The organism is Vibrio thalassae, from assembly GCF_900089835.1.
Classification (GTDB): Bacteria; Pseudomonadota; Gammaproteobacteria; order Enterobacterales; family Vibrionaceae; genus Vibrio; species Vibrio thalassae.
Genome location: NZ_OANU01000003.1, coordinates 1 through 57,671, shown reverse-complemented (window position 1 = coordinate 57,671; position 57,671 = coordinate 1). Strand labels below are relative to the sequence as shown.

At 44.3% G+C, this 57,671-nt stretch carries 54 protein-coding genes and 1 pseudogene (1 of these 55 running past the window's edge); 16 read left to right on the top strand and 39 right to left on the bottom strand.

All coding sequences use genetic code 11. The annotated features are described in order from the left end of the window. Nucleotides 1–723, bottom strand: the 5' portion of a protein-coding gene (locus VTH8203_RS02550) for a methyl-accepting chemotaxis protein (protein WP_096992229.1). The gene continues 534 nt to the left of window position 1, outside the view; only the first 723 of its 1,257 coding nucleotides appear in the window; it begins with the start codon at nt 721–723; the stop codon falls past the left edge of the window. Between the two features lie 132 nt (nt 724–855). Between VTH8203_RS02550 and VTH8203_RS02545 the strand changes: the two genes are divergently transcribed. Further along, nucleotides 856–1,620 carry a potassium channel family protein gene (locus tag VTH8203_RS02545; protein ID WP_096992228.1) on the top strand — a complete coding sequence of 255 codons (765 nt, stop codon included), beginning with the start codon at nt 856–858 and terminating at the stop codon, nt 1,618–1,620. A gap of 43 nt (nt 1,621–1,663) precedes the next feature. On the opposite strand, the gene VTH8203_RS02540 is transcribed toward VTH8203_RS02545, so the two are convergent. Then, a complete protein-coding gene (locus VTH8203_RS02540; protein ID WP_096992227.1) occupies nt 1,664–3,181 on the bottom strand; it encodes a CYTH and CHAD domain-containing protein in 1,518 nt (505 codons plus the stop codon). 205 nt (nt 3,182–3,386) lie between these two features. Between VTH8203_RS02540 and VTH8203_RS02535 the strand changes: the two genes are divergently transcribed. The 3 genes from VTH8203_RS02535 (at nt 3,387) to VTH8203_RS02525 (ending at nt 6,287) form a co-directional block, all read left to right on the top strand. Then, complete coding sequence (locus VTH8203_RS02535; RefSeq protein ID WP_167385780.1) at nt 3,387–4,067, top strand: TIGR00153 family protein; 681 nt, start codon at nt 3,387–3,389, stop codon at nt 4,065–4,067. Between the two features lie 124 nt (nt 4,068–4,191). Next, a complete protein-coding gene (locus tag VTH8203_RS02530; RefSeq protein ID WP_096992225.1) occupies nt 4,192–5,454 on the top strand; it encodes an inorganic phosphate transporter in 1,263 nt (420 codons plus the stop codon). Nucleotides 5,455–5,675: 221 nt separating this feature from the next. Next, on the top strand, nt 5,676–6,287 hold the full coding sequence (locus tag VTH8203_RS02525) for a TIGR04211 family SH3 domain-containing protein (protein WP_096992224.1): 612 nt from the start codon (nt 5,676–5,678) through the stop codon (nt 6,285–6,287). Between the two features lie 74 nt (nt 6,288–6,361). On the opposite strand, the gene rpoS is transcribed toward VTH8203_RS02525, so the two are convergent. The 8 genes from rpoS to ftsB form a co-directional block, all read right to left on the bottom strand. Then, on the bottom strand, nt 6,362–7,333 hold the full coding sequence (gene rpoS / locus VTH8203_RS02520; RefSeq protein ID WP_096992223.1) for an RNA polymerase sigma factor RpoS: 972 nt from the start codon (nt 7,331–7,333) through the stop codon (nt 6,362–6,364). Between the two features lie 115 nt (nt 7,334–7,448). Further along, on the bottom strand, nt 7,449–8,399 hold the full coding sequence (gene nlpD / locus VTH8203_RS02515; RefSeq protein ID WP_096992222.1) for a murein hydrolase activator NlpD: 951 nt from the start codon (nt 8,397–8,399) through the stop codon (nt 7,449–7,451). Then, nucleotides 8,400–9,023 (bottom strand): protein-L-isoaspartate(D-aspartate) O-methyltransferase, encoded by a 624-nt coding sequence (locus tag VTH8203_RS02510; protein ID WP_096992221.1) that lies wholly within the window; start codon nt 9,021–9,023, stop codon nt 8,400–8,402. Between the two features lie 4 nt (nt 9,024–9,027). Beyond that, the gene (gene surE, locus VTH8203_RS02505; protein WP_096992220.1) at nt 9,028–9,792 is read right to left on the bottom strand and encodes a 5'/3'-nucleotidase SurE; all 765 of its coding nucleotides are present in this window, start codon (nt 9,790–9,792) and stop codon (nt 9,028–9,030) included. Nucleotides 9,793–9,796: 4 nt separating this feature from the next. Then, nucleotides 9,797–10,801: a tRNA pseudouridine(13) synthase TruD gene (gene truD, locus VTH8203_RS02500; protein ID WP_096992219.1), complete on the bottom strand. Its 1,005-nt coding sequence runs from the start codon at nt 10,799–10,801 to the stop codon at nt 9,797–9,799. Nucleotides 10,802–10,813: 12 nt separating this feature from the next. After that, entirely contained in the window at nt 10,814–11,293 is a 480-nt protein-coding gene (gene ispF, locus VTH8203_RS02495) for a 2-C-methyl-D-erythritol 2,4-cyclodiphosphate synthase (protein WP_096992218.1), read from the bottom strand. Further along, entirely contained in the window at nt 11,290–12,000 is a 711-nt protein-coding gene (gene ispD / locus VTH8203_RS02490; protein WP_096992217.1) for a 2-C-methyl-D-erythritol 4-phosphate cytidylyltransferase, read from the bottom strand. Before ispD ends, ispF begins: the two co-directional genes overlap by 4 nt. Next, nucleotides 11,997–12,278: a cell division protein FtsB gene (gene ftsB, locus VTH8203_RS02485; protein WP_096992216.1), complete on the bottom strand. Its 282-nt coding sequence runs from the start codon at nt 12,276–12,278 to the stop codon at nt 11,997–11,999. The genes ispD and ftsB overlap by 4 nt, the downstream gene beginning before the upstream one ends. A 549-nt stretch (nt 12,279–12,827) precedes the next feature. Here ftsB and VTH8203_RS02480 point away from each other — a divergent pair. The 3 genes and pseudogenes from VTH8203_RS02480 (at nt 12,828) to VTH8203_RS02470 (ending at nt 17,999) form a co-directional block, all read left to right on the top strand. Next, a complete protein-coding gene (locus VTH8203_RS02480; protein WP_096992215.1) occupies nt 12,828–14,960 on the top strand; it encodes a TonB-dependent siderophore receptor in 2,133 nt (710 codons plus the stop codon). 193 nt (nt 14,961–15,153) lie between these two features. Next, nucleotides 15,154–16,925 (top strand): annotated as a pseudogene (locus VTH8203_RS02475) (bifunctional lysophospholipid acyltransferase family protein/GNAT family N-acetyltransferase). A gap of 225 nt (nt 16,926–17,150) precedes the next feature. Beyond that, a complete protein-coding gene (locus VTH8203_RS02470; RefSeq protein ID WP_208617711.1) occupies nt 17,151–17,999 on the top strand; it encodes a GGDEF domain-containing protein in 849 nt (282 codons plus the stop codon). 44 nt (nt 18,000–18,043) lie between these two features. Here the strand turns inward: VTH8203_RS02470 and arsB are convergent, their stop codons facing one another. From arsB to VTH8203_RS02435, 7 genes are all read right to left on the bottom strand, one after another. Next, on the bottom strand, nt 18,044–19,093 hold the full coding sequence (gene arsB, locus VTH8203_RS02465) for an ACR3 family arsenite efflux transporter (RefSeq protein WP_244181133.1): 1,050 nt from the start codon (nt 19,091–19,093) through the stop codon (nt 18,044–18,046). A gap of 100 nt (nt 19,094–19,193) precedes the next feature. Continuing rightward, nucleotides 19,194–19,502, bottom strand: coding sequence for an ArsR/SmtB family transcription factor (locus VTH8203_RS02460; protein ID WP_244181135.1), 309 nt, complete (start codon nt 19,500–19,502; stop codon nt 19,194–19,196). Nucleotides 19,503–19,634: 132 nt separating this feature from the next. Beyond that, the gene (gene arsJ, locus VTH8203_RS02455) at nt 19,635–20,855 is read right to left on the bottom strand and encodes an organoarsenical effux MFS transporter ArsJ (RefSeq protein ID WP_096992212.1); all 1,221 of its coding nucleotides are present in this window, start codon (nt 20,853–20,855) and stop codon (nt 19,635–19,637) included. 184 nt (nt 20,856–21,039) lie between these two features. Next, entirely contained in the window at nt 21,040–21,534 is a 495-nt protein-coding gene (locus VTH8203_RS02450; protein WP_096992316.1) for a cyclin-dependent kinase inhibitor 3 family protein, read from the bottom strand. A 2-nt stretch (nt 21,535–21,536) separates the two neighbouring features. Beyond that, nucleotides 21,537–22,541, bottom strand: coding sequence for an ArsJ-associated glyceraldehyde-3-phosphate dehydrogenase (locus VTH8203_RS02445; protein WP_096992211.1), 1,005 nt, complete (start codon nt 22,539–22,541; stop codon nt 21,537–21,539). 53 nt (nt 22,542–22,594) lie between these two features. Further along, nucleotides 22,595–22,918 carry an ArsR/SmtB family transcription factor gene (locus VTH8203_RS02440; RefSeq protein ID WP_062459922.1) on the bottom strand — a complete coding sequence of 108 codons (324 nt, stop codon included), beginning with the start codon at nt 22,916–22,918 and terminating at the stop codon, nt 22,595–22,597. Between the two features lie 181 nt (nt 22,919–23,099). Then, complete coding sequence (locus VTH8203_RS02435) at nt 23,100–23,831, bottom strand: SIS domain-containing protein (protein ID WP_279627161.1); 732 nt, start codon at nt 23,829–23,831, stop codon at nt 23,100–23,102. 230 nt (nt 23,832–24,061) lie between these two features. On the opposite strand from VTH8203_RS02435, the gene VTH8203_RS24835 reads away from it, so the two are divergent. Both VTH8203_RS24835 and VTH8203_RS02430 read left to right on the top strand, forming a co-directional pair. After that, the gene (locus tag VTH8203_RS24835; RefSeq protein WP_208617710.1) at nt 24,062–24,223 is read left to right on the top strand and encodes a hypothetical protein; all 162 of its coding nucleotides are present in this window, start codon (nt 24,062–24,064) and stop codon (nt 24,221–24,223) included. 136 nt (nt 24,224–24,359) lie between these two features. Beyond that, nucleotides 24,360–25,109, top strand: coding sequence for a metalloregulator ArsR/SmtB family transcription factor (locus tag VTH8203_RS02430; protein WP_096992210.1), 750 nt, complete (start codon nt 24,360–24,362; stop codon nt 25,107–25,109). A gap of 18 nt (nt 25,110–25,127) precedes the next feature. Here VTH8203_RS02430 and VTH8203_RS02425 read toward each other — a convergent pair whose 3' ends face one another. Continuing rightward, entirely contained in the window at nt 25,128–25,793 is a 666-nt protein-coding gene (locus VTH8203_RS02425; protein ID WP_096992209.1) for an HAD-IA family hydrolase, read from the bottom strand. Nucleotides 25,794–26,327: 534 nt separating this feature from the next. Between VTH8203_RS02425 and pykF the strand changes: the two genes are divergently transcribed. Beyond that, the gene (gene pykF, locus VTH8203_RS02420) at nt 26,328–27,740 is read left to right on the top strand and encodes a pyruvate kinase PykF (protein ID WP_096992208.1); all 1,413 of its coding nucleotides are present in this window, start codon (nt 26,328–26,330) and stop codon (nt 27,738–27,740) included. A gap of 154 nt (nt 27,741–27,894) precedes the next feature. Further along, nucleotides 27,895–28,578 carry a GntR family transcriptional regulator gene (locus VTH8203_RS02415; protein ID WP_096992207.1) on the top strand — a complete coding sequence of 228 codons (684 nt, stop codon included), beginning with the start codon at nt 27,895–27,897 and terminating at the stop codon, nt 28,576–28,578. 466 nt (nt 28,579–29,044) lie between these two features. On the opposite strand, the gene sspB is transcribed toward VTH8203_RS02415, so the two are convergent. The 8 genes from sspB to zapE all read right to left on the bottom strand — a co-directional run bounded on the left by sspB (nt 29,045) and on the right by zapE (nt 35,460). After that, nucleotides 29,045–29,533 carry a ClpXP protease specificity-enhancing factor gene (sspB, locus tag VTH8203_RS02405; protein ID WP_096992315.1) on the bottom strand — a complete coding sequence of 163 codons (489 nt, stop codon included), beginning with the start codon at nt 29,531–29,533 and terminating at the stop codon, nt 29,045–29,047. 6 nt (nt 29,534–29,539) lie between these two features. Next, nucleotides 29,540–30,175 carry a stringent starvation protein SspA gene (sspA, locus tag VTH8203_RS02400; RefSeq protein ID WP_006075657.1) on the bottom strand — a complete coding sequence of 212 codons (636 nt, stop codon included), beginning with the start codon at nt 30,173–30,175 and terminating at the stop codon, nt 29,540–29,542. 88 nt (nt 30,176–30,263) lie between these two features. Then, nucleotides 30,264–31,001, bottom strand: coding sequence for a cytochrome c1 (locus VTH8203_RS02395; protein ID WP_096992206.1), 738 nt, complete (start codon nt 30,999–31,001; stop codon nt 30,264–30,266). Next, nucleotides 30,998–32,263 carry a cytochrome b gene (locus tag VTH8203_RS02390; protein WP_096992205.1) on the bottom strand — a complete coding sequence of 422 codons (1,266 nt, stop codon included), beginning with the start codon at nt 32,261–32,263 and terminating at the stop codon, nt 30,998–31,000. Before VTH8203_RS02390 ends, VTH8203_RS02395 begins: the two co-directional genes overlap by 4 nt. Next, on the bottom strand, nt 32,263–32,853 hold the full coding sequence (petA, locus tag VTH8203_RS02385) for a ubiquinol-cytochrome c reductase iron-sulfur subunit (RefSeq protein ID WP_096992204.1): 591 nt from the start codon (nt 32,851–32,853) through the stop codon (nt 32,263–32,265). The genes VTH8203_RS02390 and petA overlap by 1 nt, the downstream gene beginning before the upstream one ends. Nucleotides 32,854–33,317: 464 nt before the next feature. Continuing rightward, nucleotides 33,318–33,710 (bottom strand): 30S ribosomal protein S9, encoded by a 393-nt coding sequence (gene rpsI, locus VTH8203_RS02380; protein WP_096992203.1) that lies wholly within the window; start codon nt 33,708–33,710, stop codon nt 33,318–33,320. Nucleotides 33,711–33,725: 15 nt separating this feature from the next. After that, the gene (gene rplM, locus VTH8203_RS02375; protein WP_006075739.1) at nt 33,726–34,154 is read right to left on the bottom strand and encodes a 50S ribosomal protein L13; all 429 of its coding nucleotides are present in this window, start codon (nt 34,152–34,154) and stop codon (nt 33,726–33,728) included. 202 nt (nt 34,155–34,356) lie between these two features. Then, on the bottom strand, nt 34,357–35,460 hold the full coding sequence (zapE, locus tag VTH8203_RS02370; RefSeq protein WP_096992202.1) for a cell division protein ZapE: 1,104 nt from the start codon (nt 35,458–35,460) through the stop codon (nt 34,357–34,359). A gap of 140 nt (nt 35,461–35,600) precedes the next feature. Here zapE and zapG point away from each other — a divergent pair, with 140 nt between their 5' ends. The 3 genes from zapG to degS all read left to right on the top strand — a co-directional run bounded on the left by zapG (nt 35,601) and on the right by degS (nt 38,843). Then, nucleotides 35,601–36,056, top strand: a complete 456-nt coding sequence (gene zapG, locus VTH8203_RS02365; RefSeq protein ID WP_096992201.1) for a Z-ring associated protein ZapG — start codon at nt 35,601–35,603, stop codon at nt 36,054–36,056. A gap of 114 nt (nt 36,057–36,170) precedes the next feature. Then, the gene (locus VTH8203_RS02360) at nt 36,171–37,538 is read left to right on the top strand and encodes a Do family serine endopeptidase (protein ID WP_096992200.1); all 1,368 of its coding nucleotides are present in this window, start codon (nt 36,171–36,173) and stop codon (nt 37,536–37,538) included. A 240-nt stretch (nt 37,539–37,778) separates the two neighbouring features. Continuing rightward, on the top strand, nt 37,779–38,843 hold the full coding sequence (gene degS, locus VTH8203_RS02355) for an outer membrane-stress sensor serine endopeptidase DegS (RefSeq protein WP_096992199.1): 1,065 nt from the start codon (nt 37,779–37,781) through the stop codon (nt 38,841–38,843). Between the two features lie 89 nt (nt 38,844–38,932). Here the strand turns inward: degS and parC are convergent, their stop codons facing one another. The 6 genes from parC to nudF all read right to left on the bottom strand — a co-directional run bounded on the left by parC (nt 38,933) and on the right by nudF (nt 45,851). After that, nucleotides 38,933–41,209, bottom strand: coding sequence for a DNA topoisomerase IV subunit A (gene parC, locus VTH8203_RS02350; protein WP_096992198.1), 2,277 nt, complete (start codon nt 41,207–41,209; stop codon nt 38,933–38,935). Nucleotides 41,210–41,211: 2 nt separating this feature from the next. Then, complete coding sequence (gene parE, locus VTH8203_RS02345; protein WP_096992197.1) at nt 41,212–43,092, bottom strand: DNA topoisomerase IV subunit B; 1,881 nt, start codon at nt 43,090–43,092, stop codon at nt 41,212–41,214. 237 nt (nt 43,093–43,329) lie between these two features. Then, the gene (yqiA, locus tag VTH8203_RS02340) at nt 43,330–43,917 is read right to left on the bottom strand and encodes an esterase YqiA (protein WP_096992196.1); all 588 of its coding nucleotides are present in this window, start codon (nt 43,915–43,917) and stop codon (nt 43,330–43,332) included. Continuing rightward, nucleotides 43,917–44,735, bottom strand: coding sequence for a 3',5'-cyclic-AMP phosphodiesterase (gene cpdA, locus VTH8203_RS02335; protein ID WP_096992195.1), 819 nt, complete (start codon nt 44,733–44,735; stop codon nt 43,917–43,919). Before cpdA ends, yqiA begins: the two co-directional genes overlap by 1 nt. A gap of 36 nt (nt 44,736–44,771) precedes the next feature. Then, complete coding sequence (locus VTH8203_RS02330; protein WP_096992194.1) at nt 44,772–45,218, bottom strand: DUF1249 family protein; 447 nt, start codon at nt 45,216–45,218, stop codon at nt 44,772–44,774. A 9-nt stretch (nt 45,219–45,227) separates the two neighbouring features. Then, nucleotides 45,228–45,851 carry an ADP-ribose diphosphatase gene (nudF, locus tag VTH8203_RS02325; RefSeq protein ID WP_096992193.1) on the bottom strand — a complete coding sequence of 208 codons (624 nt, stop codon included), beginning with the start codon at nt 45,849–45,851 and terminating at the stop codon, nt 45,228–45,230. 236 nt (nt 45,852–46,087) lie between these two features. Between nudF and tolC the strand changes: the two genes are divergently transcribed. Then, on the top strand, nt 46,088–47,407 hold the full coding sequence (gene tolC, locus VTH8203_RS02320) for an outer membrane channel protein TolC (protein WP_096992192.1): 1,320 nt from the start codon (nt 46,088–46,090) through the stop codon (nt 47,405–47,407). Nucleotides 47,408–47,473: 66 nt separating this feature from the next. Here the strand turns inward: tolC and hldE are convergent, their stop codons facing one another. The 5 genes from hldE to VTH8203_RS02295 form a co-directional block, all read right to left on the bottom strand. Then, complete coding sequence (hldE, locus tag VTH8203_RS02315; protein ID WP_096992191.1) at nt 47,474–48,904, bottom strand: bifunctional D-glycero-beta-D-manno-heptose-7-phosphate kinase/D-glycero-beta-D-manno-heptose 1-phosphate adenylyltransferase HldE; 1,431 nt, start codon at nt 48,902–48,904, stop codon at nt 47,474–47,476. A gap of 121 nt (nt 48,905–49,025) precedes the next feature. Beyond that, the gene (gene glnE, locus VTH8203_RS02310; protein ID WP_096992190.1) at nt 49,026–51,875 is read right to left on the bottom strand and encodes a bifunctional [glutamate--ammonia ligase]-adenylyl-L-tyrosine phosphorylase/[glutamate--ammonia-ligase] adenylyltransferase; all 2,850 of its coding nucleotides are present in this window, start codon (nt 51,873–51,875) and stop codon (nt 49,026–49,028) included. Between the two features lie 91 nt (nt 51,876–51,966). Beyond that, nucleotides 51,967–52,737 (bottom strand): ABC transporter permease, encoded by a 771-nt coding sequence (locus VTH8203_RS02305; RefSeq protein WP_096992314.1) that lies wholly within the window; start codon nt 52,735–52,737, stop codon nt 51,967–51,969. Nucleotides 52,738–52,742: 5 nt separating this feature from the next. Beyond that, on the bottom strand, nt 52,743–53,663 hold the full coding sequence (locus VTH8203_RS02300) for an ABC transporter ATP-binding protein (RefSeq protein ID WP_096992313.1): 921 nt from the start codon (nt 53,661–53,663) through the stop codon (nt 52,743–52,745). Nucleotides 53,664–53,827: 164 nt separating this feature from the next. Further along, the gene (locus VTH8203_RS02295) at nt 53,828–55,474 is read right to left on the bottom strand and encodes a SulP family inorganic anion transporter (protein ID WP_096992189.1); all 1,647 of its coding nucleotides are present in this window, start codon (nt 55,472–55,474) and stop codon (nt 53,828–53,830) included. A 232-nt stretch (nt 55,475–55,706) separates the two neighbouring features. Between VTH8203_RS02295 and can the strand changes: the two genes are divergently transcribed. Next, complete coding sequence (gene can, locus VTH8203_RS02290) at nt 55,707–56,366, top strand: carbonate dehydratase (protein ID WP_096992188.1); 660 nt, start codon at nt 55,707–55,709, stop codon at nt 56,364–56,366. Nucleotides 56,367–56,430: 64 nt separating this feature from the next. On the opposite strand, the gene hpt is transcribed toward can, so the two are convergent. Further along, nucleotides 56,431–56,961 (bottom strand): hypoxanthine phosphoribosyltransferase, encoded by a 531-nt coding sequence (gene hpt, locus VTH8203_RS02285; protein ID WP_096992187.1) that lies wholly within the window; start codon nt 56,959–56,961, stop codon nt 56,431–56,433. A gap of 574 nt (nt 56,962–57,535) precedes the next feature. Next, nucleotides 57,536–57,671, bottom strand: a 136-nt coding sequence (locus VTH8203_RS02280) for an ATP-binding protein (RefSeq protein ID WP_244181134.1), incomplete at its 5' end; no start/stop codon positions are given.

Here is a 57,671-nt window from a genome sequence, read left to right as displayed (position 1 = left end):
AACTTGATTTACCGCCTGAGCAGAAGCGGCAATATCATCCGATAGTTCACTCATTTTGGTCACAGTACCTTGAACAAAGCGTTGACCCGTTGAGGCTTGTCCTGAGGCTTGTTCTGTCAGCTGAGAAGCATTCTGAGCGTGATCTGCCACGGTCTGAACTGTTGAGCTCATTTCGCTCATAGCCGTTGCAAGCTGGTCTATCTCGTGGAATTCCTCTTGAGAAGACTCTTTTGTCTCAGACATGCTTAATGTCATGACTTCGGTTAATGTCGCAAGCTCTTGAGACGTCACAACTTGGGTCTTGATGATATCTTGTAGCTGAACTCGAGTACGCTCAAGCTCTCTCGCCACGTCGCCATATTCGTCTTTACAGTCCATGTTGACAGGCACAGTCAAATCTTTGTCTGCCATACGTTTGATGGCATCACTCAGATATGTGGTCTGCTTTAACATCGTCCTTGCAGCAAATAACAAGAGAGCCACAAACAAGACGATCATCAGCGCTGTTTGCCAAACCACTTGAACTAAGTAGGCTTCATAATGTTGCTGGGCAACTTCTGTGTTTTGAGTTGCTGCAAGTAAAGAATCATAAAATGTACTGGCATCCCACAATTGCTTACTTACCAACAGAACCGTACTAAATATCATTAACATCAACATCTTAGGAACTAAGCGAACGTCCGTTATTACTCGCTCCCAAGGTTTAAATGCCAGTGTGGTCATTATCCGTTCTCCATTATTTATTATATAGTTAGGTTGTTTTACCTAACTTTGAGCTAACGTTATTAACTTGTAAGTCATCTCTACTAGAGGAAGTGGCATGCATGAGACCAAGTTATTTATTTCGAGCCTCGTATGAAAGCAAATGATACCAAAACTGAAACTAAGCCTCTGAGTTTATTATCACTTTTCCTGTCGTTTATGGCGCTATTTGTGATCTCAGCCTTGTTGTTTGCGCCTATCAATAGCGATGAGCGTACTGTCCTTATCGGCCTCGACTTTGTAATCTGTAGTTTATTTCTAATGCAGCTTTGCGTAGATCTGATCCGCTCCACAGATCGTTTGCAATTTATGAAAATTCACTGGATCGATTTCATCGCCAGCATTCCTTTAATCGAACCACTGCGCTTTGCGAGAGTGTTTCATATCTTTCGTGTGATCTTAGTGATTCGCTCAGGTGAAGCCGTGTTAAGACAACTCGCTCGCAACAAACACGAAACAACCATTGCCTCTATCTTGCTATTGCTGTTGTTACTGATATCAGCAGGGGCCGGACTGATGCTGTGGGCTGAAGGCGACGATCCTGAGGCCAATATTCAGCACCTTGGTGACGCCGTTTGGTGGGCATTTGTAACCGTGTCGACGGTTGGCTACGGTGACCATTACCCCGTCACTGGTTTAGGTAAAGCCCTAGCTGGAGTGATCATCATCTGTGGTGTCGGTGTATTTGGTATGACGTCAGGATTAATTACTTCGTTGCTCTCTTCACCAAGTTCAATGGATGAACGACGCTCGAAACACAAAGAACTGATGCTCCAAAAAGTGTTGAACCAACAAGACATCATTCTACGCAAGCTAGAGAAGTTGGAAAAGCAATTGGACTCACTCGATTCCAAATAAAAAAGAGGCATTACGCCTCTTTTTTATTTCGCTTAATGGACCACTAATCTTGCCAATAGGGCTCTGCTTCAATACTGATCTGGCGAGTTTGTTCCATCGCATGCAAAATTGAGCTTTCTTGACGCTTTAACCAACGCTCAAGCTGCTGCTGTTCTTCACCCTCTAATTTGGTCACTAACCCTTCAAGAGGCTCAAGCATCAACAAATCGTCAATTCCTTGCAGTAAGTCTGCCCACGGGAGTCGAAAACTATTACGCTCTTCGCTGTTATAAAGACTCGCAAAACCAACCCCAGTATAGAGATTTCTCATCAAGCGATATTGTTGATCAATATAATCTTGTCGAGTCAGGAGTTTTTCCGGCGGGAACGCTTCTATCAATTCAGCCCAAGTACGCGCAAGTTGCTTAATTGAAAATGGTTTGACGTTTTGTGCCATCTTGTCGCGCGCTTTGTCATCAAGAAACGGCTGCCAACCTCGAGAGAGAATCCAACGACTTAAATCAAGTAACAGGCCGGCATAACGAGCTGAATGAATCAATTTAAGCATGTCTTCACGATCTGGTAGCTCTTGCTCCATCTCTTTTAACTCTGCAACAAGATACTTTCGTGCGTCCAATTTTCTTAGCACATGGCCTTTGTCTTCAAGTAACATTTCGAAGTGATCATAGCTCTTGAGCCAATCAAGTTCCTCTTCCAGCCACTTGAGTTCTTGGCGCAATATGGCGCTAGCGCGACGTGGCACAATACCACCATATACTGTCAGAATTTGGCGAATAAAACTCAACGCATGACTGATTTCGTGCAGCGCTTCTATGGACTCATGTTCAACGTAAATTTGTTCGTGATAATGCCAATGCGCCAAAGCATGCTCGAGAGATTGGATAAAGCAGGTTTCCACACTGTCGCTTTCGACCGTATTGACTAAATCCATGGTTTTAACAGGATCACCTTGATAATCCATCGCTAAGCGGTAACCTCTCGCCGCTTTGCTTAGGTTTCCTAAACGAATGCCACCAAACTCACTCAGTGAGCGAGCTAAAGTGAATAGCGCATCGGTTTGGCCCGATTTTAGCTCTAGTTCAACTTCGCAAATAGGATAGGTTCTGTCACCCGAAGACACGACACCTTGATCGAAAGCCACTTCCACTTGGCTGCCATCAGCCATACCTATCAGCCACTGCTCGCGCGTAAAATCAGTCGCAAAAATTGGCATCAATTCAGCTTGCAGCACATCTATAGTTTTCCCGTGAGGATAAATATCCAACGGATGAAGAGTGAGCAGTGGAGAGTTAGAAGTGTGTTCTGCATTAAATTCTGGACGTTGGTGCAAACCTGCTACTACGCGTCCAGCTGTTTTTACAGTTTGCACAAAAACATCATCAAAACGGCGAATTCTTAAGCCAATATCATGTTGGCGTAACCAATTATCAGGAGTATCGAAGTAAGTGTTTCCTAACTCGCGACAACTGTGCTGAAGTACTTTTGTTTCAGAAATTTTGTTACGTAAAGTTTCTGAAAATTCAGGAGAAACAAAAAACTTCAGTTCTATCTCGGTTTCCATAGTTTTACCTTTCGGGGACACTCACAACAGGATATGAGCAATTGTTGCGTTCAGCAAGTGACAAATATCACCCAAATGATGATCTAAAACAGTTTAAATCAGACTTTTAATGGGTTACCATGCGCGCCTTTATAGCCATCGCTCAACATTTCACCATGAATTGGTGTATGTTTATTTCAGGTTATATTAATTAGGTTGAATGACCATGCCAGTAAATACAATTATGGGGTTATTTGCAAAGTCCCCTATTAAGCCTTTGCAGCGCCACGTTGTGTGCGTAACAGAATGTTGTTCTCATCTTATCAACTTCTTTGAGACAAGTGCTCAGGGAGATTGGGAGAAAGCAGCAGAGATCCGTGCGCAAATTTCTCACTTAGAGAAAGAGGCGGATGTACTTAAGCGTGAAATACGCCTAAAGCTACCACGCGGTTTATTTATGCCAGTGGACCGTAGCGACATGCTTGAGCTACTGACACAGCAAGATAAGTTAGCAAACCTATCAAAAGACATTGCCGGTCGTGTATACGGTCGCCAACTCGTCATTCCAGCTCCACTGCAAGAAAGCTTCATCGCTTATGTGAAGCGTTGTCTTGATGCAGCCAACCAAGCTCAAAAAGTAATCAACGAGCTTGATGAACTGCTAGAGACTGGCTTTAAGGGCCGTGAGGTTACCCTTGTAGCAGAAATGATTCATCAGCTAGATATCATCGAAGATGATACTGATGCAATGCAGATCCAACTTCGTCAACAATTGATGACGATTGAGCACGACATGAATCCAATTGATGTCATGTTCCTCTACAAGATTTTTGAATGGGTCGGCGGTATTGCAGATCAAGCTCAGCGTGTAGGCGCTCGTCTTGAAGTAATGCTGTCTAGGTCTTAATCGAACGTTAACTAAGTAACAAAGAGCAAGGATGAATTAGGCGTTGAGCACAGACAATGCTTAAGAGTCTGCCCTGCGCCTAAAGAATTGCTCCGCTTGTTATGAAACAAAACTAGGTATTACAATGGATATTCTTGCAAACTACGGCACTATCCTAATTATTGTTGCAGCGGTATTCGGTTTCCTTATGGCAATCGGTATTGGTGCAAATGATGTTGCCAATGCAATGGGTACTTCTGTTGGCTCTAAAGCTCTAACAGTTAAGCAAGCGATCATCATCGCGATGATCTTTGAATTTGCTGGCGCATACCTCGCCGGCGGTGAAGTGACGGATACCATTCGTAAAGGTGTTATTGAAACGTCACTGTTTGCCCATCAACCTGACGTTCTTGTCTACGGTATGATGTCTTCTCTACTCGCCGCAGGTACATGGTTGCTATTAGCGTCTTACATGGGCTGGCCAGTATCAACGACACACTCGATCATCGGCGCCATTATTGGTTTTGCTTGTGTCTCTGTTGGTACAGAAGCAGTAGACTGGAGCTCAGTCAAAGGCATCGTAGGTAGTTGGGTGATTACCCCTGTTATTTCGGGCTTTTTTGCTTACGTAATATTTATCAGTGCACAACGACTGATATTTGATACGGAAAAACCACTGTTCAACGCCAAACGCTTTGTACCGGTTTACATGTTCATTACGACCATGGTTATTGCACTGGTAACGATTAAAAAAGGCCTTAAGCACGTAGGTTTGCACCTTGATGGTATGGAAGCGTGGCTGTGGGCTGCCGGTGTATCGGCACTGGTTATGGTCGGTGGCTACATTTATATCCAACGCAAATTTGCCAATCGTGAAGAAGACCACGGTTTCAGCGGCGTTGAGGGTATTTTCAGTGTTCTAATGGTTATCACCGCTTGTGCAATGGCATTTGCACACGGTTCAAATGACGTAGCGAATGCGATTGGTCCACTGTCAGCGGTAGTATCTACTGTTGAGCACATGGGTGAAGTGACGGCGAAAAGCTCTATTGCTTGGTGGATTCTTCCTCTAGGTGGTATCGGTATCGTTGTTGGTCTTGCAACAATGGGTCACAAAGTAATGGCGACGGTTGGTACTGGTATTACAGAACTAACACCAAGCCGTGGTTTTGCGGCTCAGCTTGCAACAGCATGTACCGTTGTTTTGGCGTCTGGTACAGGTCTGCCTATTTCAACCACACAAACACTCGTGGGTGCGGTTCTAGGTGTTGGCTTTGCGCGTGGTATTGCAGCACTAAACCTAGGCGTTGTTCGTAACATCGTTGCGTCTTGGATTGTGACTCTGCCAGCGGGTGCACTATTAGCTGTCGTATTCTTCTATGCGATGCAAGCTGTGTTTGGTGCATAAGCCCAATGTGCAATAAAGTCAGATAGATGTAAAGCTCACGTAATATTTGACTCAAATTCAAATAAAGGGAGGCTTTGCCTCCCTTCTTTGTTGCACCCCGTTAAGAAACTTCATACTATTTGCCCATTCTTAAAAATTTACAAATAGAGAGTCCGTCCCCGCAATCAAAGCGAACGATACTTTCTTGTTCATTCCCCATTGAAACACTTAAGGGACTTACTGTGAAAAAACTGATCTGCATGATCATGATGTCATTACTGGCAGCCCCTGCTGCATTGGCTCAGGATCGTTATATTGCTGACAAGCTATTTACTTATATGCACTCTGGCCCGAGCAGCCAATATCGAATCATTGGTAGTATCAATGCTGGTGATAAAGTTCGACTGATCTCGACTAATAAAGAAAATGGTTACTCTCAAGTTCAAGATAGTCGCGGCCGTAAGGGCTGGGTTGAAACGAAGTACGTAACGACTCAGGAAAGTATGGCCGTACGCCTTCCACGTCTTGAGAAAGAACTCACAGAAGCAAAATCGTTGCTTGCTAATGCACGCGAAACCGCGAACAGTGAGAAAGACGGTCTAGTAAGCTCTCTAGAGGCTCGTAACAAGCAAATTGCTGAACTTGAGCAAAACTACTCAGATATCAGCTCACAGCTAACCTCATCGCAAACAGAAATCCGTGAGCTACGTGCGAAACTGGATACACAAAAAGAAGACCTATTGCTACGTTACTTTATGTATGGAGGTGGTGTTGCTGGAGCTGGCCTCTTGTTTGGTTTGATTCTTCCGCACATCATTCCTCGTCGTAAAAAAAGTCCAAACGGCTGGGCATAAAACTGTATTCGGTTTTATTAACCAAGACAAAAATACCGCCTTATGGCGGTATTTTTTCTTCAAGAAGCGGTAAATTAATCGTCATCGAAATTGAACAATGACTCCATATTTAACCCTTGCTTGATTAAGATGTCGCGAAGTCGACGCAAGCCTTCTACTTGAATCTGTCTCACACGCTCGCGAGTCAGATTAATTTCAAGCCCCACTTCTTCTAACGTAGATGGCTCATAACCTAGCAAGCCAAAACGTCGCGCTAAAACTTCTTTCTGCTTAGGGTTTAGCTCATCTAGCCAGTGAATCAATGAAGACTTAATATCGTCATCTTGAGTTGAAACCTCTGGATCTGAGTGTGTTGAGTCTGGAATGATATCCAGAAGTGCTTTCTCACCATCACCACCCATAGGAGTATCTACAGAGCTAATGCGCTCGTTTAAACGCAGCATCTTAGAGACATCGCTCACTGGTTTATCTAGCTTTTGAGCAATCTCTTCCGCCGTTGGCTCATGATCGAGCTTTTGAGATAATTCACGAGCGGTACGCAAGTAAATATTGAGTTCTTTCACTACATGAATCGGCAGACGAATAGTACGAGTCTGGTTCATCAACGCGCGTTCAATGGTTTGTCTGATCCACCAAGTGGCATATGTAGAGAAACGGAAGCCTCGTTCTGGATCAAACTTTTCTACTGCTCGAATCAAGCCGAGGTTTCCTTCCTCGATAAGATCCAACAAAGCCAGTCCACGATTACTATAACGTCGAGAAATCTTCACTACCAGACGCAAGTTACTTTCGATCATGCGTTTACGTGCAGCTTCGTCGCCCTTTAGGGCACGTCGTGCATACAGGACTTCTTCTTCCGCGGTAAGCAGTGGAGAGAAACCAATTTCGCCCAAATAGAGCTGCGTCGCATCAAGACTTTTCGCCGATGCGTCATACTTATCTTCGGAAATCGATTCGTCGTTGGTTAGTGTGCTTTCGACGATCTCCGTTGAATCGGTCTCAACGTCGAAATTTTCATTTTTGGTTACTGCATTGCTGATACTCATAGCGCCTCCCCCTGGCGAGCTAGCAAAACATGACTACAAACTATGTCGCTAACCTTCTCTGATAACGTCAATCAAATTGCAAGTAGCTTTCGTATTATTAATATCTATACGGTCATTACGGTAGATAACGCTTAGGATTTACCGATTTACCTTGATAACGAATTTCAAAGTGCAGTCTCACGCTATTGGTTCCAGAGCTTCCCATCGTCGCGATTTTTTGCCCCGCTTTTACACTTTGTCCTTCAGATACCAGTAACCGATCGTTATGAGCATAAGCACTGAGGTAGTTATCGTTGTGCTTGACAATAACCAAATTTCCATAACCTCTTAGCGCGTTACCCGAATAAACCACGGTTCCTTTTGCAGTGGCAACAATTGCTTGACCTCTTTGGCCGGCAATGTCGATACCTTTATTTCCTTGGTCCCCTGCAGAAAAGTTCTTTGTTACACGACCCTTAGTTGGCCATTGCCAGCTTGTCACTTTGCCATTTGTGCTTGACGGTGGCTTCGGCTTAGCTTGAGCGGTGCTCTGTTTTGCCGTATTGGGCTTCGTATTATTAACATTTTGTTTACCTTTAGATTCACCATACTCCTTTGGTTTTGATTGATCAACCTTATTAGTGGCTGTTTTTTGACTATTTTGCGTTGATGAACTGTTCGCCTTCGCTTTAGAGGATTGTGAGCTGGAGGGCTTCGTTTGAGCGGTTGTAGAACTTGCTGCAGCCGTTGCAGCAGAAGCGGTTGCCACTTCTCCGGCACCACCATACGCAGGAGGAGTATAAACAGGACGCCATAAATTAAGGCGTTGTCCGGGATGGATCGTATAAGGAGTTCGAAGATTATTTAATCGAATCAGATCTTTAACATCTTTGTCTGTTTTGTAGGCAATAAAATAAAGTGTGTCGCCTTTTTGAACTTCGTAGTAGCTGCCACGATAGCTCCCTCGAGAAACATTATCGTACTTGCCTCCCAAGTTTGAGACAGGTGCAGGAGAATGCCCAGTACACCCAACAAGTGTACTGGACAACATGATTATGGATCCCACGGCCTTAAAACGGCTTTGCATTTACGCTAATTCACCTGCAATTAAAGGAACAAACCTTACTAATTCAATAACTTCGGTACTAAAACTATCACCTTTTCGAGTGATTTTTAATAGTTGTTGCTCATCATCGCCGACAGGAATCACTAAACGGCCACCGTCTGTTAACTGGGACAACAAAGCTTCAGGCACCGAAGAAGCCGCCGCCGTTACGATGATCGCATCAAACGGCCCTTTTGCTTGCCAACCTTGCCAACCATCACCATGCTTTGTCGACACATTGTAGATATCCAATCTCTTGAGACGACGTTTGGCATCCCATTGAAGCGATTTGATCCTTTCTACCGAGAAGACGTGCTCAACCAATTGAGCCAAAACTGCAGTTTGGTAGCCAGAACCTGTCCCTATCTCGAGCACTTTCGTGTCTCTAGATAGCTCTAAAAGCTCGGTCATCTTAGCAACAATATAAGGCTGAGAAATGGTTTGCCCAGCTCCAATCGGCAGCGCATTGTTATCATACGCTTGATGTAACATGGCTTGTGACACAAATTGTTCTCTGGGTACAGAGTGGATAGCTGCTAATACTGCACCATTGGTAATGCCGTGGCCTTTGATAAACTCAACGAGTCGTTCCGCTTGCGGATTCATTACCTTAATCTCTCCCTGTTATCCAACGTTCCATTGCACCAATAGACTCATGTGCGGTCAAATCAACTTGTAGCGGTGTAATGGATATATGCCCATGTTCAATGGCATAGAAATCCGTTCCTATACCAGCATCTTGCTCTTTTCCGGGAGGGCCTAGCCAGTAAATATCGTGACCACGTGGATCTTTTTGTTTGATCATACTTTCAGCATGATGGCGTGCGCCCAAACGAGTCACTTTTACCGAGCACAGTTGAGCTAAAGGAAGATCTGGAATATTAATATTCAACAATCGATTCGTTGGCACTCTTTGCTTAAGATGTCGCTCAACAAACTGACGGGCAACCATCGCCGCCGCCGCAAAGTTATGCTTACCGACCAAGCTAAACGCAATGGATTGAACACCAAGAAAATGCCCTTCCATAGCCGCAGCGACTGTCCCTGAGTACAGAACATCATCGCCAAGGTTTGCCCCATGATTGATGCCAGAAAGCACAAGATCCGGCAGATCGTCTTTCATCAGTTCATTGAGTGCAAAGTGGACACAATCCGTCGGTGTACCTTGCACAGAGTATACCCCAGGCTCAATTTGATTAACGCGCAGAGGTTGCTCTAGCGTCAATGAATTCGAAGCACCAGATCGGTTTCGATCTGGTGCAACAATAGTCACTTTTGCGAGATCACTGAGCTCTCTCGCTAGTGTCCTAATGCCTTCGGCATGAACGCCATCATCATTGCTGATCAGAATGCTAAGTTTTTTACTCATATCCATATGTTTAGAATTGTCGTTCCACTTCTTCTATTTGAGCCAATTCTCGTAAAATTGATGTGGCAAAGCTGCCTGAATCTAAAAAGAACGACAGTGTTACGGCACCATCTTCAAGTTGACTTTTCAGTGACTCAGGCTTGAGTAAGATCGCTCGACGATCATGTCGCATACGATTACCACGTATCAGCAACATCAGATCAAGCTCTTGATCAATGATGCTTTGTTCAAGTGTTAGGGCTTCTTGTTCTGTTGGCAATGCGTTGTCACCAGCAAGAGCAGCGGTAATCACGCCATTCTCTTCTAAGATATCACCAGCGATTGGGCTCTCGAAACATTGAGCCTCGATCCGCTTTGAAACAATCTCGTTGAAAATCCAAGAACGCGCGGCCGATAAATAGAGGCTGCGTTTATTCTGGTTGCGAGTTCGTACATTTTCACGTCCCCAGCGTCTGGCTTCAGTGACATTACCACCATCTTGGCCAAAACGTTGCTGACCAAAATAATTAGGAACGCCACCTGCTTCAACTTGCTGTAATCTCGTGCTCAACTCGGTCATGTCAGAAACGTCTGTAAGACGAATCTCAAACTCGTTACCCGCCAGATCTCCGGGCCTTAATTTCTTGTTGTGCCAGTCAGTCGCCACAATCTCAATACTTGGGTATTGCTTATGAAAATCAGCAAAATCAGCAAAATCAGCAAAATCAGCAAAATCAGGAACATTCTTTTTCGGAAGATGTACACTTAACCACTGCTCAGTGACCGCATGCCTATCTTTCAACCCTGCCCAACCTATATCTTTGGATTTAACACCACAGAACTTGGCCAGTTCGTTGGCAACAAAGCTGGTATTTTCGCCATTTTTTCGTACTCGCAGCATCAAATGCTCGCCTTCCCCAGCAAACGAATAACCCAGTACTTCTCGAACTATGAAATCTTCGTTGGTTGCTTTAAATTTGGCTGTCGTCGTTGGCTTACCGTTTAGGTAGGCTAAGTGTTGTAAAACATCGGTCATTATCATTGCCTATTAAGACGTAATCTTTCTAATCAATACCACAGCTTCGGTGGCAATTCCCTCTTTACGTCCTGTAAAGCCTAATCTTTCCGTTGTTGTCGCTTTCACATTCACATTCTCAATATCGGTATTGAGATCTTGTGCAATGACTTGACACATTTGGTCAATATGAGGAGCCATCTTAGGTGCTTGCGCCATAATGGTAATATCAGCATTAACCAGTTCGTAGCCCTTGGCTTTCACTTTGCTGTAAACATCACGAAGTAAAGCGCGACTATCCGCCCCTTCCCACTCTGCATCGGTATCCGGGAAATGACGCCCGATATCACCCGCGGCTATCGCACCCAGTAATGCGTCGCATAAAGCATGAAGTGCAACATCACCATCAGAATGCGCGATCAATCCTTGCTCATACGGGATGGCTACACCACCAATGATTACAGGACCTTCGCCACCAAACTTATGAACGTCAAAGCCATGGCCTATTCTCATTGTTGTACTTCCTCTTTCGTTAAATAAAATTCAGCCAGAGCTAAATCTTCTGGCCTAGTAATTTTGATGTTGTCTCCACGCCCTTCGACAAGCAATGGAGAAAGCCCAGTCCACTCAACGGCTGACGCTTCATCGGTAATCGAAACGCCTTCTTCTAACGCATTAGTCAGTGCGCTATGCAACAACTCTACTTTGAACATTTGCGGCGTCAACGCGTGCCACAGGCCCGCTCGCTCTACCGTATGGTCAATACCATTAACATCATCAGCTCGCTTCATGGTGTCTTTAACAGGCGATGCTAAAATTCCCCCTACTGGATGTACCGACACTTCGTAGATCAACTTACTAATATCTGCCAGTGTAATACAAGGGCGTGCAGCATCATGAACTAAGCACCAAGCATTGGGTACACGCTGCTTTACATACTCGATAGCAGCCAGCACAGAGTCAGCGCGTTCACTGCCTCCTGTCACTCGTATGACCGGTTTTTCGGATAAAAACGATAGACCTGCGTAATATGGATCATCTTCACTCACTGCGATGATGACGCTTTCCACGCTTGGATGGGAAAGCAACTTATCTATGGTGTGCTCTAGGATGGTTTTATCGTTTATCTTTAAGTATTGCTTAGGGATATTAGCTTGCATCCTGCTACCCACCCCTGCTGCAGGAACGATAGCTATTATTGGATGGTGTTCGGGGATCATTGGTTATCCTCACCTATGATGCGATAGAACGTCTCTCCGTCTTGAATCATACCAAGCTCATGTCGAGCTCGTTCTTCAATAGCATCAAGCCCTTGTCGAAGGTCATCAATTTCAGCAAACATCTCATTATTTCGGGTTTGAAGATTGTGATTAACTTGCTGCTGCACTTGGATTTCTGATTCTACTTGATTGAAGTCGACGATACCGTTTTTGCCAAACCAGAGAGTATATTGCAACCAAGAAAAAACCACTAACAACACTAAGGTAAATATACGCATAAACTGGCACGTTCCATCGAAAAAATCTGCTCTTTATATACCACAGTTTACACCCTGAAATAAGTGTATAGAAAGTCCTGTGGGTGACTAAGATAAAAAGTGAGTGCCCACTCGCTCCAATGACTGGCTTGAACTCACTTTTCTGCGTGTGTCATTTTTAAGTAATTTGACACTAAACCCTACTGATTAAACCAGATACCCATCAATGTACCTTTTGCCCCACTTTTTGATACTCGCAATTTCAAACACCATCAGCAGAAAGACGGCTTTTAAGGACGATTATAGCTAACGGCAGCATTCACGTTGCTTTTATTTTCCCTACCTCATTAATGCCAGGCATTTGTTAATAAACAAATTAATTACATACTGATAACCTTTCAGATGCAATTAATCAGCTTAAATTTCAAAAGATACAGATTGTTACACTTGTCGATATCTTAAATGATAATAAATAGCATTAGCATTTATTCACAATGCTAATATGATGCCATATACCAATAATTAAACATTCAGATTTGTCTCGATCTTACGAGCAAGGAAAAGCCCATAATGAAATTCAAAGTGACCACACTTTGCAGTGCAGTGGTACTCGCACTTAATACCTCTCCGGTCTTTGCTGAGCAAAACGATTCTAATGTTGACGAAACTCTCGTTGTACATGCACAAAGTTTTGACGATTACAAAGTTGATAGTGCTTCAGGTGCTATGCGTACTGATGCCTCAATGCTAGAGACACCTCAATCAGTAAATGTTATCCCTGAGATTGTATTGGATGAACAACTAGCAACCACTTTAGGCGAAGCATTGCAAAACGATGCGAGCGTCAGTGCAGGCTCACAAAAGTGGAATAGAGAAACGTTCTACCTTCGCGGATTCGAGCTATCCTCAACTAACGGCTATTTACGCAATGGTCATTCGTTGTTTACCCACTACATGCTACCAATTGAAACTTTAGATCGCATTGAAGTGATCAAAGGCCCATCAAGTCTTTTATATGGTAACTCTGCGCCAGGCGGCATGATCAATATGGTGTCAAAGAAACCTACCGCTACACCGAAAGTGAATGTGGGAGCAGACTTCGATAACTTGGGTAGTACTCGTTATCACGTTGATGCCTCTGGCAAACTAAATGAGTCAGGCACACTTCGCGGTCGTACCGTTCTCGTTAAACAAGATAGTGTTGAGAACCGCAAATATGCAACTGGTGATAAAAGAGAGCGAGACCGTTTCCTAGGCTACGGTGTGATCGAAGCCGACCTCTACGATTGGGGTCTATTGTCATTCAACTATGAAAAAACACAAGACAGTGCACCAATCGACTCAGGCTCTTGGTTTGATCTCAATGGCAACCGAATTGGCACTCAAGAGACGATCAGAGATGCTCATTGGTCATTCATCAACAATGATGTTGAGAATTTTGGTGCCGACCTAAATCTGTATATTAACAGCCAATGGGAAGCCAAACTTAGCTACAACTTGCAAGACATGAAGCGTCACCGTTATGACTCAATGCCAACGCCAAATTCCAACACAATAGCTGATGGCAGTTACACTATGAGTCCTTTTGATCGTCATGATCATTGGAAAACCCAAGCTTTCCATGCCGATCTTCATGGTAACTTCACTGCGCTTAATACGGACCACCAAGTCTTAATTGGTACCAATGGTCAGTTCTATGACTATGCTCAACAGCGAGTAAAAGGCAGTTCCATTAGTGTGCAGCCTAGTGAAAACCCTGCAAACCCTGGGCTAGACTATAACAATGCCACGTCTACTTATGAAAGCAACAATCACTTCTACGGTTTTTATGCTCAAGATTTGATCACTTTCAATGACCAGTGGCAAGCACTAGTTGGTGGTCGATATGACATGTACTTTGCCGATGGTACCAACTCAAAAGATGAAGTTGTAAGCGGTGCAAATGACAGTCAATCCTTCTCTCCAAAGGCAGGCTTGATTTTCCATCCAAGCTATAATGGTAGCATCTACGCCAACTATTCTGAGAGCTTCAACCCAGTCTCTAACGTGGTGAATGATGACAACTCTATTACCGAACGTGTACCTGAGAAAAGCCGTCAGTACGAGTTGGGCACAAAATGGGAGCTAATGGACAATCGCCTACTGCTTACTGGTGCTATATTCGATATTGAGAAAAAGAACATCAGTATCAAAGAAAATGGAATCACGACACAAAACGGTACTCAGCGCCACCAAGGTGTAGAAGCTGGTGCACAAGGTCAAATTGCTGACAAATGGTTTGTGATGGCAACGGGTATGTATCTAGATGCTAACTTCGACAAACACGATACATACCAAGATAAGCGTCCAGCTAACGTTCCTGAGTGGAGCGGTTCTGCTTGGACTCGCTACGCAATGACTGAATCAACAGCATTTAACCTTGGTATGTTCTACCAAGGTGAGCGTTGGGCAGACAATGCAAACACACTTAAGCTCGATGGTTATGTTCGCTTTGATGCGGGTGCATCGCACAAAATCAAGAGCGATTATGTCGTTTGGGATTTCCGATTCAATATCGAAAACTTATTTGATACAGAATACGTCGCTGGCACAGGCGGCGGTGGTGAATACACTCCGAAAGGCGGAACCCCGACAGGTGTGATTAGTGATGTTCACTACGGTAACGAACGCCGCTTCAAGTTATCGGTCAACGCGACATTCTAATTGATAAAGACCAAGCCCAGCGCCTCCCTAGCTGGGCTTTTTTTCCTCTCATATATCAATCACAGAGCATCTCGCTGATGTCATGGTTTTGACATCAATACGTCACTCATTAGCCATCTGTTGTTCGCCATTTTGACATCTCGACAACATATCCTTTTAACAACATTAATTTGGTTTATGGTTAGAGGGTGTTATGGCCAACACAAGTCCTTTTCGTCTACCACGCAAATCTCCATTAGGCTTAGCAGAAAATGTCACTGAATGGGCTACAGGACACTATCAACATTAGACAGACTGTACGCTCAACGCCCAGCAGGCTGTGATACCGAGTCTTTCTTACGTTTCACTTTGGATGTTTTGGAGATCGATTATCACATTGTATCGGGCAACAGTGGGACGATACCAAAAACAGGAGCAACCGTCGTTGTCGCGAACCACCCTCTTGGCTGCGTCGAAGGCGTCATTTTGGCACAGGTGCTACTTGAGATTCGCAAAGACGTAAAGATTCTCGCTAATGAATTTCTTAAACTGGTTCCTGAATTGGAACCGCTGTTTATCGGCGTCGACGTATTCAACGGAGCCAACGCACATCAAGCAAATTCCAGAGCATTCCGATAAGCCAATCACCATTTAGAGCGTGATGGTCTGCTTCTTGTGTTTCCGGCTGGCGAAGTATCTCAACTGGTTAATAAAAAATCGCTGCAATTAGAGGACAAACAATGGAGCCGGTCTGTAAGCAGCTTAATCAAAAAAAACCAGGCGACGACAGTTCCCGTGCATATCGGTGGTGTTAACTCTTGACCTTTCTACCTAGCAGGAAAGGTTCACCCCATACTGAGGACGGCAATGCTCGGCCGCGAGCTTCTCAACAAAAAGAAGTCCGTTATACCAATTTCAATCGGTAACAACATCAAATTTAGCGAAGTGAGTTCATTGGACAGCCAGCAACTGGTTCTTTACTTGCGTCTCAATACTTATTTGCTCAACCATTCGCATCCAAACAAAAACGCTCTCTCCTCGTCTCGACAGCAGATAGAGCAAACTATTGCCTCAGAAACGCACCTTAGCGAACTGCTTGAGGACATTGAGTTGCTCCCCGAAGAACACTTACTTCTCACTAGCGGCGAGTTTGAGGTTTACTGTACCACCATGGACCACATTCCTGCGGTGATGCGAGAAATTGGCCGAATCCGCGAAATCAATTTTAGGCGAGTTGGTGAAGGAACCGGGCAGCCTTTGGACATCGATCAGTTTGATCAGAGTTATCAGCACCTATTCGTTTGGGATAAAGAGAAACAAAAATTAGTCGGTGCTTATCGGCTTGGTTTAGTTGATCAGCTCATAAAGCAAAATGATCTACGCGCCTTATACTCACGAACTCTATTTAATTTCGAACAATCATTCTTGGATACCATGGGTAGATCCATTGAAATGGGGCGCAGTGTTATCGCCGAAGAATATCAAAAGAGCATGGGCGCCTTGCTACTGCTTTGGAAAGGCATTGCGGAATTTATACGCCGACGTCCAAACTATACTCACTTATTTGGTCCAGTGAGCATTAGTAATGACTACAGCGATATGGCTCGTCAGCTCCTCACCGACACAATGACATTACATCACTATGATAATGAAAGTACACGACATGTCAGTGCATCGAATCCTCCCAAACAGAACCATTACAAACAATGGTGCCCGCAATCGCTGGGCGATCTGGCGGATGTTCAACTGTTATCACGCGTTATCTCAAGATTAGATACAGGGAAAGGCGTACCAGTATTGTTAAGGCAGTACTTAAATTTAAACGGCAAATTGGTGTGTTTTAACGTCGATGCCAATTTCAATGATGCATTAGATGGTTTGATCGTCGTCGATCTCACCACTGTACCTCAAGAATCCCTAGCTCGTTATATGGGCACTGATGCCGCTAAACACTACCTAAAACATCATAACTCCCTATCAATCTAGTATGTGTTACTTCCGGATCTAAAGCAGCTTAGGCTGCTTTCCTGTGGTGAAAACTGTCTCAGAAATGAGAACTAAGTCATTCTTTTACAATAACTATCAACAAGACGATACGCATCACAGTTCTTATGTTATCAGCGTGCTACAAACGGCTGAAAAAAAACGATAACTACATCGGCCGCTTTTCAGCTGTAGGAAAATCGGACTTACTTGAGTGAGATTTTAGCAGTGACAGATTTGACATATCACCAAGCAAATGAACTATTTCGCCATTTCCCTGGGTTTCTGTCGATTAGAAATTCATCCCAAGAATATGTGTACATCAATGACAAATTCACTGTCTGGCTGCGACAATTTACCGATGTTAATCCAATAGGGATGACAGCAAGTGCACTGGCGAAAATCGTTCCTAAAAACTTAGCGAGTATGCTTCAAGAATGTCATGACGCCAGTATTGATTACATCGAGTCTGGTCAATGCGTTCCTAAAATTGTTAAGTTTCAGAGCCTACACGAGACGTCCTACTATAACGTTTTAAAATTTAAGGTTGATATTGAAGGCGAATCTTTTATCTACACCACCAGCTTTGATGTTTCTGAACTGCATCAGGAAGCCAAATTTTTTGAAAACAAAGCCTATACTGACCCATTAACTAAACTACGAAATCTAACCTACTTAAGTTCTATTCGCTGGAACAAGGGGTTTTGTATCGTCATTGATCTTGATAACTTCAAACAGATCAATGACAACCGTGGCCACAGTGAGGGTGATTTGGTGCTACTTCGATTCGCTCGATGTTTACGACATAGTTTTTCAGAACAAGATGTGATTGTTCGCTATGGTGGCGACGAATTTGTTGTACTGACTCATTATGAAGAGGAAGCGATGCTCCACCAAGCGCTGGAAAAACTACAACAAGTGTTTATGGAAGATTTTAAAAGCTACCCAGAGCTTTGCCACAGTATTGGCTATGCATCATTTCAGTCCAGTTTAAGAATTACTTTGAAAAAAGCCGACCTTGCCATGTACCAAAGCAAGCACGATAAACGCACCAAAAAGCCCAAAGCACTACTGTAAAAAAAGCTGAGCCTACTGCTCAGCTTTGCGCTTTCATCCCAGAATTAGTAACGTTTTTTCATTTTAAGCGTGAAGTTCACCAACGCGATCAATACTGGCACCTCAATCAAAGGACCAATCACCCCAGCAAACGCTTCCGGCGAATTCAAACCAAATACAGCAATTGCCACAGCAATAGCCAGTTCAAAGTTATTCCCCGTCGCGGTGTAGGCAATAGAGGCATTCTTATCAAAAGGAACTCCCATTCTCTTAGCAACAAAGAAACTCACAAAGAACATCATAAAGAAGTAAATAGTAAGTGGAATTGCCACACGTACCACTTGCATCGGCAATTCAACGATCATCTCACCTTTGAGGCTGAACATCAGTACGATGGTAGCCAGTAGTGCGATTAGCGTCATTGGTGAAACCTTAGGAATAAAGGTTTCGTTGTACCACTGCTCGCCTTTCCTCGCGACTAAGATCTTGCGACTTAAAAATCCAGCTAAGAAAGGAATACCTAGATAAATCATCACACTTTCAGCGATCTCACCCATTGAGATGTCCACGACCTGCCCTTGGAAACCAAATTTTGGTGGCAACACGGTAATGAATAACCAAGCAAGGAAGCTGTACGTGATGATTTGGAATACGCTATTTAATGCAACTAAGGCTGCGCCGTACTCTTTGTTACCACCACCAATGTCATTCCACACCAGCACTATAGCAATGCAACGAGCTAGGCCAATTAAGATAACACCAGTCATTAAACTAGGTTCATCACCCAGAAATATCAGTGCCAGCACAAACATAAGAATTGGGCCAACCAGCCAGTTCATAACCAATGAAAGTGTTACAGCCTTTTTGTCTTGGAGCACACCGCCCATCAGACCGTAATTTACTTTTGCCAGTGGCGGGTACATCATCAGTATTAAACCAATGGCAAGCGGTATGTTAGTGCTGCCAGCTGTCATAGACTCATTCAAGCCCTCTATTTGGCTTGGAAACGTCACCCCTAAAACGACCCCCAATCCCATCGCTAAAAAGATCCATAAAGTAAGGAAGCGATCAAGGAAGCCTAGTTTTTTCGGTTGTTCCATAGCTAACTCGGACATGTTAACTCTCCACTATCGTTAATCGTCGAATAACGATTAAATTATAGTAATAAAAGTCGGCAATGCCGACTCAATCATCAGTCAATGATAGAAACTTTACTCAATCAAAGACCGATTGTGTTAGCAAAGCAAAATCACTGAGCGCCTCTCTTTGGATTCGATAACACACCTTTGGTGGTATCGGCTCTGCACTAATAAAACCGGCAACTTTGAGTATACGTAAATGCTCAGATACCGTTGATTGAGCAAGACCCAACTGAGAAACCAAATCGCTGTTTAAACAACCACCAGCTCGCTCCAGATCTGACAGAATTCGTAAGATACGAACACGAGCAGGATGAGACAATGCTTTAGCTTGCGTTGCCAGTTTTTTCTCTTGAGCCAGTTGCTCTTCTGACGCAATAAACATTTCAGTATTATCAACTGTACAATTCGTCACATGCTACCCTCTATCGTATTTTGACGATAAACATACGCCTGACATAAAAAAGAGTCAATCGTCTTTTAACGATTAACTCTTTTGAAATGGATATATTATGGCTTACTGAGCGATCGCTTTCGGTGCACCAGGCAGACGGATAGAAATAATAGTTGTGAGCACAAGGAAGGCAAAAGAAACCCACATACACGCGGCCAGACCTGCAACTTGAAATACCCAACCAGACAACACAGTGCCAATTAAACGTCCCATCGCATTAGCCATGTAGTAAAAGCCTACATCCATGGAAACCCCATCACCTTTGGCATAGCTGACGATCAGATAGCTATGGAGCGAGGAGTTTACTGCAAAGATAGCACCGAAAATCAATAATCCAACTACAATCACAGCCTTTGGGTGCCACTGCATTTGAACACAATAAGCGATTATGCCAGTCACGGCCGCAAGTGCTAATGCCCACCACATTGCTGCGCTGCCATCGGGCACCTTTCCTTGGGCTTTGCCCGTGATTTTTGGGGCAATGCCTTGAACAAAGCCATAGGCAATTACCCACGTAGCCAGAAACCCACCGACTAATGTATGGTCCCAACCGAACACCGAACCAAGGTAAATAGGCAATGCCACAACAAACCACACATCGCGAGCGCCAAATAGGAACATGCGTGCCGCTGACAGAATATTGATGCTCTCCGATTTAGAGAAAATCTGCTTAAACTTAGGCTTCGCTTTCGCTTTACCAATATCACTTTCTAGGCTAAGTACACTGCCTATAAACACCAAACTAAGCACAGCTGCCATGGCAGCAACGGCATATTGGAAACCGAGCACCGAGAGCAGTAGACCACCGATAAAGAAGCCGGCCCCTTTCAGTGCATTTTTAGAACCTGTGAGAATCGCTACCCACTTGTAGAGTGCTCCTTGCTGCTCGTCAGGCACTAGCGTCTTAATGGCGCTCTTCGCACTCATTTTATTCAGATCTTTGGCGATTCCAGATAGCGCTTGTGCAGCCATCACCCAAGGGATGGTTAGCCAGACACTCGGCACAGCCAACATCAACAAAGCGAAGATCTGCATCCCAAGGCCGATGTTCATGGTTCGATTGAGCCCCAAGCGAGCCCCAAGCCAGCCACCAATTAAGTTAGTGACCACACCAAAGAACTCATAGAACAAAAACAGAGAAGCAATAGCTAAGGTGCTATAACCTAGATCATGGAAATACAGCACCACCAACATGCGCAGTGCACCATCAGTAATAGTGAAATTCCAGTAGTTAAAAGTAACCAGCATATACTGGCGAACGCTTTTGCTAAGGTTAGACAACATAATTCTTCTGCCTGAGTAGGTTTAATTACTCGTATAAAGTCGAGTAACTCAGCCAAACAGAGTTACTCAGTAAAGCATCGTCATCCCTGCTCAGGCAGGGCGCTACCCAACGTGCGTATCAATGAAAACGAGACGCCTGTTTTCATTGATACCGTAATTGGGCTAGAAGTAAAATGAGAGACAATTAGAACGTCGCCGCCAACTTCTCTACATAGTCGATTTGTGGCGGTTTGGTAAATGCACCTGGACGTAGTGCCTGCACTTCACGGCGAATCGTCTCAAGATCCCAACCTTTCTCTAGCAGCAAATTAGCCGCTAGAAGACCAGTACGTCCCGAACCACCCATACAGTGCATTGCAATCTTTTCACCCGCCTCAACCGCCTGATGTAATTCTGGCGAAATTGCTTTCCAATCCGCAGCAAATTCAACACTTGGCGCACGATCATCTTCAATCGCAGTTTGAAACCATTTGATTCCCAGCGCTCTTGCTTTTACACCAAGCTCTGCGACTCCGGCTTCCTCCATCTCGTGATTGTCAAGAGCCGTCACAATCACCGTCACACCTTGAGCTTTAAGTTGCGCTAATGAATCATCCAAAGACACATCTTTAGTGCCTGGACAAGGCGTTAATACAAGCGCTACGTTATCTACTTTAAGTTCCCATGTTGGATGCATCATCATTACCCCGCTAGACCGACTTTACGAACCAATTCGGCCGTGCGCGTTGCATAGCCCATTTCATTGTCATACCACGCATAGATTTTCACCATGCGAGAGCCGACCACCATTGTAGATTGTGCATCGACAATCGTTGAACGCTGATCACCTTTATAATCGATGGACACTAATGGTCGCTCTTCAAAGCCAAGAATTCCCTTCAGCTCACCCTCTGATGCTTCTTTCAGTAATGCGTTGACCTCTTCTGCCGTAGTGTCACGTTTAACGTCAAAGATAATATCAGTCAAAGAGGCATTCGCTAACGGCACACGAACAGCGTGACCATTAATCTTGCCCTTAAGCTCTGGGAAAATCTCAACGATAGCGGTTGCACTGCCTGTCGTCGTCGGAATCAGGCTCATACCACAAGCGCGAGCGCGACGTAGGTCTTTGTGTGGTGCATCCAGGATAGTTTGAGTATTAGTCAGATCATGAATCGTAGTAAACGATGACTGCTCAATACCCAATTTTTCGTGAATTACTTTCACCACAGGCGCAATACAGTTAGTCGTGCATGATGCTGCCGTGACAATGCGATGTACTTCAGCATCGAAAATGTCGTCGTTAACGCCGACGACGATATTAGCAATGCCTTCCTCTTTCACTGGAGCAGAAACTACAACACGCTTAACACCTTGTTTTAAGTATTTATTCAAGAATTCAGTTTTACGGTGCACACCCGTTGCTTCAATCACCACGTCACAGTCAGACCAATCGATCGCGTCGATATCGCGCTCTTGCGTGGTTTTAATGCGTTTACCATCAATGACAAGCTCATTACCTTCGACTGTCACACCATGATGCCAGGTACCTTGCACTGAATCGAATTCAAGCAGGTGACCTAGTGTGGTGGCATCGCCTGTGACATCGTTGATCAATACAAATTCTAATTCTTGCCAATCGAAAGCCGCACGCAGTGCCAAACGACCAATTCGACCAAATCCGTTAATACCTACTTTAATCGCCATAACTCAATCTCTTAATTACTTAATACATTTGGTAGTGAACCAACGCCTGATGCTTACTTAGAAGGTGGCACAAGTTCGTTAAAGTTTAGTTGATAGGCGCTTTGCAAGCAGTTCGATTGCTCAAGCCCTTTCAAGGTTCTGTATAACCAGCCCGGCAGCCCTTCTGCCAAACTGTAAAAAACATGCTGTCCTTTACGAGTATCTTTGAGTACACCTGCTTGCCTTAGCATCGCCAAATGTCTTGAGACTTTGGGTTGGCTCTCTCCCAGTGCCTCAACAAGACTATTCACACAAACCGATTCATTCGCAGATACCCACAACAAGGTTCGGATACGTGTTTCATCAGACATCAATTTGAAAAACTCATGTGGAAGCATAATTAAACACCTATATATGAATATGCGTATATATTAATTTTTATATATTAAGAGTCAAGGATCTTTTTGACCTGTCATAAAACCTTCATGTTTGAATTGATTAAGAAGCAGAAAAAAGCCCACCTACTTTTGACAGTCGACGGGCTTAAATGGAGTAATAAAATATATATTTAACTGTTGGCTATCGATGAAGCCTTTCCACAGCTCTGATGGTTTTACTCAAGCTCTCTTCCGCTAAAGATGGCATTTTGCTTGCCATGGTGGCATACAAACTGTCGATCATCGCCAATTTAACCAAACGTGCAGTGCCGTTTTTGCCAAGTACAGGCTCGGGCGACGCTGGCGCATAAAGTGGGATATCCGACAAGGATGACAGTTCAGCATGATAGTTGTTGGTAATAGAAATCACCGTTGCACCGGACTGTTTTGCCTGACGCACCGCATCCATAAGATCAACCGTCTGACCAGAATGAGAGACCACCAACACAACGTCTTGGTCTGTCATAATGCTCGCTGACATCAGCATTAAGTGACGATCTTTAGGGACTGACGATTTAATACCGATACGTAGCAGCTCATGCTGAAAATCTTCACAAATAATGCTCGATCCACCCACTGCGAAAAGCTCAATATTACGTGCTTTTAGAAGCGCATCCGCCGCGGCATCGACCATTCCAACATCCACAAAATTGAGGATCTCAGTCAGAGCATTAATGGAGTTTTGCAGCACCTTTGACACTATCTTTTCAACACTATCATCTGGCAACAAACGCTCACTTGATGCATAAGATTGGGCTTCGCTCTGCTCATAACGCGACTCTTTCAGCTGTTTAAATCCACTAAAGCCCAATTTCTTCGATACTTTGACAATCAGCGCTGGAGAAACACTTAACCGTTCGGCAACCTCATTTATTGAGGTCGATTATTGCAAGAAATGTGGCTGCAAAAAGTTTTCAGCTATCGATTGTTCCGTCTTAGTCAGCGACGGCATCATCATGCGTATATTGGGGATTACCTGATTCGAGTTCACAACTTTCAACACAGCTCTCAAAGTATTTCCTTCATTATAACCCTAAAACTACTGGATTTTCTGCACCTGTCAGCGACGAGTGTGCACTTGAATCACTAAACCTCTAATGTCCAATGCTGGCAGCTAACCGCTTGGTCACTTTCGAATCGAAAGCCACATTGCAAATCACTGTCAATGGCTGCACCAAAGAATCGACTGGTAAACCTGGTAGTTATGCAGAAACGATGCAACAACTAAGAGCGATCGCTGATGGGAAGCTCGCCACAGCCGCTTAATTCCTCCCAAAATATACCACTCCTGATGTTTCGCTAGGTTAGGCCTTTCTGTCATGAAAGGTCTTTCTTTCACTATCAATAACTCCCATAATACTGCCAGCAACCATACTGTTACGCTCAATCTCTTGAGGAAATCATGACCAAAAAGATTCTCTTTGTCTGTCGAGGCAATTCAGCACGTTCACAATTGGCGGAAGCGATAGTAAATCGCGATTATGCTGAGCTTTATCAGGCTTATAGTGCTGGGAGTAGTCCAAGTCAGGTTGACGTCAGAACGATAGAAACGTTGGATAATGCAGATTTTCCAACCGATGAGTTGCGGTCAAAATCAGTCGATGAGTTTAAAGATACGTATTTTGACTACGTTATTACCCTCTGTTCTTCAGCTCAGAGGGAATGCGGCGTGTTTGAAAACACTCAAGAGAGTATCTATTGGGATCTTCCCGCGCCAACTTCACTCTCTGATTCCTCTTTCGAAGCCTCTTTATATGATCTACAAAAGCGCATCAATTTGTTTGTCACGGTACATCAACCAACTAACGATTTAGACTTTGATCCTCTCGTTCTCCACAAATGTTTAGGCGATCAGACTCGTCTAATGATCACATTGTTGATCTTTACTGAAGTTGAGCTGAGTGTTGGGGAATTGTGCGATGCATTACAAGAATCTCAACCTAAAACTTCTCGAGCACTCGCTGTACTAAGAAATTGCGGGATCGTTTCAGATCGTAGAAAAGGTCAGTGGGCGTTCTACTCTATTTCTGGCAAACTGCCGCTCTGGGCGATCGACATTCTAGATGCTTCAGTTGTTAGCATGAGAGGTGCTTTAGTGGCCGCTAATCAGTTACTTAACCAATCTACCAACCGCCCAGATAAACATAACTAGTTGCTCACTGTCCAGTCATCAAATAAAGCGCAGCAATTGGCGCATTTCCGTAATATGATGCAAATATGAGCTGTTGATTGAGGTTTCTTTGTGCGGTTCCGCATGAGAAAAATACAAAGTAGTGACATTGGCATCAACGCCCGCTTGAATACCGACAAGAGAGTCATCAATAAATAAGCACTCATCTGGGCTGACTTGCATTTTATCCATAACGTAATGCAGCAGTTTTGGATCGGGCTTCCAGGCATTGGCATCCAAAGCACTGAAAACCGCTCCTTCGAAGTAGCGGTCTAATTGAGTTAATGGCAATGTAAATGCCATCTTCTCATGAGGTGCATTTGAAGCAATACATACTGCAATATTGTTCGCCTTCAGTTCATCCAATACATCGTAGACGCCATCAATAACGGTTAATTGTTCAGTAAATAACTCCTTGCAGCGCAAGCGATAGTGACGAATAAGCCGAGTTAAACCGTCATTATCAAGCTTGGCATGATCGCCAACCAGCGCCCCAAAGATCACTTCCAACTTCACGCCTTGGAACTTGTCTTTGACATCATCGTAATTCACCTCGACGCCGATATTGCGCAATACCTCGACAATCGCTTGCAAGCACAAGCGTTCACTATCGATCAGTGTCCCATCGCAATCAAAAATCACGCATTTGATTCGGTTGGATGCCATAGTTTATTTCACCACCTGATTTCAGCTTGTTGTCTTTGAGCAACAAAACATCATAAAGAGCACACAATATCATCAGGGTTTATTGGCTTCAATGGACGAAACATTGGTACCGTATGGACGACTATTTTGAAAAAAAGTTACCAAATGATGCCCATTCATCTGGATTATTTATTTTGATCCAAAAATTAAATACTAAGCGCCGAAACCTTGCTCTAAAACAAGTTATGCACAGTGAAATCCGATCAATTCAGTGGTAGAATTCGTGTCTGAAAAGAAACAAAATTACAGAATTAGCGGTTATTTTTTTGTAATCTTATCGAAATATAGTGGATTAGCTCAAAAAAACTGACCAAGAAAGCGTCTCAGTTGGTTATAAAATGACTAAACTTGTTGAAAGACTTTCATTTCTAGAAGAAGCAAGATAGGCAAGACATTTGATAGCCCATGTGAATTATTTATGGGCATCCCTAGCCTTCTAGAGCGACTAATACTAACTTTCAAATTGTAATAATATTTACTCGGAGAGTATCTTCCATGAAAAAGACCAAAATCGTATGTACGATTGGCCCTAAAACTGAATCAGTAGAGAAGCTAACTGAGCTAGTAAACGCTGGCATGAACGTTATGCGTCTTAACTTCTCTCACGGTGACTACGAAGAACACGGTACTCGTATTGCTAACTTCCGTGAAGTAATGGCAAACACAGGCAAGCAACTTGCTATTCTTCTAGACACTAAAGGTCCAGAAATTCGTACTATCAAACTAGAAGGCGGCAACGACGTTGATCTAGTAGCTGGTCAAGAATTCACTTTCACAACAGATATCTCTGTTGTTGGTAACAAAGACACTGTTGCTGTTACTTACGCTGGTTTCGCAAAAGACCTTTCTGCTGGTAACACTATCCTAGTAGATGACGGCCTAATCGAAATGAAAGTTATCTCAACAACTGATACTGAAGTTAAGTGTAAAGTTCTTAACAATGGTGCTCTAGGCGAAAACAAAGGTGTTAACCTACCAGGCGTTTCAGTTCAACTTCCTGCTCTATCTGAAAAAGACAAAAACGACCTTAAATTTGGTTGTGAGCAAGGTGTTGACTTCGTTGCCGCATCTTTCATCCGTAAAGCATCTGACGTTAAAGAAATCCGTGAGGTTCTAAACGCAAATGGCGGTGAGAATATTCATATTATCTCTAAGATCGAGAACCAAGAAGGTGTTGATAACTTCGACGAGATCCTAGAACTTTCTGACGGTATCATGGTTGCTCGTGGCGACCTAGGTGTTGAGATCCCAGCGGAAGAAGTAATCTTCGCTCAGAAGATGATGATCGAGAAGTGTAACCGTGCTCGTAAGACAGTTATCACTGCAACTCAAATGCTCGATTCTATGATCAACAACCCACGCCCAACTCGTGCTGAAGCGGGTGACGTTGCAAACGCAATCATGGACGGTACTGATGCAGTAATGCTTTCAGGTGAGACAGCGAAAGGTAAGTACCCTGTTGAAGCGGTAACTATCATGGCTCAAATCGCTAACCGTACTGACGGTGCACTAAAAGCTGAACTAGGTTCTCGTCTAGACAGCCCACGCCTACGCATTACTGAAGCAGTGTGTAAAGGCGCAGTAGACACAGCAGAGAAACTAGCTGCTCCGCTAATCATCGTAGCGACTGAAGGCGGTAAATCTGCACGTTCTGTACGTAAGTACTTCCCTACTGCAAGTATCGTTGCACTAACGACTAACCCTAAGACTGCTGCACAGCTAGTTCTTACTAAGGGTGTTCGTCCAGTTCTTGTTGATTCTATTGCAAGCACAGATGCATTCTACAAAAACGGTAAAGAATACGCTCTAGAGTCTGGTTTTGGTAAGAAAGGCGATATCGTTGTGATGGTTTCTGGTGCACTAGTCGCTTCAGGCACAACTAACACAGCGTCTGTTCACGTACTATAATTCTTACAGTACATTCAGAACATCTATAAAAAGAGGACCTAGGTCCTCTTTTTTTTGTAATTATCTTGCCCAGTTTTTCAACACACTGTACTATCCTTGCATTTTTACAACACAGCATACCGCTGAGTTGCTTTTAGGTAATTCTATTGAGTTAATGAGGTGCATTGTGTCTAGCCCAACTTTGACAGACAAAGTAGCTAAGCTTATCTGTCAGGATATACTTTCCGGAGAGCTTAAACCGAACCAAAAACTGGTTGTCGCTGAGCTTAAAGAAAAATATAACGTAGGAGCATCCCCTATCCGAGAGGCATTAATTCAGCTTTCGTGGATCAAGTACGTGAAGCTTGAACCACAAAAAGGATGCTGGGTTGCGCCTATTTCTAAGGTCGAACTCTATGACCTCCATGAAAGCCTTAAAGTAGTTTCTTCTGTTCTTCTAGAAAAATCGATCAAGGAAGGCAATGAAGGTTGGGAACTGGAAATACTGACCGAATTCCACAAATTATCGCGCTTTAAGTTCCAGGGTGAAAACTTCAATTGGCAAGAGTGGGAGGAGCGTCAAGAGGCCTTTTATACTTCTCTTTTAAGTGGTTGTTTTTCTAAGAATATGCTTGAGTTTTTCACTGATATTATTAGACAAGTTAAGCGCTATCGACGCATTTCGCTCAACCATTCACCAAAGAATTTTTCTGAGTTATTCAATCTCGACGAACATGAAAAGATCATGAAACTCACTCTCGATAAAGACCTCGATGGGGCCAAGCAGCAACTTGCTGAGCGGGTAAATCGAATGATGAAAGAGATAGAGTCAACGGTAGACGACATTGAAATGACATAAAAAAATCGGGGCAAGCCCCGATTTTTACCATCCGAAGAACTCTTTATGATGCGTATTCAATAGCAACACCATAGGCAAAAAGTATAATGCACTAAGCTTGATACCTAAAACAACAAGAGTTCCTATGGTAAGTCTTACCAAAAAGTGATTGTACATAACGAACCTCTACCACCCAACTATTTGACATCCTAAAGGTATTTGTCAAAAGCTTGAAGAATTCCGTTCTTGAAATCAGTAAAAGTGTTTATAAAAAATGTTACTTCCATTCAAGAACTGGTAGTTTACTGATTATCGCTTTCAGGTCAAGTTTTAACCAGCATTAGACTTTAGTCTAATACAGTGGCACGTATTTTTCACCTTTCAAGATAAAGACATCCAATGAATAGAATTGATTGATAAGAGCGTTCTTGTGAGTTTTCTAGGAATAAAAAAAGCTGCAATCATCTGCAGCTTTTTTGTCTTATGTCTATTTCACCACACGTAAGCTTGGACGACCCTTTGGCTTCGGCGGTTCATCATCACCGTCAGAAGAAGGCGTTTCCTGCTCAGAAGTTTCAAGCTCCGATGCGACAGAGAGTCCAGAAACTGGTGAAGCCTCTGTGATGTCTTCTTCTTCAATCGAAAGATAGGCATCTTCTGGCTCAAACATCGTGCCAGCGCCATTCTCACGAGCATAAATAGCTTGCACAGAATAGAGAGGTACGATTACTGAGTGTGGTCGACCACCAAAACGAGCATGAAAAGTAATCGCTTCATTACCTAGCTCCAGTTGACCGACTGCTCTCGGAGCTATATTCAATATGATTTGGCCATCCTGAATAAACTCTTGAGGAACACGAACTCCAGGCAACATTGCATCGACAACAATGTGTGGTGTTAGATCATTTTCCACCAGCCAATCATAAAATGCACGAAGCATATATGGTCGGCGAGGTGTCATTTTTTCAATATCCATGGTCACTTAGCGAACCAAACGCATCTCACGTTCAGCTTCAGTTAGTGAAGCAAGGAATGAATCACGTTCAAAGACACGATTCATATAAACTTTGATCTCTTTAGAACCAGGACCAATTAGCTCGATACCCATTTCAGGTAAGCGCCATAGTAGTGGTGCTAGGTAGCAATCGATCAAGCTGAATTCTTCACTCATGAAGTATTCGTACTCAGCAAAAATCGGTGCAAGAGTCAGAAGATCATTACGTAGTTTATTGCGAGCAGCCTCAGATTCTTCAGCAGAACCTTTCATGACTTTTTCCGCTAGCGTATACCAGTTACGCTCAATGCGGTAAATCATTAGTCGGCTATTACCACGTGCAACTGGGTAAACCGGCATTAGAGGCGGATGAGGGAAACGCTCATCAAGATATTCCATAATGATTTTTGAGTCGTAAAGGGCTAGCTCACGATCAACCAAAGTAGGAACGGTCTTATAAGGGTTTAGCTCAGCAAGCTCAGCAGGGATGTTCATTTCATCCACTAACTCAACTTCAACACTGACGCCTTTCTCTGCTAAAACGATTCGAACCTGATGGCTATATAAATCGGTAGCACTTGAAAAAAGAGTCATCACAGAACGTTTATTGGCAGCTACAGCCATGGAGCCCTCCGGGATACTTACAAAAAAACAATGGAGGCGTTGCCTCCATTGTGAACAAATTTGGAATTAGCGCGAAATTATAGCACAATTAGTGTACATCACGCCAATACTCTTTCTTGAGCAACACAACCACAATCGTGAAAATGACTAGGAATCCCATCACCCACCAACCTAAAGCGTGACGCTCAAGTTTCACAGGGTCACCAGAATACTCTAGGAAGTTCACTAAATCGCGGACCGCATCATCATATTCACTCGGACTGAGTTCACCCCGGCCATTCGTTTCCGTACCAACAACCACTTGAACTTCTTCACCATCAACGACTTGCGTTTCGTAGATAGGTGTTGGAATACCTTGAAGTTCCTCAAGCACATGTGGCATACCGACATTCGGGAACGTGACGTTATTCACACCAAATGGACGGCTTGGGTCGACGTAGAAGGAACGCAAATAGGTATATAACCAATCTACCCCACGAACACGTGCAACAAGAGTCAGATCTGGCGGCGCAGCACCGAACCAAGCCGCAGCTTGCTTCTGTGGCATCGCATTCACCATCAAGTCACCTATCTTCGCTTCTGGATCAAAAACCAGATTCTCTTTAGCTAGGTCGACAGGAATACCTAGGTCATTAGCGACTCGCTCATAACGTTGATATTGGGTCGAGTGACACGCAAAGCAGTAGTTCATAAACAGCTTTGCGCCATTTTGAAGTGATGCTTGATCACTCAAATCATTGTTTGCTTTATCTAGATGAACATTACCACCAGCAGCTAATGCTAAAGAAGGAAGCAATGCGAAAAGTACTACAATCCACTTTTTCATTTGAACGTCACCCTCTCTGGCAATGGCTTAGTTTTTTCATTCTTACTATAGAAATACAGCAAAATGAAGAACATGAAGTAACCTAAACTGAAGATCTGAGCCAGTAGCGTATACGTTGGCGTTGCCGGTAACGCACCAAGAATACCCAAAGCGATAAAGCTAATGGTGAACTGGATAATGTTCAGTAGATGAATCTTACTTCTGTAGCGATAAGAGCGTACTTTACAACGGTCAAACCATGGGAGTAGGAATAGGAAAACAATCGACAATCCCATTGCCACAACACCTAGTAGCTTATCTGGTACGGCACGAAGAATCGCGTAGAACGGCGTGAAATACCATACAGGGGCAATGTGCTCCGGTGTTTTCAGAGGGTTTGCTGCTTCAAAGTTAGGTGGCTCAAGGAAGTAGCCGCCCATTTCTGGGTTGAAGAACAACACATAACAGAATAGGAAGAAGAAGCCTGCAATACCGACCATATCTTTGACAGTTCCATACGGATGGAATGGGATAGAGTCGATGATGTCGTATTTCTTACTGTAGTAGTCGTGGAACTTAAACTGAGTTTTATAATCGTCGCCCATTGTCCCTTTTGGTAGCTTAGTCTCGATACCATCAGGGTTGTTTGAACCCACTTCGTGAAGGGCCAATACGTGAAGAACGATAAGAAGAAGTAGCACGATAGGCAGTGCGATAACATGCAAAGCAAAGAAGCGGTTGAGCGTCGCTCCTGAGATAATGTAGTCACCACGAATCCAAAGCGTTAGATCATCACCAATAACAGGAATAGCACCAAATAGTGAAATGATTACCTGTGCGCCCCAGTATGACATTTGACCCCATGGTAACAAATAGCCCATGAACGCTTCAGCCATTAGTACTAGGAAGATGAGCATGCCGAAGACCCACAACAGCTCACGAGGCTTTTGATATGAACCGTAAATAAGGCCACGGAACATATGAAGATAAACAACGACGAAGAATGCTGAAGCACCTGTAGAGTGCATATAACGGAGTAGCCAGCCATATTCCACATCGCGCATAATGTATTCAACAGAGGCAAATGCGCCCTCACCTGAAGGCACGTAGTTCATGGTTAACCAAATACCGGTAAGGATCTGGTTAACAAGAACAAGCATGGCCAAAGAGCCAAATAGATACCAAAAGTTGAAGTTCTTCGGCATCGGGTACTCAGATAAATGCTTTTTATAAGCATTCATCGCTGGTATACGTTTTTCTACCCAATCAAGTAACGCTTGCATTATGCATCCCCCTCATCAACACCAATGAGTATCTTCGTATCACTCAAATACATATGTTTAGGGACCACTAGGTTTAGTGGTGCGGGAACACTCTGGAATACACGTCCTGCCATGTCGAATTTAGAACCGTGACATGGACAGAAGAAACCAGAGCGCACACCTTGAACTTGTTCACTAAAAGTGTCTGGTAGATAAGTTGGTGAACATCCTAGGTGAGTACAAAAACCAACCGCAACAAAATACTCGGGTTTTATTGAGCGGAATTCATTTTGTGCATATTCTGGTTGCTGCTCTTCTACAGAGTTAGGGTCTCGTAGTTGACCATCGATCGTGGTCAGGTTGTCCAAAACTGACTGTGCTCGACGTACGATCCAAACCGGTTTACCTTGCCATTCGACACGGACCATTTGGCCTTCTTCGAGCTTGCTGACTTCCACCTCAACAGGGGCTCCAGCAGCTTTAGCTTTGGCACTTGGGTTCCAAGATTTAATAAAAGGAACGGCGACTGCAGCTGCTCCCAAACCACCCACAACCGCAGTTGTAGCAGTAAGGAAACGCCTGCGACCGTTATTTAAAGGCGCATTGCTCATCCAACATTTCTCCCATTTGCTCCTTTGGGTCAATACCGAGCGAATCCAAGTTGCTCTTTCATGTTAAATAACCGTACGGGGAACCATTCCTTGGGTTATTTTCCTTGAATTGAACGAACCAAATCTGTTTCATTATTTTGGCTACTTGAGTCAGCTCAGACATCGATTCCGACCAGCAGAGCATGGCTAACAAAATACGAATTTTAGTTGTATTTATTTGATAGCAAATGATAAAGAAAACCCTACTTTTTGACAAGATAAAGCTACCTTTTCGTAACATCTATAGCGGGAAATCGCTTACTAGTTCACAAAAGGGAAGAAAAGCCCACTCTATTATGAGGAGTCGAACAATTTAGAGGGGTTAGATTGGCGTTAAAAACAAAAAAGCCCAGCCATAAGGCTGAGCTTTTTGATCCACAATCCAGTCGAAACTGGAAAGCACAATCTTCTCGATAAGGAGAAAATTAACGCTTAGAGAACTGTGGACGACGACGTGCTTTACGTAGACCAACTTTCTTACGTTCAACGCAACGAGCATCGCGAGTAACGTAGCCAGCTGCACGTAGAGCAGGACGTAGAGTCTCATCGTATTCCATTAGCGCGCGAGTGATACCGTGACGGATAGCACCTGCTTGACCAGAAATACCGCCACCTTTAACAGTAACGAATAGGTCTAGCTTCTCAGTTAGTTCAGTTAGCTCAAGAGGCTGACGAACTACCATGCAAGAAGTTTTGCGACCGAAGTAAGTTTCTAGATCACGCTTGTTAACTACGATGTTGCCAGTGCCTGGTTTAATGAAAACACGAGCAGCTGAGCTTTTGCGACGGCCAGTGCCGTAGTATTGATTCTCTGCCATTTCCGAAATCCCCGATTAGATGTCTAGTACTTGTGGTTGTTGAGCAACATGGTTGTGCTCAGCGCCAGCGTAAACTTTAAGCTTACGGTACATAGCACGGCCTAGAGGACCACGTGGTAGCATACCTTTAACCGCTAGCTCAAGAGCCATTTCAGGCTTACGATCAATCAACTTTTCGAAAGTGATTGATTTTAGGCCACCTGGGAACTCAGAGTGACGGTAGTAAACTTTGTTCTTAGCCTTGTTACCAGTTACAGTAACTTTCTCCGCGTTTACAACGATGATGTAATCACCAGTGTCAACGTGTGGAGTGTATTCAGCTTTATGTTTGCCACGTAGGCGAGATGCAATTTCACTTGCTAGACGGCCAAGAGTTTTACCTTCAGCGTCTACAACGTACCAGTCGCGTTTTACAGTTTCTGGTTTAGCAACGAAAGTTTTCATGCTAATAATAACCCGTTAATTAAATTTACACTTAAGGAGCTTTCGCTCCCACTGTCTAAGAGCCCATACATCACCCCTTCGAGTGTTGAAACTCTCGGCTAAATGTTTCAAAGAAACTAGCCTGCAGTAACGGTGGGTCGCAGGATTATAGAGAAGCTCGCAGAAAAAATCATCTATTTTTTGGACAAAATTGGCAAAAACCTCAGACCAAGTGCTCGGATGCCAAATACTCATGGCTTTGCATCTCGGTTAATCTCGAAATACAACGCTTAAATTCAAACTCCAGTTGGCCTTGGGTATAGATATCCTCGAGGGCTACCTCTGCAGAAATGATAAGTTTTACCCTTCGCTCATAAAATTCATCAACTAAGGCAATAAAGCGCCTCGCTGCATCATCTAACTTGGCATCCATCTGCTTAACATCGGCCAGCAATACAGTGTGATAAATTCTCGATATCTCGATGTAATCATTTTGGCTGCGCATGGTTTGGCAAAGCTGTGCAAAACTAGCGTAGAGTACATCATCGGCAGAGGCAATCACTTCGATGTCTCGATGATTAATCTCTATTGATTGCTCTTGAATTCGGTCCTCTGTTACTAGCTGACCAAAATAACGGTTGAGATTAGCATGCGCAACGGCATCTAAAGGATAATGATAGATCTCTGCCTGTTCTAATGTTCTCAAACGGTAATCAATACCACTATCGACGTTCATGATATTACAGTTTTTCTGAATCATAGTAATAGCAGGAAGGAACCTTGCACGCTGTAAACCGTTTCGATATAAATTTTCTGGAGGAATATTCGACGTCGCTACCAGTACAACACCACGCTTAAATAGAGCTTGCAATAAAGTAGCGAGAATCATGGCATCCGTGATATCAGAAACATAAAACTCGTCAAAGCAGATGATTTTCGCTTCCGAAGCAAACGTATCTGCGACCTGCTCAAGAGGGTCTTGCACGTCACCTAAGCGTTTTAGCTCATCATGAACTCGATACATAAAACGGTGGAAATGAACTCGCATCTTTTGATACGTCGGCAGACTGTCGAAAAATGCGTCCATTAAATAGGTTTTCCCTCGGCCTACCCCTCCCCAAAAGTATAACCCTTGTGGCGGAGTTGCTTGCTCGGGTGATTTTCCTAGCAGCTTCTGCATCATACTTAATGCAGGGGGTTCGAAGTTTAAATAATCAACATATTGATGATGCAAACGGTCTAAGGCTTCAACGGCTGACCTCTGCGCGGGGTCGCTTTGGAAACCATTTGTTTCAATATCATTATTGTATTTTTCTATGGGCGTCATGGATGACTCGCAACACTGATCCAACGGTTATTATTAGCGTATTTAGCTTTATTGGCTTGAATTCTCATAGTAACATGGCTGAACGACGTGTGTAACCGTTTGGTAACGCACATGTTAATAAACATTATAAAGGAGCTGTTATGCCTTGGATATATGCCATTGTCGGCTTGCTAGTTGGTGCTATTCTAGGAATTGTAATTTCTCGACTGACTACTCCACAATACAAGAAACAAAAGACCATCCAAAAAGACCTAGAGTCCGCGAAGTTTGCACTGGAGCAACAGCGTCAAGAACTGTCTGATCACTTCGCACAAACGGCGGAGATGTTAGATACATTGGGGAAAGATTACACCAAACTATATCAACATATGGCAAAAACCTCCTCAGAGTTGTTGCCAAACTTACCTGAGCAAGACAACCCATTCGTCAAAAAGATTGCGGAGCATAATGTAGATATACCTCACAACGATAGTACTGATGAACCGCCAAAAGACTACGTAAGCGGTGCTACAGGGCTTCTCAGGGAGGAAAAGAAACTGGTCATCGACGCACCACAAGTTATCTCATCTGATACATCAGCCATTAAAGTTTCATAACCTCGTACTTATCGGCCAGCAGTGTAAAATATTTCTGGCCGCCTTATCATTACAATTGAACTTTATAACACTGTTTGAGTCATAGCCCTTACTAATCAATAGAGGAGTTTTATGATGAAAAAACCATTTCTTGTCTTAACGGTTCTATCGTTAAGCTTGAGTTCAATCATCGCCCCATTACCTGCAACTGCTGCTTTACCGTTATCTGTCGATGGCGAACAACTGCCTAGCCTAGCACCAATGCTAGAGAAAGTTACTCCAGCTGTGGTGAGTATTGCCGTTGAAGGTACTCAGGTTTCTCGTCAAAGTTTGCCTGAGCAATATCGTTTTTTCTTCGGCCCTGACTTCCCAACAGAACAACTTCAAGAGCGTCCTTTCAGAGGATTAGGTTCTGGCGTTGTCGTTGATGCCGATAAAGGTTATATCGTTACTAATTACCACGTCATCAATGGCGCCGAAGAGATTCGAATCAAGCTCCATGATGGTAAAGAGTACGACGCTGAGCTCGTTGGTGGTGACGAAATGTCTGATGTTGCTCTACTTAAGGTTGATGATGCGAAAAATCTCACTGAAATCAAAATTGCCGACTCCGATCAACTACGAGTTGGTGACTTCACGGTCGCTATCGGTAACCCATTTGGACTGGGTCAAACCGTAACGTCTGGCATTGTCTCTGCTTTGGGTCGCAGTGGTTTAAACCTAGAGAATTTTGAAAACTTCATTCAAACCGACGCAGCAATAAACAGTGGTAACTCTGGTGGCGCCTTAGTGAACTTAAAAGGTGAACTAATAGGCATCAATACCGCGATCCTCGGTCCTAACGGTGGTAACGTCGGAATTGGTTTCGCTATCCCGTCGAATATGATGAAGAGCTTAACCGAACAGATTATTGAATATGGTGAGGTCAAACGCGGCATGCTCGGTGTTCAAGGTGGTGAAGTCACCTCTGAACTTGCAGAAGCGTTAGGATACGATTCCAGCAAAGGTGCTTTTGTCAGCCAAGTGGTTCCAGATAGCGCCGCTGATAAAGCCGGACTTGAAGCCGGCGACATTATTATCTCGGTTAATGGCAAAAATATCTCAACCTTCAGTGAACTGCGTGCAAAAGTCGCAACACTGGGCGCTGGCAAAACCATCAAGTTAGGTATTGTTCGCGATGGTAAAGAGAAGTCCTTTGATGTCACTCTAACCGAGGCGGCCAAAACCATTACTAAAGCCGATAAACTTCATGAAGGGCTTACCGGTGCTGAATTCGCTAACACCGATAAGAATGACCCTGTTGAAGGGGTCAAAGTGAAGTCGGTCGCAGAAGGCTCTCCAGCGGCTCAATATCAACTTGAACAAGGTGATATTATTATTGGCGTAAACCGCTCTAGAGTGAAAAATGTTGGCGAACTGCGTAAGATCTTAGAAAAGAAACCAGGTGTGTTGGCTCTCAATATTCAACGTGGTGACCGAACTATTTACTTAGTTGTGCGCTAGAAGCTCACAAAAAATGTAAATTCTAAGTGAAAGAGCAGCTCTGTTTTGAGCTGCTCTTTTGTTATTTAAGGTTTAGATGATATCCTCTCTCTTTCTTAGTTGTCGTTTCAAGATCCACGGTTTTCTCGGTTAATATCATGAAATTAATCTCGTTTAAGCCGCTTCTCAATACTATCCTTGCAAAGTATAGGTAGTAGAGACTTTGCCACGACGTCGATTTTTCGTTTGAAAGAGGGAATGATGCTGAAATTTCTAATCCGCTCGGTATCTATGGGTCTGGTTACAGCACTGTTAGTACTATTAGCGGTTCCTTCACTTAGACAAAACATCATTCCCGAAAACTTGACCGCTCAGCCGGCCAACAATGGCGATTTACAAATCTCATTTAACCAAGCAGTGCGTAAAGCAGCACCTGCGGTCGTGAATATCTACAGTCGCCAATATAAAGAAAACGATCGCACTACCTTATCAACACAAGGATTAGGGTCTGGCGTTATTGTTAGCGACAAAGGCTACATCATCACTAACTACCATGTTGTCGCGAACGCTGACCAAATCATTGTCGCGTTGCAGGACGGCCGAGTCGCTGCTGCACAATTGGTTGGTAAAGATCAACGCACGGATATTGCGGTTCTGCGTATAGAAGGCGGTAACCTACCCGTCATCCCTCTCAACCCTAATTATTCTCCGAAAGTTGGCGATGTTGTTTTAGCCATTGGCAACCCCTACAACCTTGGACAAACCACCACTTTTGGAATCATTTCTGCCACGGGACGTTCTTCAATTAGTGCCGGGGGGATTCAAGCCTTTATCCAGACAGATGCAGCGATTAATCAAGGCAACTCAGGCGGTGCTCTGGTCAACACTCTTGGTGAGCTGGTTGGCATCAACACGGCTTCTTTTCAACAAGCCACTGACCTTGAGACCTATGGTATCTCTTTTGCTATTCCCTATCAGTTAGCCAGCAAAATCATGGAAAAAATCATCGCCGATGGTCGAGTGATTCGCGGCTATATCGGTATCGATGGACAAGATATTAATTCGGTTACTGCTCGATTACTCGGAAATGAACACATCGGGGGAATTATTGTTCTTGGTTTAGATCCTGAAGGTCCTGCAGCAAAAGCCGGAATTAAAGTGCAAGATATCGTCTTGATGATAGATGGGAATAAACTGAATGGCCGCCAAGGCGTCTTAGACTTAGTCACCGACCTGAGACCCGGAACAACGGTTAACGTTAAGATACTTCGTGACGGCAAAGAGCTCACTTTGCCAGTAAACGTTGGAGAAGATACACGAGAGTAATACTACATTACTTAAACCCTAGGTTGTCATCACAACACCCAATAAAAAAACCTCCGAGCAAGCTCGGAGGTTCTTCATCTATATTCGCCTTAGTCTTGACTCTCGTCTGAAACCATATCGCCCGAATCAATTTCAATACGTGTAACACGCTGCAAGCCACGAGGCAGTAGACCGCCTCTTCGACCACGCTCTCCACGGAAATTATCCAGGTCAGCAGGTTTCAAACCAAGTTTACGTTTACCAGCATAAAGGGTAATGGTTGCCCCTTGAGGTAATGACATAAGGTGAGAAACAAACTCTTCTCTGGCTTTGGCTTTCGCTGAAGGGATATTGATGATCTTATTCCCTTTCCCCTTGCCAAGCTGAGGCAAGTCTTTGATCGGGAATAGCAACATACGCCCTTGGTTGGTAATCGCAAGAATCTCATCAGAGTCCAAGTCGCCGACCGTCGATGGTGTAATCACTTCAGCCCCTTGTGGAAGCGTAACAAGTGCTTTACCGCTGCGGTTCTTAGAGAGCAAATCTGAGCCTTTACACACAAAGCCATAGCCTGCATCGGAACCCACTAGCCATAGCTGAGACTCTTCCCCCATCACCACTTGGCGAATACTCGTGCCAGCATTGATGTTCAAACGCCCCGTAATTGGCTCACCCTGACTTCGCGCTGAAGGTAGTGAGTGTGACTCAAGCGAATAACTGCGACCATCGCTGCCCAAGAAGACGGCAGGCTGGTTGCTCTTACCTCGAGCACTCGCTAAGAACTTATCACCCGCTTTGTAATTCAGGCTACTCGCATCCACATCATGCCCTTTCGCATGGCGAATCCAACCTTTTTCAGACAGCACAACCGTGATTGGCTCACTAGGAACCAGGTCGCGCTCGGTCATTGCTTTCGCTTCTGCACGCTCAACAATTGGTGAACGGCGGTCGTCGCCATATTTCTCAGCGTCGGTTTGAATCTCTTTCTTTAGCAGAGTATTCATGCGACGCTCAGAACCTAGAAGTTTTTCTAGCTTCTCACGCTCTTTTTCTAACTCTTCTTGCTCGCCGCGGATTTTCATTTCCTCAAGCTTAGCAAGATGACGAAGTTTGGTGTCTAAAATAGCATCGGCTTGAATATCTGTGATTCCAAAGCGCTCCATAAGCACCGCTTTAGGCTCGTCTTCAGTACGAATGATTTCAATCACTTCATCCAAGTTTAGATACGCAACCAACAAACCTTCTAAAATGTGCAAACGAGCTAAGATTTTATCTAGGCGATATTGTAGGCGTTTGCGCACTGTCTCACGACGGAATTGAATCCATTCAGAGAGGATTTGAACCAAACCTTTCACTTGCGGACGATTGTCTAAACCAATCATGTTGAGGTTCACTCGGAAGTTTTTCTCAAGATCGGTCGATGCAAACAAGTGGTTCATGAGCTGATCACAATCGATGCGGTTTGAACGCGGCACCACAACAATACGAGTTGGGTTTTCATGGTCTGACTCATCGCGCAGATCATCGACCATAGGCAGCTTCTTAGCACGCATCTGGTTGGCAATTTGCTCTAACAGTTTTGCGCCCGAAACTTGGTGTGGCAACGCGGTAATAACAATATCAGAGCCTTCTTTGTGCCATACTGCTCGCATCTTCACGCTGCCACGACCCGTGCGATAGATTTTCTCTAAGTCAGCACTTGGCGAGATAATTTCCGCTTCGGTTGGGTAGTCTGGACCTTTTACAAAATCCATTACTTGCGATAAATCGGCTTTAGGGTTATCGATGAGATGGATCGTCGCATCCGCGATTTCACGCACGTTATGCGGTGGAATGTCAGTCGCCATACCAACGGCAATACCTGTTATACCATTGAGCAAAATATGTGGCAGGCGTGCTGGCAGAATCTTTGGCTCTTTCATTGTGCCATCGAAGTTTGGTTGCCACTCAACCGTACCTTGACCAATTTCACCTAGCAGTACTTCGGCGAACTTAGACAGTTTCGCTTCGGTATAACGCATCGCTGCGAACGACTTAGGATCGTCTGGTGCACCCCAGTTACCTTGACCGTCAACCAGAGGGTAACGATAAGAGAATGGCTGCGCCATCAAGACCATCGCTTCATAACAAGCTGAGTCACCGTGCGGGTGGTATTTACCTAAAACATCACCAACGGTGCGCGCAGATTTCTTGTACTTTGCAGAGGCGGACAAACCAAGCTCTGACATCGCATAAATGATACGACGTTGAACTGGCTTTAAACCGTCTCCAATATAAGGCAATGCACGATCCATAATGACGTACATTGAATAATTTAAATAGGCGTCTTCGGTGAACTTTCGCAGAGGCAGCTGTTCTACGCCATCAAAAGACATTTCAGTGGACATTGTTATACCTCAGCCATATCACCGTTGTTTTGCAGCCAGCTACGACGATCATCTGCTCGTTTCTTACCTAGCAGCATATCCATCATTTCATCGGTCGCTTCGTCGTCATCAATCGTCAACTGGACTAGACGACGAGTATTCGGATCCATCGTCGTTTCACGAAGTTGAAGTGGGTTCATTTCACCCAATCCTTTAAATCGCTGAACGTTGATCTTAGCTTTCTTCTTACTTAAGCGCTCAAGTACGCCGTCTTTCTCGTCATCATCTAGGGCGTAGAACACTTCTTTGCCACAGTCGATACGATACAGAGGAGGCATCGCCACGTAGACGTGTCCCGCAGCGACCAATGAACGGAAATGTTTGGTAAACAGAGCACATAATAGTGTTGCAATATGCAATCCGTCTGAGTCCGCATCGGCAAGAATACAGACTTTGCCGTAACGCAAACCACTAAGATCTTCGTTGTCAGGATCGATGCCCAGCGCTACCGAAATATCATGTACTTCTTGCGATGCTAACACTTGATCCGCTGATACTTCCCAAGTATTCAGGATCTTACCACGCAGAGGCATCACTGCTTGGAACTCACGATCACGAGCTTGTTTAGCACTACCACCCGCAGAATCCCCCTCCACGAAGAAGATTTCGGTACGGTTTAGATCTTGTTGCGAACAGTCGGTCAACTTACCTGGAAGTGCAGGTCCTGACGCTACCTTCTTACGTACTACCTTTTTACTCGCACGCATACGTCGGTGCGCATTGGCAATACAGACTTCGGCTAACTGTTCTGCTAGCTGCGGTTTTTCATTGAGCCATAAACTGAACGCATCTTTAACCACACCTGAAACAAACGCTGCACACTGACGTGAAGACAGGCGCTCTTTAGTCTGTCCAGCAAATTGTGGGTCCTGCATTTTAATCGAGAGAACGTATGAGCAACGCTCAAATACGTCATCACCAGTCAGTTTCACACCACGAGGTAATAAGTTGCGGAACTCACAGAACTCGCGCATAGCGTCAAGCAAGCCTTGGCGAAGACCATTGACATGCGTACCGCCTTGAGCCGTTGGGATCAAGTTAACATAGCTTTCGGTGATCATCTCACCGCCTTCTGGCTGCCAGATTACTGCCCAAGTTGCCGCTTCAGTTTCTGCTGCAAACTCACCGGTAAACGGTTGTTCAGGAAGTACTGTATAGCCCTTGACGCCTTCCGCTAGATAGTCTTTTAGACCATCTTCATAATACCATTGATAGTCTTTATTGTTCACCTTATCGCTAAAGGTGATCTCTAGACCTGGACAAAGTACCGCTTTAGCGCGCAGATTATTGACCAGTCTGGTCACTGAGAAGTTCGCTGAGTCAAAGTAACTAGCATCAGGCCAGAAATGAACACTCGTGCCTCGATTTCTTCGTCCACACGTCCCCGTGACCGTCAATTCTTCAACTTTATTGCCGTTTTCAAAAGCCATTTCATAGACTTGACCATCACGACGAACGGTAACTTCAACACGCTTCGACAGGGCATTTACCACCGAAATGCCCACCCCGTGAAGACCACCGGAGAACTGGTAGTTTTTGTTTGAGAATTTACCACCTGCGTGCAACTTGCAGAAAATCAGCTCTACGCCTGAAATTTTCTCTTCTGGGTGGATATCAACAGGCATGCCTCGACCATCATCAATGACTTCCAAAGATTGGTCTGCGTGCAGAATTACTTGTACCTTAGAGGCATGTCCGGCTAGCGCTTCATCGACACTGTTATCAATGACTTCTTGGCCCAAGTGGTTTGGGCGCACTGTATCCGTATACATCCCTGGTCGGCGACGTACTGGCTCAAGCCCATTGAGGACCTCAATGGCTCCAGCATTATATTGTTCTGTCATAATACGGAAATTTTACTCAAATAAAGATTGATACTTAGCAGCAAAAATAGAGATTGTGGCTTTATACCACGCCTGTTTGAAGACACTTTACTGTCAAAATATGACAAACTTCTAAGGCTTACGCGTAAGTACAGACACATCATACTCTGGCTCTGAGGAAGTGTTGTCAAGTTTCAAGCCAAAGTTGCGGATAAATTTATGACAGTCTCCTCAAGCAGAGACGAAAAAAACATCACTTTAAAGTACTAAGAACTCAATTATCCTTTCTGGATAGCGCTCAAAACCAATAAAGCTATGATCGCCATTAGCTTCCACTGTTTGCTTACTGTGCTGATATTTTGCTACTGCTTGGCGATAATCTAAGACCTCATCCCCTTCCTGTTGCAGTAACCAAAAGTCATCCGGATTTCTAAGCTCTGGCACATCCAATGCCTTTAGCTCGTCAATGTGTTTATGCTCAAGAGTATAACACTCATGAGTATAAGGATTTTCCTGCTCACCGAGGAAATCAAGCAACAGCTCATAGGGTTTTACCGCGGGATTGACTAATACCGCTTTACATCCATATTTATCATTAAGCCACGTCGACAAATATCCGCCGAGTGAACTGCCCACGAGTGCAATTTGATAGTCGTGATGATAGCGCTCTATCAATTGTGTTAGCCGTTCAGCAGCTTGTTGAGGGAAACAAGGCACTTGCGGCACTAACACTTTGATATCGGGACGATGCTGCTGGCAGTAGTCCTTCATTATCTGTGCTTTCACCGATAAAGGTGAACTGTTAAAGCCATGAATATATAAAAGTAGCGGCTTCTTGTCCGTCATTAGTAACCTTCCGCGTTGAAGTCAGGTCTAAACGAACCGTTAGTAAGACGTTTCACTTCGGTGTGTAGACTACCGTCTTGTTTTAGCTCTAACTCTCGCCAACCTGGCGAGCGGATGTCTAACGCGAATTCATTCGAATTTGGTTTAAACTGCACGCAAGTCGACGGCGTCGCAAGCACACGCACACCATTACGCATTTCATCTAACTCTTGATGAATATGACCACAAAGCACGGCACGCACATTGTCATGTTTTTCAACCACATTCCAAAACTCATCGGCATCTTTTAACGAATGCTGATCGAGCCAAGCGCTGTTCACCAATAATGGATGATGATGCAAAAGCACCAAGGTATGTCTATCGCTGTAGGTGGAGAGCATACGGTCTAAGAACTCAAGCTGAGCGTCGCTTAAGCGGCCATGAGGTACTCCCACAACCTGAGAATCAAGCAGCACGACTTGCCACTTATCGCCTAAGAGCACATGAGTAACATCCTCGATAAGCGGGGAGCTCACCACACTATTCATACAAGGCTTATAATCATGATTGCCAGGCAACCAATAGCAAGGAAGAGCTAATGGCTCTATTCCTGCAACAAACTTCTCATACGAAGCTTCTGTGTGGTCTTGTGAAATATCCCCCGTCGCTAGCAAGGCATCGAATCGCTGACCTTGTGCGACGATTTCAGCTACAACAGCATGAAAACTCTCTTGGGTATTAACACTCAGTAAGCAGCCATCTTGCGGTGCAAATAGATGCGTGTCGGTCAATTGCAGCAACCTGACGCTACTTAACTGAGATTCATCACTGGGTGTCATTTTCAAAATATAGAAACCTGAACATCTAATTCTTTTTTAGCTTCGATACATGATCGGAGCTCGACTAATTCCGTTTTTTAAGCAAAAAGTTAGCCAATCACCGAGAAACTGATTGAACTGAAATTTTTCGTCTTTTTGCAACATTTTGGCGTTGGGATAATCATAACGCGCATTGACTCTAGCGGTTTGCTCGCAATTACAAACCTCGGCGACTCTGGCATCGTGGTAAAGTCGTACCGTCATTTTAGGCAATGGAAAAACAGGAAGCTCATCATCTTGGCAGATTTCGACCAATGTTGTGTACTTGGTCACTTCTAGTACTTCCAGTTGATACGTCAAATTCGCCGCTTGGTAACAACGCACGTCTCCAACTGTCGGTGTTGTTGGAATCAAACGATTCAATTTCGCGTAATTCGTTTCATAGATCCGCATTAGCTCTGCAAGATCAACGTGATACGTATTACTATCGACAACGCCTACCATAGAAAATTCCTACCAATTTGCCTGTAACTTGCGGTAATTAAGCTCGAGCCATTGCAATGCAATGATAGAAGCTCCGTTTTCGATTTCTCCACTTTCTATCATTTGATACGCCGTTTCACGAGACACTACCCGCACTCGAATATCCTCTCCCTCGGTTTCTAGACCATGAACGCCGCTCGCTAGTGACGCATCTACATGGCCAACAAATACAGAGATTCGTTCGGAGCATCCACCAGAAGATGGATAGTAACGAGTAATGGGCACTAATGCCTTCACATCTACTCCTGCTTCCTCTACAGACTCACGGCGAACTAACTCTTCGATCGTTTCATCTTTGTCGACGATGCCTGCCACAATTTCCACTTGCCAAGGGGACTCATGTTCCAACGCACCCACGCGAATTTGCTCAATAAGTACCACTTCGTCACGAACCGGATCATAGGGCAGCATAGCTGCCGCCCCACCGCGAACTAACATTTCTCTGTCAATTACGGAACTCCAACCGCCTTCAAACAGTCTATGCTTGAAGCGATAGAGAACCATTTCGAAGAACCCTTTGAACACCGTTTGTTTTGACATTATTTCTACATCATCAGACGTAAATTTATCATGCTGTTGTAAAGAGTCTTTCATAACTGACCTTTGGTTAGAGTTAATCTTATAGTCTACTCAAGGAAAGGGGGTTCTACCAACGACAAGGTTCAACTTTTTACGCAATAATTCAAATGAAATTTGATTTTGGTTAATTATTTGTCGCAATTTTAGGTGAGCTTGCGTAAAAAAGTGCAAAGTTTCGAGTGAATTACGGTCATTTTAAGTTAAACTGTGAATCATACCCTTATCAGTATTATCAGGCAGGATTAGGACAGATGAAAAAACTGCTTCCATTATTTATCACAGCTGCATTAGGAAGCGTAAGTGCAGCGGCATGGGCCGACTCCCTAACGGAAATCTACGATCAAGCTAAACAGAACGATCCTCAGCTTCTAAGAGCTGCGGCACAACGCGATCGTGCATTTGAAGCAATCAACACTGCTCGCGCAACTTTGTTGCCACAAATCAATCTGACTGCTGGTTATGATTTAACTCGAAGCGATACCAGCGGAAGAGACAGTGATAAACTGAGCGCAGGGGTAGGTTTTTCACAAGAACTTTATAACCGTTCAAGCTGGATCACTTTAGATACAGCAGAGAAAAACGCTCGCCAAGCAGATTCTCAATACGCAGCAGCGCAGCAAGACCTAATCCTTCGTACTGCTCAAGCTTACTTTGAAGTTCTGCGTTCAAAAGATAACCTTGAATCGGTACGCGCTAACAAAACAGCGGTAGCTCGCCAATTAGAGCAAACCAAACAACGCTTTGAAGTAGGTCTATCAGCGATTACTGACGTTCACGATGCGCAAGCACAATACGACCGAGTGTTGGCCGATGAAGTTGTTGCCGAAAACAACCTACTGAACCAATATGAAGTGCTTCGCGAAATTACAGGTCAAGAACACAACAACATCGATATCCTTGATACAGACCGCTTCTCAGCGGCACGTCCAGAGCAGTCTGTCGCGTTCTTCCTCGAAGAAGCACAACATAAGAACCTAGATTTACTCTCTGCTCGTATTGGACAAGATATTGCTAAAGACAATATTACGCTAGCGAGCTCTGGTCACTTACCTAAGTTAACTCTTGATGGTGGATATAACTATGGTAATGAGCGAAACGGCGAAAATTCATCAGCTATAATCAATGGCCCTACAGATAACACCTTTAATGCTGGTATCAACTTATCTATCCCGCTATACACAGGTGGCAACATTACCTCGCAAACCAAACAAGCTGAGTTCGCATACGTTGAAGCCAGTGAACAGCTAGAGCAAACATACCGCTCAGTAGTGAAGAACGTTCGTGCGAACAACAACAACATCAACTCTTCGATTGGTGCGATTCGTGCTTACGAACAAACCGTTATTTCTGCTGAGTCGGCACTAGAAGCGACCAAAGCTGGTTTTGATGTGGGTACTCGTACGATTGTCGACGTGTTAGAAGCCACTCAAGCTCTGTATAACGCTGAAAGCAATCTTTCAGATTCGCGCTACGATTACATCATTAGTATTCTGAACCTGCGCCAATCGGTAGGTACGCTAAGCGAGCAAGATATCGTTGATATCAATGCAGGCCTAAAGAAAGCGAAATAATCGCTAACTGACATCAAAAAGGGACGCTAACGCGTCCCTTTTTATTAGTTTATGGGCACGAAAGGACTAACCTCGGCCACCTTTGATTGCCTCAATGATCTCAGTCGTTGAGCAGCCATCTTCAAAATTCAGTACTTTTACTTCACCACCAGCAGCGATCACTTCTTTACCACCAGCAATCTCTTCTGGCTTGTAGTCACCACCTTTCACCAGCAGACTTGGTAGCACTTCCGAAATCAAGCGTTGTGGCGTTTCTTCTGAGAATGGTACCACCCAATCCACAGCTCCTAGACCAGCAAGTACGGCCATGCGACGATCGGTTGGGTTCACTGGACGACCAGGGCCTTTAAGCGCTCGAACAGATTCGTCTGTGTTCACAGCAACAATTAGGCGATCGCCAAGCTCAGCAGCGTGGTTTAGATAAGACACATGTCCTGCGTGGAGAATGTCAAAGCAACCATTCGTCATCACCACGGTTTCACCTTTAGAACGAGCTTTCGCTACTGCTTCAATCAAAGCCGCTTCACTGATCACGCCAAAATCAGTGTCTTGACTGCCGTGAATAGCTTCAGCAAGCTCAATAGTTGATAGTGTGGACGTACCAAGCTTACCAACAACTACACCCGCCGCAGCGTTAGCCAAAGCACAGGCCTCGTCAAGCGGCTTGCCCGCTGCTACTGATGCCGCTAATACAGAAATAACCGTATCGCCTGCACCCGTTACGTCATACACTTCTTTCGCTTGAGTTGGTAAATGGAATGGGTCTTGGTCTTTACGAAGCAAGGTCATACCATGTTCACTGCGAGTCACCAGTAGTGCTTCAAAGTCGAACTCTTTGATGAGTGCATTGCCCTTGTCGATAAGATCCTGCTCGCTTTTTACTTTGCCAACAACATGCTCAAACTCAGCCATATTTGGCGTTAGTAAAGTGGCGCCACGATAACGTTCAAAATCAGCCCCTTTCGGGTCAATAAATACTGGTACTCCTGCTGATTTCGCTTTCTGTATATAGGCTTGTACATGCTCTAATGCACCTTTCGCATAATCAGAAAGCACCACAGATTTCACATGTGGTAAAGCTTGTTCCATCTTAGCCAGAATCAACTCAGGATCGGTATTCTCAAATTTGTCTTCAAAATCTAAGCGGATCAATTGCTGACCTCGGCTTAGAACTCGAAGTTTGGTAATCGTTGGATAATTAGGCAACGCAACAAAGTCACAAGTTACCTTTAACGAAGTCAGGGTTTCAGTCAGCACTTTTGCTGGCTCATCCATACCAACCAATCCAATCGTATGTGCGTGACCGCCTAGAGAGGCGATATTCATCGCTACGTTGGCAGCACCACCAGGACGTTCTTCATTGTTTTCTACTTTTACTACAGGCACTGGCGCTTCTGGAGAAATACGCCCGGTCGGACCATACCAGTAGCGGTCTAACATAAGGTCACCGACAATCAAGACGCCAGAGTCACTGTAATTCGGTAGGATGGGTTTCATTTCTGTACTCCAATATGATGTAAGAGGGCGTGATTGTGCCCTCTTGTCTTAAATCTTTTGGCTAAGCTATTGAATGGATAGTAGCACAACTCTTCGTTTGAATACCAAGCTGAAGCAAGAATTACCCCAGCCACTGGTCCCACGCTTTAACAACAATAGATTTCTCTTGGGGGAACTTACTCTCATCCACATCCGCCTCTAAATTAAGCAGATTACGATGGTGAATTTCATCGCGTAATGTAGTGTAGGCGTGAGTGAGTGCCATCGCCTGCTCTTCTTCCATTACACCCTGTGACATCATTGACTCAAAGATGCGCACATTATCGGACCAACGAGTCAGTTTTGGCTTGTCATGACTGTATTGCAGCACCAAATACTGCGCTAAAAACTCAATATCAGTGATTCCGCCCGCATCTTGTTTCAACATAAAGCGGCCAGCTTTTTTACCGCCCAAATGGTCACGCATTTTTTCACGCATCTCAACCACTTGTTGCTTTAAGGTCTCGGCATCACGCGCCTGACGAAGTACGTCGTTGCGAGTATTTTCAAAGGCTTGCTGTAACGGCGTATCACCATAAATCATACGCGCTCTTACTAACGCTTGATGCTCCCATGTCCAAGCATCATTGTGCTGATATTCATCAAACGCATCGGTTGGGCTCACTAGTAATCCTGATGCGCCAGACGGACGCAATCTGGTATCCACTTCATAGAGAATACCTGATGCTGTTCTGGTTGAGAATATATGGATAATGCGCTGCGCTAAACGAAGATAGAACTGACGACCGTCTATCTCTTTTTTGCCGTCGGTATACGCACTCACCGGGCAATCATGCATAAACACAATATCCAAATCGGAATTATAGCCCAACTCCCAGCCGCCGACTTTACCGTAGCCAATGACCGCAAAACCTTTGCTGGCACGATCTTTCAAATGTGTTGGTTCTCCATATTTAGCCACCATCTGTTGCCAAGCTTGATTGATACCCGCTTCCACAATGGCTTCAGCTAAGTAGGTTAAATGATCGCTTACTTTCATAACCGGCAATACACCTGCGATATCAGCCGCTGCTATTCTGAGAATACAGGTCTGCTTAAACTGACGTAGCGCCTCCATCTGCTGCTCCATGTCCTCTTCTGGAATGCGAGCCAGATAATCACGCAACTCGGTTTTATATGACTCTAGCGGAACCGGGTTATAGAGGTGGGCAGGGTCAAGCAGTTCATCAAGCAAGATTGGATAACGCCCAAGCTGTTCCGAGATCATCGGGCTTGCCGTACAAAGCCTCACTAACTGCACGAGTGCAGCCGGGTGCTCATCCAACAGTTCAAGGTAAGTCGTTCGAGTTACAATGCGATGTAACACATGCAGCACTCGCGATAAACCAAACTCGGCATCCTTGTGAGCATAGATGGCACTAAAGACCTTTGGCATGAGTCGATTGAGTACTTCTCGCCCACGAGGACCCAAGGTTTTCTTCGCCAGATCTGCTTTAAACTGCTGAATCGTTCGCTGTTTGTCGGCTGGATTCTCCACATGCAGATCGTGTTCTAACACGTGTTCAATGACCTCGGATCGATCCGCCATATCCCAAAGTTCATGGAAATGCTTAGCGATAGGATCGGCTTCGTCCTCTTCATCGTCCTCTCCGATCAAACTTGCAAAGGCCTGATGAACATTCAACATATGTTGTTCTGTGGCTTGAATCATCTCAGCCCAAGAGTTAAATCGCATCGCACAAGCCAATTTAAGTTGATCACTCGGCTTATCTGGTAACGTTTGAGTCTGCTTATCCGCCATGGCTTGCAATAAGTTCTCTAAGCCACGCAAGAAGCAGTATGCCGACCTTAACTGCTGAACTTTCTCTGGTTCTAATAACGATAACGTCTCTATCGCGTTTAACGTTTCTAGTAACCCTCTGCCTCGTAAACTAGGTTCACGTCCGCCACGAATTAGTTGGAACACTTGGGCAATGAACTCGACTTCACGAATACCACCAGGGCCGAGCTTGATATTGTTACCTAGCCCTCGACGACGAACTTCACTACTGATCATCGATTTCATACGCCTTAAAGACTGAATGGCGCTAAAGTCGATATAACGGCGAAACACAAATGGACGCAACATTTTGCGCAGCTCTTGGTATTGTGGATACATTTCACTGCCCATTACACGTGCTTTCACCATCGCATAACGTTCCCAATCTCGGCCTTGCTCTTGATAGTAGTCCTCCAGTGCGGCATAACTCATCACCAACGGCCCGCTTTCACCAAACGGACGCAGTCTCATATCCACTCGATAACAGAAACCATCAAACGTCTGTTGATCTAGCGCTTTGATGATGCGCTGCCCTAAACGTGTAAAGAACTGAGCATTGGCAATTGAGCGACGCGTACCCTGCGTTTCGCCGTTCTCTGGGTAAGTGAAAATGAGATCGATATCCGATGAGAAGTTCAGCTCACCGCCCCCGAGTTTCCCCATACCGATAATCAGCATTGGCTGCGCTTCACCCTCTGCATTGCACGGCGTACCCCATTCTGCGCAACACGCTTGATATTGCCATTGGTAGGTCTCAAAGATCATCGCTTCCGCTAACATAGAAAGATGGTGCAGACTTTGTTCTAGACTCCAATCATGAATAAAATCACGCCACGCAATGTACGTCATTTCTCGATTACGGAATCGACGTAACACACGGTGACCTTCCATTTCACTACTACAAGCCTCAAGTTGAGCGGCCAATCGCACTCGATAGTTTTCTGCTCGACTCTGATGCGAAAGCATCTCAGGCAGCTCAGCAAACAGCCCTTCATCCTTCAGTAGTGACTCTTCTACAAAACAGCTCATCGCCATGACATACTTCAGTTGTTGTTGTCGCTCTGGAGTCCAATGGGATAGGTCGGAATAGGATTGTTGAATTCGCTCAAACGCTGATTGAGCATCGTGTTGTAATTGCGCAGGCAGTTGCATTTGTCGTCCTTGTCTCGACTGAAACAAAAAGTGGCAGCTACTGCTACCACTTCATTGATCACATATCAGTGTATTAAGCTAGAATCACATTCTAGCTTCTAAGGCCAATACCCTTAGTCACCAAATGATGGGCTACTGCATAAAGTACCACGATAAACACCAAGAGTACGCCAAAAGATGTCACAATCCCTACATCCGACACACCCAAGAAACCGTAACGGAAAGCGTTAACCATATAAACAATTGGATTGATCTTAGATACGCTTTGCCAAAATTCAGGAAGTAGACTGAGCGAGTAAAATACCCCGCCTAAATACGTCAGTGGTGTCAAAACAAACGTAGGAATGATCGAGATATCATCAAAGGTCTTGGCATACACGGCATTTATGAGACCGCCGAGTGAGAACACCACCGACGTCATAAACACCGTAGCGATAATCACTGCCCAATGCTCTAATTGTAAATCAACAAAAAACAGCGAGACAAACGTCACTATTGTGCCGACTAACAAGCCACGTACAACACCCCCCATGACAAAACCTGCAATGATGACGTAATTCGGAACTGGTGCGACAAGTAGCTCTTCGATATTGCGTTGAAATTTAGCACTAAAGAAAGATGAAGCAACGTTCGAATATGAGTTGGTGATCACCGACATCATGATAAGACCAGGAACAATATACTCCATGTAACTAAAACCGTTCATTTCACCGATTCGAGAACCAATCAGGCTGCCGAAGATGATGAAGTAGAGTGTCATGGTAATCGCTGGTGGGACTAACGTTTGTACCCAAATTCGTGTAAAGCGGTTAATTTCTTTAGTAAGTAGACTCTTAAACGCCGTCCAATACAAACCGTACAAGTTCATCAGTTTGCCTCCGTTTGATTTCGTACAATAGAAACAAACAACTCTTCAAGTCGATTGGCTTTGTTCCTCATTGACAGCACCTTGATGCCGGCATCAGAAAGCTGAGTAAAAATGTGGTTCAACCCCTGAGTTTTCTCAATTTCGATCTCAAGAGAACCATTTACTAGACTTTGTGCTTTTACACCTTGTAGCGCAGGAACCTCAGCCTCTGAGTCAATATCAAGAATAAAGGTTTCTACATCTAACTTATTAAGCAAAGCTTTCATCGAGGTGTTTTCAATCAGTTCACCTCGCTGGATAATGCCAATATTACGACAAAGTAGCTCCGCCTCTTCAAGGTAGTGAGTTGTCAGGATAATGGTAATACCCTGTCGATTGATCTCTTTAAGGAAATGCCACATTGAACGGCGAAGTTCAATATCAACACCCGCCGTCGGCTCATCGAGAATCAGTAATTTAGGCTCATGCATCAAAGCACGCGCAATCATCAGTCGACGTTTCATTCCGCCTGACAGATTACGTGCTCGTTCGCTTCGCTTGTCCCAAAGATCGAGTTGAGAGAGATACTTTTGCGCGCGCTGTTTCGCTACGTCTTTAGTGACGCCATAATACCCCGCTTGCTGAAGAACGATCTGCTCAACTGTCTCAAACTGGTTAAAGTTAAACTCTTGTGGCACCAGACCAAGCTGCTGCTTTGCCAACTCAAGCTCATTGTCTATATCGTGACCAAACACTGAGACTTTGCCGGAAGTTTTGTTAACGAGGGACGTAATGATACCTATGGTAGTGGATTTACCCGCACCATTGGGCCCAAGCAAGGCATAAAAATCCCCTTGCTCAACTTGAAGACTCACGCCTTTAAGCGCTTCAAAACCACCTGCGTATGTCTTTCTTAACTGCTCAATTTCTAATGCGATCATAATTTGCACCGAAGAATGCGTCATTGAAATAGTTTGATATTTCCAATGATATCGAAAAATTTGAATATGTTCCTACACATGATGATGATGGCCCCACTTTTCAAGTGGTGGTGATAAATTACACATAAAAAACGAGCATATTGAATACTCGCTTTTTCAACCCATTACGCTGTCGCCTTATGTGCGGCATCCAGTGCATGCTCTCGCTGCTGATAGATATTGCCATCTGGTACCAAGTCAATAACGTGGAATTTATCTAATTGCTGTCGAGTTTGTACATTTGGACATAACAGGTATACCTCACAATTCGCATCCTTGGCATCCTTGATAGCGTTTTCCAGCGCAAGTCCAACCGTCACATCGATCATAGGAACATCGGTAAGATCAAGTATCATCGCTTGGTAATCAGCAATACTAGAATGTTGGCGTGAAATCGCTTTGGAAACACTAAAGATCATTGGTCCTGATAAGTAGAAAAACAGTACTTTTCCTTGGGTTTGTTCTAACAGCTCTCTCTCGGATTCACTTAACGGCACATCGTCATCATCGGCATCACTGATCGCTTTTACCTGACGCGCTTGTTCGCGGCTCAATCTTTCAATAATAATAATGTTCGAGATAAACACGCCAAGGCCAACAGCAACAATCAGGTCAACAAAAACCGTCAGCAGCATAACGCCATACATAATCGCCATGCCAGCTAAACTCACCTTGTGCGCTCGCTGAATAAAACTCCAATCCAGTATGTTGAAACCAACATAAACTGCGATACCAGCCAACACGGCCATTGGAATTGGCTCAGTAAGTTCACTAGCCACTAACACCACCAAGGCCAACACCAAAGCACGAACTACGCCTGATAAGGGCGAACGAGCCCCAACTTGGATGTTGGTCACCGTTCCCATTGTCGCACCAGCACCCGGTAATGCGCCAAACAAACCCGCAACAAGGTTCGCTAGCCCTTGCCCGCGTAGCTCCTTATCTGAATCATGCTCTTTACGAGTAAGAGAATCAGCAATAACTGCCGTTAACAAGGTATCAATACACCCTAATGTACCGAGTACAAGCGCATCAATAAGCATAGTTGTCAGCATGTCAGCGTTAAAATGCGGTATGACCAAAGACGGCAAGCCTGCAGGGATCTCGCCAATTCTACGAATACTTTCACTATTGAAAAACAACATAGAAATCATAGTGACGAGCACCAAGGCAACAAGTTGCGGGGGCACATGTTGACGATACTTTTTCGGGAACAAAAACAGAATGGCTAGCGTCAGTAGTCCAAGAAACAGCTCTGAAAAATCAATATTGGCAAACAGCTCAGGTAACGCTGTAATTGTTCCAATGACCCCACCTGCAGGTGCAGCTTGTCCCAATAGAGGCGCCAACTGCAAAATTACCAGAATCACGCCTATCCCAGACATAAACCCTGACACAACACTATACGGCATCAAGGTAACGTATTTTCCAAGTTTTAACGTGCCAAGTAAGATTTGAAAAATACCCGCCATCATGACAACAGTGAACGTCATTGCCATTCCCGTTTCCGGATACTTAGCCATCATAGCAGTTAAGACAGCGGTCATAATTACCGTCATAGGACCGGTGGGCTCAGAAATAAGACTGGAAGAACCACCGAATAACGAGGCAAACAGCCCCACCATAATCGCCCCCCAAAGTCCCGCTTCTGCTCCAGCGCCAGATGCGACTCCAAACGCTAAGGCCAGAGGCAACGAAATAATCGCGGTTGTCACTCCACCGAATACATCCCCTTTGAGGTCAAGCTCTTCAAAACGACGCCCTAACTTCATTATCATCCCTAAAAATAACCAAAAAATTGCCTCACCATAACAAATGTGACAATAAGTTAATAACTAATAAAAGTCATTCAATTCTCATAAGATATACGTTTTTTTCACTCAATCGATAAGTTACTGATTTTATGTATATGAACACGTCAGATGAGTACATTTTGATACTTTTTTTTCGAGATTCAATTTGTAACATTGTGTATAGTATCTCGAATTATTGAAGGGAAGTATCATGCCGGAAATCAAACAACTCTTTGACAACAATTCAAAGTGGTCTGAAGAAATTCGCTCTGAAAGACCAGAGTATTTCGCAAAGCTAGAGGAAGGCCAAAACCCTGGATTCCTATGGATTGGCTGTTCTGACAGTCGAGTACCAGCGGAGCGCTTAACAGGGTTATATTCAGGCGAACTCTTTGTTCACCGTAACGTCGCTAACCAAGTCATCCATACTGACCTTAATTGTCTATCTGTGGTGCAGTACGCGGTGGATGTACTAAAAGTCAAACACATCATTGTCTGTGGTCACTATGGCTGTGGTGGTGTAAATGCGGCTATTGATAACCCACAGCTTGGACTTATCAACAACTGGCTGCTTCATATCCGCGATTTGTACTTAAAACATCGTAACTGGCTTGGTGAACTACCACGTGACATGTGGGGCGATAAACTGTGTGAGATTAACGTCGCTGAGCAGGTGTACAACTTGGGTAATTCGACCGTTATGCAAAACGCTTGGGAGCGAGGTCAAGAGGTCGAAGTTCATGGTGTGGTTTATGGTATCGGTGATGGTAAATTGAAAGATCTCGGTGTACGCTGCTCGAGCAGAGAGAGTCTAGAAGTCAATTACCAAGCTGCTATGTCGAAAATTTTGAGTACCGAAGTACTCAAATAATTCAGTATTTAGAAAAATGCCCATCTCACAGAGATGGGCATTTTTTATTTTTGTACGACAAGATTTATTCCTGAGGTACTACTTTACCAATGTAAGGCAAGTGACGATATTTTTGCGCGTAATCGATACCCACACCCACTACGAACTCATCGGGAATTTCGAAACCAACCCATTTTACGTCAACATCAACTTCACGACGAGATGGTTTGTCTAGTAGAGTACAGATCTGAATCGAGTTTGGTTCACGTAGCGATAGAATCTCTTTCACTTTGTTTAAGGTATTACCAGTATCGATAATGTCTTCCACCAGCAGAATGTCTTTACCTTTAATGTCATCATCTAGATCTTTCAGGATGCGCACGTCACGTGAGCTCTCCATCGTGTTGCCATAACTTGAAGCCGTCATAAAGTCCACCGAGTGAGTAAGCTCGATAGCACGAGCTAAATCTGCCATAAAGACGAAAGAGCCGCGTAGCAAACCGACCATCACTAACTCTTCGCTTCCCCTGTAGTATTCAGTAATTTCTTTACCTAGCACTTTTACACGCTCATGAACTTCTTGCTCAGAGATCATGACTTCAACAGTATGTTTCATATCTTTCTCAATGTTGATTAGTTAACTCGGTTGCCACGGCAACACAGGCTATATCCTCTAAAAAAAGACAACGCTATTTTCTAAAAGAGACGCCAAGCGTTCACATTTGCGCGGTATGGTATCACTTTCTGGCTCAGGATAAAAATCAGGCGAAAATTCGGTAAAATATGCATTTGATTTCATAAACCAGAATCAACCTTTGTTGACGACTGCTGTTGAAACAATATAACGCTTTCAGCACAAAGTGTGACCTTAATCCAAATTAGTGCTATCATCAGAATTATCAGTGTAGCGCTATTGACCTATACACATATGCACTACTACACTTACACAACAAAAGAAAAAACAGATCGCTCGATTTCCAAAATGGAAATTGTTAACCAAACACTAACATTATTGTTCTAGTTAGTGTGTATAACAAAATCTGTATTGGAGCGACTCTATGACTCTGTATAACAAACAGGGCGCCGCTGGAAATACTCCCAGAGTTACCAGCCCTACAATGTCAACGCCAGTTTAAAATTGACCCACTTATCGACGTTATCGCCGAAGTAAAACTGACCCACCCAAGTAATTAATTTTTACTTTCAGATAGATTTTCTAGAACTGTTGGTATGGTTCCAGCCGCCTTCTTTCCTCGTAATCGGTAGCTTTCTCCACTGATTTGTACGATGTGCGAGTGATGAAGAAGCCTATCCAGTAATGCCGCC

Bases quoted from the DNA above. Each gene is read 5' to 3' on its own strand.
- glnE (WP_096992190.1), bottom strand. From the start codon at position 51,875: ATGCAACTGCCTGCGCAATTACAACACGATGCTCAATCAGCGTTTGAG.
- surE (WP_096992220.1), bottom strand. From the start codon at position 9,792: ATGGATATGAGTAAAAAACTTAGCATTCTGATCAGCAATGATGATGGC.
- arsJ (WP_096992212.1), bottom strand. From the start codon at position 20,855: ATGTTGTCTAACCTTAGCAAAAGCGTTCGCCAGTATATGCTGGTTACT.
- zapG (WP_096992201.1), top strand. From the start codon at position 35,601: ATGCCTTGGATATATGCCATTGTCGGCTTGCTAGTTGGTGCTATTCTA.
- zapE (WP_096992202.1), bottom strand. From the start codon at position 35,460: ATGACGCCCATAGAAAAATACAATAATGATATTGAAACAAATGGTTTC.
- VTH8203_RS02460 (WP_244181135.1), bottom strand. From the start codon at position 19,502: ATGTTTATTGCGTCAGAAGAGCAACTGGCTCAAGAGAAAAAACTGGCA.
- VTH8203_RS02360 (WP_096992200.1), top strand. From the start codon at position 36,171: ATGAAAAAACCATTTCTTGTCTTAACGGTTCTATCGTTAAGCTTGAGT.
- VTH8203_RS02295 (WP_096992189.1), bottom strand. From the start codon at position 55,474: ATGAAGTTAGGGCGTCGTTTTGAAGAGCTTGACCTCAAAGGGGATGTA.
- truD (WP_096992219.1), bottom strand. From the start codon at position 10,801: ATGACCGATGTTTTACAACACTTAGCCTACCTAAACGGTAAGCCAACG.
- cpdA (WP_096992195.1), bottom strand. From the start codon at position 44,735: ATGACACCCAGTGATGAATCTCAGTTAAGTAGCGTCAGGTTGCTGCAA.
- parE (WP_096992197.1), bottom strand. From the start codon at position 43,092: ATGACAGAACAATATAATGCTGGAGCCATTGAGGTCCTCAATGGGCTT.
- VTH8203_RS02300 (WP_096992313.1), bottom strand. From the start codon at position 53,663: ATGATCGCATTAGAAATTGAGCAGTTAAGAAAGACATACGCAGGTGGT.
- VTH8203_RS02480 (WP_096992215.1), top strand. From the start codon at position 12,828: ATGAAATTCAAAGTGACCACACTTTGCAGTGCAGTGGTACTCGCACTT.
- VTH8203_RS02330 (WP_096992194.1), bottom strand. From the start codon at position 45,218: ATGGTAGGCGTTGTCGATAGTAATACGTATCACGTTGATCTTGCAGAG.
- VTH8203_RS02430 (WP_096992210.1), top strand. From the start codon at position 24,360: ATGACCAAAAAGATTCTCTTTGTCTGTCGAGGCAATTCAGCACGTTCA.
- VTH8203_RS02535 (WP_167385780.1), top strand. From the start codon at position 3,387: ATGCCAGTAAATACAATTATGGGGTTATTTGCAAAGTCCCCTATTAAG.
- rpsI (WP_096992203.1), bottom strand. From the start codon at position 33,710: ATGGCAGAGAATCAATACTACGGCACTGGCCGTCGCAAAAGCTCAGCT.
- VTH8203_RS02415 (WP_096992207.1), top strand. From the start codon at position 27,895: ATGAGGTGCATTGTGTCTAGCCCAACTTTGACAGACAAAGTAGCTAAG.
- parC (WP_096992198.1), bottom strand. From the start codon at position 41,209: ATGTCCACTGAAATGTCTTTTGATGGCGTAGAACAGCTGCCTCTGCGA.
- VTH8203_RS02440 (WP_062459922.1), bottom strand. From the start codon at position 22,918: ATGCTTCCACATGAGTTTTTCAAATTGATGTCTGATGAAACACGTATC.
- ispD (WP_096992217.1), bottom strand. From the start codon at position 12,000: ATGATCCCCGAACACCATCCAATAATAGCTATCGTTCCTGCAGCAGGG.
- rplM (WP_006075739.1), bottom strand. From the start codon at position 34,154: ATGAAAACTTTCGTTGCTAAACCAGAAACTGTAAAACGCGACTGGTAC.
- VTH8203_RS02445 (WP_096992211.1), bottom strand. From the start codon at position 22,541: ATGGCGATTAAAGTAGGTATTAACGGATTTGGTCGAATTGGTCGTTTG.
- sspA (WP_006075657.1), bottom strand. From the start codon at position 30,175: ATGGCTGTAGCTGCCAATAAACGTTCTGTGATGACTCTTTTTTCAAGT.
- VTH8203_RS02540 (WP_096992227.1), bottom strand. From the start codon at position 3,181: ATGGAAACCGAGATAGAACTGAAGTTTTTTGTTTCTCCTGAATTTTCA.
- VTH8203_RS24835 (WP_208617710.1), top strand. From the start codon at position 24,062: ATGCTGGCAGCTAACCGCTTGGTCACTTTCGAATCGAAAGCCACATTG.
- hpt (WP_096992187.1), bottom strand. From the start codon at position 56,961: ATGAAACATACTGTTGAAGTCATGATCTCTGAGCAAGAAGTTCATGAG.
- VTH8203_RS02425 (WP_096992209.1), bottom strand. From the start codon at position 25,793: ATGGCATCCAACCGAATCAAATGCGTGATTTTTGATTGCGATGGGACA.
- ftsB (WP_096992216.1), bottom strand. From the start codon at position 12,278: ATGCGTATATTTACCTTAGTGTTGTTAGTGGTTTTTTCTTGGTTGCAA.
- VTH8203_RS02395 (WP_096992206.1), bottom strand. From the start codon at position 31,001: ATGAAAAAGTGGATTGTAGTACTTTTCGCATTGCTTCCTTCTTTAGCA.
- arsB (WP_244181133.1), bottom strand. From the start codon at position 19,093: ATGTCCGAGTTAGCTATGGAACAACCGAAAAAACTAGGCTTCCTTGAT.
- VTH8203_RS02530 (WP_096992225.1), top strand. From the start codon at position 4,192: ATGGATATTCTTGCAAACTACGGCACTATCCTAATTATTGTTGCAGCG.
- nudF (WP_096992193.1), bottom strand. From the start codon at position 45,851: ATGAAAGACTCTTTACAACAGCATGATAAATTTACGTCTGATGATGTA.
- degS (WP_096992199.1), top strand. From the start codon at position 37,779: ATGCTGAAATTTCTAATCCGCTCGGTATCTATGGGTCTGGTTACAGCA.
- VTH8203_RS02390 (WP_096992205.1), bottom strand. From the start codon at position 32,263: ATGCAAGCGTTACTTGATTGGGTAGAAAAACGTATACCAGCGATGAAT.
- hldE (WP_096992191.1), bottom strand. From the start codon at position 48,904: ATGAAACCCATCCTACCGAATTACAGTGACTCTGGCGTCTTGATTGTC.
- pykF (WP_096992208.1), top strand. From the start codon at position 26,328: ATGAAAAAGACCAAAATCGTATGTACGATTGGCCCTAAAACTGAATCA.
- petA (WP_096992204.1), bottom strand. From the start codon at position 32,853: ATGAGCAATGCGCCTTTAAATAACGGTCGCAGGCGTTTCCTTACTGCT.
- VTH8203_RS02510 (WP_096992221.1), bottom strand. From the start codon at position 9,023: ATGAATCCGCAAGCGGAACGACTCGTTGAGTTTATCAAAGGCCACGGC.
- tolC (WP_096992192.1), top strand. From the start codon at position 46,088: ATGAAAAAACTGCTTCCATTATTTATCACAGCTGCATTAGGAAGCGTA.
- VTH8203_RS02545 (WP_096992228.1), top strand. From the start codon at position 856: ATGAAAGCAAATGATACCAAAACTGAAACTAAGCCTCTGAGTTTATTA.
- yqiA (WP_096992196.1), bottom strand. From the start codon at position 43,917: ATGACGGACAAGAAGCCGCTACTTTTATATATTCATGGCTTTAACAGT.
- nlpD (WP_096992222.1), bottom strand. From the start codon at position 8,399: ATGCAAAGCCGTTTTAAGGCCGTGGGATCCATAATCATGTTGTCCAGT.
- VTH8203_RS02450 (WP_096992316.1), bottom strand. From the start codon at position 21,534: ATGATGCATCCAACATGGGAACTTAAAGTAGATAACGTAGCGCTTGTA.
- sspB (WP_096992315.1), bottom strand. From the start codon at position 29,533: ATGGATATTGAAAAAATGACACCTCGCCGACCATATATGCTTCGTGCA.
- can (WP_096992188.1), top strand. From the start codon at position 55,707: ATGCCGGAAATCAAACAACTCTTTGACAACAATTCAAAGTGGTCTGAA.
- ispF (WP_096992218.1), bottom strand. From the start codon at position 11,293: ATGAGAATAGGCCATGGCTTTGACGTTCATAAGTTTGGTGGCGAAGGT.
- rpoS (WP_096992223.1), bottom strand. From the start codon at position 7,333: ATGAGTATCAGCAATGCAGTAACCAAAAATGAAAATTTCGACGTTGAG.